This is a genomic window from Ligilactobacillus pabuli (assembly GCF_022836475.1).
Lineage (GTDB): Bacteria > Bacillota > Bacilli > Lactobacillales > Lactobacillaceae > Ligilactobacillus > Ligilactobacillus pabuli.
In genome coordinates this window covers 59,360-117,030 of the sequence record NZ_BQXH01000006.1, presented here as the reverse complement: position 1 = coordinate 117,030, position 57,671 = coordinate 59,360, and the positions used below count along the sequence as shown (strand labels likewise).

Annotated in this window: 50 protein-coding genes and 1 pseudogene (2 of these 51 running past the window's edge); 35 read left to right on the top strand and 16 right to left on the bottom strand. The window is 41.2% G+C overall.

The genetic code is table 11. The features are described from left to right. On the bottom strand, positions 1–309 hold the 5' portion of the coding sequence (locus tag LPAF129_RS04575) for an AraC family ligand binding domain-containing protein (protein ID WP_244054978.1). 345 nt of this gene lie to the left of the window's left edge; only the first 309 of its 654 coding nucleotides appear in the window; its start codon is at positions 307–309; the stop codon falls past the left edge of the window. A gap of 131 nt (positions 310–440) precedes the next feature. Between LPAF129_RS04575 and LPAF129_RS04570 the strand changes: the two genes are divergently transcribed. The 3 genes from LPAF129_RS04570 (at position 441) to LPAF129_RS11200 (ending at position 1,744) form a co-directional block, all read left to right on the top strand. Next, positions 441–1,055: an HAD family hydrolase gene (locus LPAF129_RS04570; protein ID WP_244054977.1), complete on the top strand. Its 615-nt coding sequence runs from the start codon at positions 441–443 to the stop codon at positions 1,053–1,055. A gap of 132 nt (positions 1,056–1,187) precedes the next feature. Beyond that, a complete protein-coding gene (locus LPAF129_RS04565; protein WP_244054976.1) occupies positions 1,188–1,388 on the top strand; it encodes a hypothetical protein in 201 nt (66 codons plus the stop codon). A 224-nt stretch (positions 1,389–1,612) separates the two neighbouring features. After that, entirely contained in the window at positions 1,613–1,744 is a 132-nt protein-coding gene (locus LPAF129_RS11200) for a hypothetical protein (RefSeq protein WP_265747192.1), read from the top strand. Positions 1,745–1,833: 89 nt separating this feature from the next. Here the strand turns inward: LPAF129_RS11200 and LPAF129_RS04560 are convergent, their stop codons facing one another. Together LPAF129_RS04560 and LPAF129_RS04555 are read right to left on the bottom strand one after the other, a co-directional pair. Beyond that, complete coding sequence (locus LPAF129_RS04560; protein WP_244054975.1) at positions 1,834–3,066, bottom strand: ABC transporter permease; 1,233 nt, start codon at positions 3,064–3,066, stop codon at positions 1,834–1,836. Beyond that, a complete protein-coding gene (locus LPAF129_RS04555; RefSeq protein WP_244054974.1) occupies positions 3,059–3,958 on the bottom strand; it encodes an ABC transporter ATP-binding protein in 900 nt (299 codons plus the stop codon). Before LPAF129_RS04555 ends, LPAF129_RS04560 begins: the two co-directional genes overlap by 8 nt. A gap of 380 nt (positions 3,959–4,338) precedes the next feature. On the opposite strand from LPAF129_RS04555, the gene LPAF129_RS04550 reads away from it, so the two are divergent. The 13 genes from LPAF129_RS04550 (at position 4,339) to LPAF129_RS04495 (ending at position 19,760) form a co-directional block, all read left to right on the top strand. Then, a complete protein-coding gene (locus LPAF129_RS04550) occupies positions 4,339–5,631 on the top strand; it encodes an adenylosuccinate synthase (protein WP_244054973.1) in 1,293 nt (430 codons plus the stop codon). 475 nt (positions 5,632–6,106) lie between these two features. Then, the gene (locus tag LPAF129_RS11195; protein WP_265747191.1) at positions 6,107–6,229 is read left to right on the top strand and encodes a hypothetical protein; all 123 of its coding nucleotides are present in this window, start codon (positions 6,107–6,109) and stop codon (positions 6,227–6,229) included. A 444-nt stretch (positions 6,230–6,673) separates the two neighbouring features. Further along, a complete protein-coding gene (gene pflB, locus LPAF129_RS04545; protein ID WP_244054972.1) occupies positions 6,674–8,929 on the top strand; it encodes a formate C-acetyltransferase in 2,256 nt (751 codons plus the stop codon). Between the two features lie 45 nt (positions 8,930–8,974). Next, on the top strand, positions 8,975–9,844 hold the full coding sequence (pflA, locus tag LPAF129_RS04540; RefSeq protein ID WP_244054971.1) for a pyruvate formate-lyase-activating protein: 870 nt from the start codon (positions 8,975–8,977) through the stop codon (positions 9,842–9,844). Between the two features lie 388 nt (positions 9,845–10,232). Next, complete coding sequence (locus tag LPAF129_RS04535) at positions 10,233–11,531, top strand: nucleobase:cation symporter-2 family protein (protein ID WP_265747190.1); 1,299 nt, start codon at positions 10,233–10,235, stop codon at positions 11,529–11,531. Positions 11,532–12,070: 539 nt separating this feature from the next. Continuing rightward, a complete protein-coding gene (locus LPAF129_RS04530) occupies positions 12,071–13,813 on the top strand; it encodes a LytS/YhcK type 5TM receptor domain-containing protein (protein ID WP_244054970.1) in 1,743 nt (580 codons plus the stop codon). After that, on the top strand, positions 13,813–14,547 hold the full coding sequence (locus LPAF129_RS04525; protein WP_244054969.1) for a LytTR family transcriptional regulator DNA-binding domain-containing protein: 735 nt from the start codon (positions 13,813–13,815) through the stop codon (positions 14,545–14,547). The genes LPAF129_RS04530 and LPAF129_RS04525 overlap by 1 nt, the downstream gene beginning before the upstream one ends. A gap of 181 nt (positions 14,548–14,728) precedes the next feature. Further along, positions 14,729–15,172 carry a CidA/LrgA family protein gene (locus LPAF129_RS04520; RefSeq protein ID WP_244054968.1) on the top strand — a complete coding sequence of 148 codons (444 nt, stop codon included), beginning with the start codon at positions 14,729–14,731 and terminating at the stop codon, positions 15,170–15,172. Then, positions 15,169–15,894 (top strand): antiholin-like protein LrgB, encoded by a 726-nt coding sequence (gene lrgB / locus LPAF129_RS04515; RefSeq protein ID WP_244054967.1) that lies wholly within the window; start codon positions 15,169–15,171, stop codon positions 15,892–15,894. Before LPAF129_RS04520 ends, lrgB begins: the two co-directional genes overlap by 4 nt. A 192-nt stretch (positions 15,895–16,086) precedes the next feature. Beyond that, the gene (locus tag LPAF129_RS04510; RefSeq protein ID WP_244054984.1) at positions 16,087–17,055 is read left to right on the top strand and encodes a 2-hydroxyacid dehydrogenase family protein; all 969 of its coding nucleotides are present in this window, start codon (positions 16,087–16,089) and stop codon (positions 17,053–17,055) included. Between the two features lie 95 nt (positions 17,056–17,150). After that, positions 17,151–17,435: a hypothetical protein gene (locus LPAF129_RS04505; protein ID WP_244054966.1), complete on the top strand. Its 285-nt coding sequence runs from the start codon at positions 17,151–17,153 to the stop codon at positions 17,433–17,435. A gap of 192 nt (positions 17,436–17,627) precedes the next feature. Beyond that, positions 17,628–18,674 carry an aggregation-promoting factor gene (gene apf / locus LPAF129_RS04500; protein WP_244054965.1) on the top strand — a complete coding sequence of 349 codons (1,047 nt, stop codon included), beginning with the start codon at positions 17,628–17,630 and terminating at the stop codon, positions 18,672–18,674. Positions 18,675–18,839: 165 nt separating this feature from the next. Then, on the top strand, positions 18,840–19,760 hold the full coding sequence (locus LPAF129_RS04495) for a metal ABC transporter solute-binding protein, Zn/Mn family (protein WP_244054964.1): 921 nt from the start codon (positions 18,840–18,842) through the stop codon (positions 19,758–19,760). 109 nt (positions 19,761–19,869) lie between these two features. On the opposite strand, the gene LPAF129_RS04490 is transcribed toward LPAF129_RS04495, so the two are convergent. From LPAF129_RS04490 to LPAF129_RS04480, 3 genes are all read right to left on the bottom strand, one after another. Then, complete coding sequence (locus LPAF129_RS04490) at positions 19,870–20,382, bottom strand: acyl-CoA thioesterase (protein WP_244054963.1); 513 nt, start codon at positions 20,380–20,382, stop codon at positions 19,870–19,872. 280 nt (positions 20,383–20,662) lie between these two features. Further along, entirely contained in the window at positions 20,663–21,106 is a 444-nt protein-coding gene (locus LPAF129_RS04485; protein ID WP_244054962.1) for a threonine/serine exporter family protein, read from the bottom strand. 15 nt (positions 21,107–21,121) lie between these two features. Beyond that, complete coding sequence (locus tag LPAF129_RS04480; protein WP_244054961.1) at positions 21,122–21,868, bottom strand: threonine/serine exporter family protein; 747 nt, start codon at positions 21,866–21,868, stop codon at positions 21,122–21,124. Positions 21,869–22,317: 449 nt separating this feature from the next. On the opposite strand from LPAF129_RS04480, the gene LPAF129_RS04475 reads away from it, so the two are divergent. Beyond that, positions 22,318–23,556, top strand: a complete 1,239-nt coding sequence (locus tag LPAF129_RS04475) for a NupC/NupG family nucleoside CNT transporter (RefSeq protein WP_244054960.1) — start codon at positions 22,318–22,320, stop codon at positions 23,554–23,556. Between the two features lie 226 nt (positions 23,557–23,782). Here LPAF129_RS04475 and LPAF129_RS04470 read toward each other — a convergent pair whose 3' ends face one another. The 7 genes from LPAF129_RS04470 to LPAF129_RS04440 all read right to left on the bottom strand — a co-directional run bounded on the left by LPAF129_RS04470 (position 23,783) and on the right by LPAF129_RS04440 (position 33,214). Continuing rightward, positions 23,783–24,640: a diguanylate cyclase domain-containing protein gene (locus LPAF129_RS04470; protein WP_244054959.1), complete on the bottom strand. Its 858-nt coding sequence runs from the start codon at positions 24,638–24,640 to the stop codon at positions 23,783–23,785. A gap of 4 nt (positions 24,641–24,644) precedes the next feature. Then, complete coding sequence (locus tag LPAF129_RS04465) at positions 24,645–26,813, bottom strand: cellulose biosynthesis cyclic di-GMP-binding regulatory protein BcsB (protein ID WP_244054958.1); 2,169 nt, start codon at positions 26,811–26,813, stop codon at positions 24,645–24,647. After that, positions 26,740–27,990, bottom strand: coding sequence for a glycosyltransferase family 2 protein (locus LPAF129_RS04460; RefSeq protein WP_244054983.1), 1,251 nt, complete (start codon positions 27,988–27,990; stop codon positions 26,740–26,742). Before LPAF129_RS04460 ends, LPAF129_RS04465 begins: the two co-directional genes overlap by 74 nt. A 13-nt stretch (positions 27,991–28,003) precedes the next feature. After that, positions 28,004–29,593 carry a hypothetical protein gene (locus tag LPAF129_RS04455; protein WP_244054957.1) on the bottom strand — a complete coding sequence of 530 codons (1,590 nt, stop codon included), beginning with the start codon at positions 29,591–29,593 and terminating at the stop codon, positions 28,004–28,006. Between the two features lie 5 nt (positions 29,594–29,598). After that, positions 29,599–31,089, bottom strand: coding sequence for a glycan biosynthesis hexose transferase WsfD (wsfD, locus tag LPAF129_RS04450; protein ID WP_244054956.1), 1,491 nt, complete (start codon positions 31,087–31,089; stop codon positions 29,599–29,601). A gap of 18 nt (positions 31,090–31,107) precedes the next feature. Further along, the gene (locus LPAF129_RS04445; RefSeq protein WP_244054955.1) at positions 31,108–32,247 is read right to left on the bottom strand and encodes a glycosyl hydrolase family 8; all 1,140 of its coding nucleotides are present in this window, start codon (positions 32,245–32,247) and stop codon (positions 31,108–31,110) included. A gap of 307 nt (positions 32,248–32,554) precedes the next feature. Then, a complete protein-coding gene (locus tag LPAF129_RS04440; protein WP_244054954.1) occupies positions 32,555–33,214 on the bottom strand; it encodes an EAL domain-containing protein in 660 nt (219 codons plus the stop codon). A gap of 190 nt (positions 33,215–33,404) precedes the next feature. On the opposite strand from LPAF129_RS04440, the gene LPAF129_RS04435 reads away from it, so the two are divergent. The 9 genes from LPAF129_RS04435 (at position 33,405) to mgtA (ending at position 45,121) form a co-directional block, all read left to right on the top strand. After that, entirely contained in the window at positions 33,405–34,784 is a 1,380-nt protein-coding gene (locus LPAF129_RS04435) for an FAD-dependent oxidoreductase (protein WP_244054953.1), read from the top strand. A gap of 33 nt (positions 34,785–34,817) precedes the next feature. Next, complete coding sequence (locus LPAF129_RS04430; RefSeq protein ID WP_244054952.1) at positions 34,818–35,009, top strand: hypothetical protein; 192 nt, start codon at positions 34,818–34,820, stop codon at positions 35,007–35,009. Further along, a complete protein-coding gene (locus LPAF129_RS04425; RefSeq protein WP_244054951.1) occupies positions 34,951–35,946 on the top strand; it encodes a GGDEF domain-containing protein in 996 nt (331 codons plus the stop codon). The genes LPAF129_RS04430 and LPAF129_RS04425 overlap by 59 nt, the downstream gene beginning before the upstream one ends. A 36-nt stretch (positions 35,947–35,982) precedes the next feature. Continuing rightward, a complete protein-coding gene (locus tag LPAF129_RS04420; RefSeq protein ID WP_244054950.1) occupies positions 35,983–37,119 on the top strand; it encodes a GGDEF domain-containing protein in 1,137 nt (378 codons plus the stop codon). A 419-nt stretch (positions 37,120–37,538) separates the two neighbouring features. Next, positions 37,539–39,182, top strand: coding sequence for a peptide ABC transporter substrate-binding protein (locus LPAF129_RS04415; RefSeq protein ID WP_244054949.1), 1,644 nt, complete (start codon positions 37,539–37,541; stop codon positions 39,180–39,182). 515 nt (positions 39,183–39,697) lie between these two features. Next, positions 39,698–41,341 carry a peptide ABC transporter substrate-binding protein gene (locus LPAF129_RS04410; protein WP_244054948.1) on the top strand — a complete coding sequence of 548 codons (1,644 nt, stop codon included), beginning with the start codon at positions 39,698–39,700 and terminating at the stop codon, positions 41,339–41,341. Positions 41,342–41,558: 217 nt separating this feature from the next. Continuing rightward, the gene (gene relB / locus LPAF129_RS04405) at positions 41,559–41,810 is read left to right on the top strand and encodes a type II toxin-antitoxin system RelB family antitoxin (RefSeq protein ID WP_244054947.1); all 252 of its coding nucleotides are present in this window, start codon (positions 41,559–41,561) and stop codon (positions 41,808–41,810) included. Continuing rightward, complete coding sequence (locus LPAF129_RS04400; RefSeq protein ID WP_244054946.1) at positions 41,810–42,079, top strand: type II toxin-antitoxin system RelE family toxin; 270 nt, start codon at positions 41,810–41,812, stop codon at positions 42,077–42,079. The genes relB and LPAF129_RS04400 overlap by 1 nt, the downstream gene beginning before the upstream one ends. A 396-nt stretch (positions 42,080–42,475) precedes the next feature. Beyond that, positions 42,476–45,121: a magnesium-translocating P-type ATPase gene (gene mgtA, locus LPAF129_RS04395; RefSeq protein WP_244054945.1), complete on the top strand. Its 2,646-nt coding sequence runs from the start codon at positions 42,476–42,478 to the stop codon at positions 45,119–45,121. A gap of 70 nt (positions 45,122–45,191) precedes the next feature. On the opposite strand, the gene yaaA is transcribed toward mgtA, so the two are convergent. Further along, the gene (gene yaaA, locus LPAF129_RS04390; RefSeq protein ID WP_244054944.1) at positions 45,192–45,935 is read right to left on the bottom strand and encodes a peroxide stress protein YaaA; all 744 of its coding nucleotides are present in this window, start codon (positions 45,933–45,935) and stop codon (positions 45,192–45,194) included. 201 nt (positions 45,936–46,136) lie between these two features. On the opposite strand from yaaA, the gene LPAF129_RS04385 reads away from it, so the two are divergent. Continuing rightward, entirely contained in the window at positions 46,137–47,117 is a 981-nt protein-coding gene (locus tag LPAF129_RS04385) for a YhdH/YhfP family quinone oxidoreductase (protein ID WP_244054943.1), read from the top strand. Positions 47,118–47,286: 169 nt separating this feature from the next. Here LPAF129_RS04385 and LPAF129_RS04380 read toward each other — a convergent pair whose 3' ends face one another. Next, the gene (locus LPAF129_RS04380; protein WP_244054942.1) at positions 47,287–48,207 is read right to left on the bottom strand and encodes a YitT family protein; all 921 of its coding nucleotides are present in this window, start codon (positions 48,205–48,207) and stop codon (positions 47,287–47,289) included. A 98-nt stretch (positions 48,208–48,305) separates the two neighbouring features. After that, positions 48,306–48,767, bottom strand: a complete 462-nt coding sequence (locus LPAF129_RS04375; protein WP_244054941.1) for a GNAT family N-acetyltransferase — start codon at positions 48,765–48,767, stop codon at positions 48,306–48,308. 188 nt (positions 48,768–48,955) lie between these two features. Here LPAF129_RS04375 and dhaK point away from each other — a divergent pair, with 188 nt between their 5' ends. The 8 genes and pseudogenes from dhaK to LPAF129_RS04335 form a co-directional block, all read left to right on the top strand. Further along, on the top strand, positions 48,956–49,951 hold the full coding sequence (gene dhaK / locus LPAF129_RS04370) for a dihydroxyacetone kinase subunit DhaK (RefSeq protein ID WP_244054940.1): 996 nt from the start codon (positions 48,956–48,958) through the stop codon (positions 49,949–49,951). Positions 49,952–50,102: 151 nt separating this feature from the next. Continuing rightward, positions 50,103–50,690: a dihydroxyacetone kinase subunit DhaL gene (gene dhaL, locus LPAF129_RS04365; protein WP_244054939.1), complete on the top strand. Its 588-nt coding sequence runs from the start codon at positions 50,103–50,105 to the stop codon at positions 50,688–50,690. Then, a complete protein-coding gene (gene dhaM / locus LPAF129_RS04360) occupies positions 50,687–51,055 on the top strand; it encodes a dihydroxyacetone kinase phosphoryl donor subunit DhaM (RefSeq protein ID WP_244054938.1) in 369 nt (122 codons plus the stop codon). Before dhaL ends, dhaM begins: the two co-directional genes overlap by 4 nt. An 836-nt stretch (positions 51,056–51,891) precedes the next feature. Next, positions 51,892–53,394: a glycerol kinase GlpK gene (gene glpK / locus LPAF129_RS04355; protein WP_244054937.1), complete on the top strand. Its 1,503-nt coding sequence runs from the start codon at positions 51,892–51,894 to the stop codon at positions 53,392–53,394. Between the two features lie 150 nt (positions 53,395–53,544). After that, a complete protein-coding gene (gene glpO / locus LPAF129_RS04350; protein ID WP_244054936.1) occupies positions 53,545–55,380 on the top strand; it encodes a type 1 glycerol-3-phosphate oxidase in 1,836 nt (611 codons plus the stop codon). Between the two features lie 166 nt (positions 55,381–55,546). Continuing rightward, a complete protein-coding gene (locus LPAF129_RS04345) occupies positions 55,547–56,257 on the top strand; it encodes an MIP/aquaporin family protein (protein ID WP_244054982.1) in 711 nt (236 codons plus the stop codon). Between the two features lie 228 nt (positions 56,258–56,485). After that, the gene (locus tag LPAF129_RS04340; protein ID WP_244054935.1) at positions 56,486–57,190 is read left to right on the top strand and encodes a GntR family transcriptional regulator; all 705 of its coding nucleotides are present in this window, start codon (positions 56,486–56,488) and stop codon (positions 57,188–57,190) included. Positions 57,191–57,255: 65 nt separating this feature from the next. Further along, a pseudogene (locus tag LPAF129_RS04335) lies at positions 57,256–57,671 on the top strand (PTS sugar transporter subunit IIC); it runs 941 nt beyond the window's last position.

The window sequence follows — 57,671 nt, the reverse complement described above, 5'->3', positions numbered from 1 at the left end:
GTCAAAGACGAGTGAACGGTAACGACACGGTGCGGCACTCAGACACTTCAGGCCATGCAGGGTATTAGAATTAAGTAAAAAGCCCTCACCTGGTTTGATTTTGTAGCTGTGAGCGGCTAAGGAAAGCTGAATGATTCCTTCATCCAGAAAGAAAAGTTCTAATTCTGGGTGCCAATGCGGGATGATTTCTTGACCGACATAGGCATGAAGATCTCGGCGGTAACTGGTTAGTGGGAATAAAAGATCTCCTCTTGTCAGCTGCTCTTGTTGATACTGGTTGACTGGTACAAAATATTGTTGTTTAGTCATGAAAGAAACCCTCCGTTCACTAAATGATTGTCGTAATTATTATATTATATGGCACAAATATTAAAGGAACAACATTAGCTGTTCGCTATAATGATAGTTAAGAATAGAAACTCAAATTGTGGAGGGAAAACATGACCTATAAAAATCTGATTTTTGATATTGATGGAACATTGATCGATACCCAAGAAGCCGTTTTACAAACTTGGCAAACAACATTGAGAGAATATGGTTACGATTTTTCTTTGGATCAGCTGCAAGCTATTTTAGGCATCCCGTTACCGCAAGGGCTTGAGCAGCTGGCCGTGAATGTTGACCAGGACTACCAACAACGATGGAATGATAACTACGCTAAAGAAGCCGACAAGATGTTTTTCTTTGCAGGGATCGAAGATGTTTTACAGCAACTGCAACAAACGGGTGTAAATATTGGCGTTGTAACTTCACGTTCTCAAGATGAGTTAGACCAGTTTTTCAAGGACTTTGAATTAGAAAAAATCTTTCCGGTAATTATCACTGCGGATGATACAAAACTACATAAGCCTGAACCAGAACCGCTTGAAAAATATCTCAAGCAGGTAGGGGCAGCAAAGGAAGATTGTATTTATATTGGTGATATGCCGACTGATATTTTGTGTGCCCAGCGAGCAGGAATGACAGCTGGCCTGGTTAATTGGTCGCAAAAGGAACTGTCAGAGACACGGGCAGAATTTGTGTTCCTTAGTCCGCAAGAAATGTTAGCAATCTGAGCCAAGCTGACTTGAGCCTTGAAGAACTGAATCAACTCCTAGTGAAGTTGATTTAATTGACAAACAAGAGTCAATCTTTTAGGGTAGCCCTAAGAGGGTCGATCGTTTGTCAACTTGATAGGAGATGATTGAATGAGCTTCTTGAAGAATCACTTTGGCTTTTTGGTCCAATGTCTGGCCTTGTTTATCATTGGAAATCTGTTATTTGCATTGAAGACTAAACAGGAAATTTCCTGGCAAGGAACATTATGTGCGCTGGTTTTGATACTGGTAGCTGTTCCAATCAATTGGGCATTCGACAAGTTCTGGAACAGGAATGAAAAAGGAAGTTAATAATCAGCTTAAATCAATACCACTAGTCATGACTTGGAGCGAATGTCATGGTTAGTGGTATTTTAATCGGTATTTGTATTGTTAGAAACAAGGACGATTTTTTGTTACCATCGTGGTATAGGGAAGGTGCTTGTCAATAATTTCGTGAGAATAGAGGTGTAGCAATGAGGAAAAAGATTATTTGGTGGATTCAGCTAGTGATAAATTGCTTATTCTTTTTGTATTTGGCTCAAAAGATTGATACCATGTATCATTCTGGACCAGGATTGTCTTTTGTCATTAGTATCTTTTTAATAATAATTGCAATCGTTCTTGGCTATGCCTTAACGGTGGGCTTTGAAAATGATGAACATTAGAAAAAATAAGTTTAAACCAGCTACAAATAAACACCAGCGCTCACGACTAGTACTTAGTCGCGTAAACGCTGGTGTTTTTAATTGTGATCTTATTTGGAATATGCTAAACCACGCTTGAAGCGTCGCCAAAAGCTGGTATCGTCCGTTTGTAACATCAGTCCACCATAAATATGGCCAATGTAGACGGCTAATAAGATGATCGTTCCGACCAGTAAGAAAAGCGAGAGGCTAACTTCGAGCCAGGAAGCAGACTGGTCAATAATGCGCATTGGCATAAAGAAACTCGAGAAGAATGGAACATATGACATAATCTTAACGAGTAGGGCAGTCGCATTATCTTGAAAAGGAATCGACAAGAAGAAGGCGAACATACTCAAATAAACGGTAGGCTGTGCGGCTTTTGAAGCGTCATCGGCCTTGGAGACTAGTGCCCCGCTAAAGGCGGCTAAGATCGTGTAAATAATGACTCCTAGTAATAAGAAGACCAAGTTCACATTCACCAGGTTGCCGATGACTTGTTTGACGATCGAGCCGCCGGAAGTCAGGATATCGTGAACTGGTTTGAGATTCTTAATTGCACCAAACGCTGCCCAGCCACCGACTAGGTATAGAGCGATTTGAGTAATGATCACTCCGACCACGCCAAGGATCTTACCGTAGAAATAAGTCGTTGGTGAGGTGCTAGAAAAGATGATTTCCATGATTTTCGTACCTTTTTCAGCCGCAATTTCGTTGGCTGTGACTGAAGCGTAGTTGATCAAGATCATGTACATCATAAAGACGACGATCCAAAATGAAATCAAGTTGGCGACCTTTTTCAGGGAATTTGAATTATCATGAACATCCTGCTTAAACTCTGGTTGGGTCAACAGTGCTTTCGACTGAGTCTCCGTTAGCTGTGCCCGTGAATAATTGAGTTGTTGCTGAGCTGCATTTAAGAAACCAACAGTTTTAGCTTGGAGCGACTTATCTAGCTCCTGCGTTCCAGAATAGTGCGCAGAAACTTGTTTGTCAGTCGTGGTGATTTCCAAATAACCTGCAATTTTGCTGGCGGTTAGTGCACGTTGGGCCGCTTTTTTAGTCGTGATTTTGGGATTCACGTCCTTCTTATTTTGTTGCAGATAAGAGCGACGGATATTGTCATTAGAAGAAACAATTGCGATCCGGTCTTCATCGGCTGAATCAGTGGCCATTCCCGTGAAGTAACCGACCGCACCTGAAATCCCAATCAAAATAAACGGTGAGAGTACAAATAGTAGAAAACTCCAGGTCTTGACTTGATTGGAGTAAGTTTGACTGATAACAGTCCATAATTTACGCATGCGTTTCACCCACTTTCATCCGGAAAATTTGGTCGAGGGTTGGCGGTTGCTGACTAAATTCGGTAATATATTGTCCATTTGTCAACTGAGCAAAGATTGCTGGACCAGCCTGTTCGTTTGCTAAGTGGAGCAAGTAACGGTTAGTTTGGTGCAAAGTTTGGACGCGGCCGACCCCAGGTAATTGTTGCAACTGTGCAACAGACCAGGGAGTGGTAACGTACAGTTCTGTTCTGCCAAATTGCTCTCGGACCTCATTAAGAGTACCGTTAAGGACCATTTTGCCTGCCCGTAACATTACGAGACGGTCACAGACGGATTCAATGTTAGACATGTCATGACTGGAAAAAATAATGGCAGCTCCTTGGTCACGCATCATTAGGATCGCATCTTTTAATAGGTCAGAATTCACGGGGTCTAAACCGCTAAAAGGCTCGTCTAAGATAATTAATTTTGGTTGGTGGATCAAAGTACAGATCAGTTGAACTTTTTGCTGGTTACCTTTAGATAGGCTTTTAATTTTGTCAGTGCGCTTACCCTTAACTTGAAAGCGTTCGAGCCAGCCGTTGATCAACGGTTTGATATCCTGGGCTCGTTTCCCCTTGAGTTTAGCCAGGTACAAGATATGTTGTTCGATGGTCATTTTGGGAAGCAGCGATCGTTCTTCCGGCAAATAACCGATTTCGTTGAGGTTCTTTTCTGACAGAGGGTGATCGAGCCAGGTGATTTCACCGTCATATTTCAAGAAGTTCAAGATGCTGTGAAAAGTCGTAGTTTTACCGGCGCCGTTTTGTCCAATGAGACCGGTGATCTGGCCAGGTAAAACGTCAAAAGTGATGTCGTCTATTGCTTGTAAGGAACCAAAACTTTTTGAGAGATGCTTGATTGAGAGCATGTTACAGCTCCTTTCTATTGATTGATGTTTTTAGTTAGCACAAGCGGATCGGTTTTTAAAAACTAAGATAAAATTAATTCTATTTTAATGATAGCAGAAAACAGTGGAACTGCAAGAAGTTCACCCAAAGAGGATAGTACTGGTGCTGGAAATAGAGACTCAGCAATAACTTTGATAACGTTTTCTTAAATTATATTGACAGTAAAGTTCGTTAATTTATCATCAATTCACACCTTAAAAAAATAATATTCGGTTTTAGCTTGATAACCACTGGCGGTTTTGTTACAATAGTGAAGGTTTGTGTGAGGACACAAAATGAAGAGTTTATTCATAAACAAGCGGGCACAGCTCGACTAATTATATTCAATGAGGTGAATGCAATGTCATCAGTAGTAGTAGTTGGCAGTCAATGGGGAGACGAAGGAAAGGGTAAAATTACCGACTTTCTAAGTCATGATGCAGAAGTTATCGCACGTTATCAAGGCGGCGACAACGCTGGTCATACGATCGTATTTGGTGGAGACACTTACAAGTTGCGTTTGATCCCTTCAGGTATTTTTTACAGCGATAAAACTAGTGTGATCGGTAATGGGGTCGTAGTTAACCCGAAGTCTTTGACCGAAGAAATTGATTATTTGGAAGAAAACGGGGTTTCAACAGCTAACCTCCGCGTTTCAGACCGAGCACACGTGATCTTGCCATACCATATTGTCTTAGATAAGCTGCAAGAACAAGCTAAAAAAGACAACAAAATTGGGACTACTGCTCATGGAATTGGACCTGCATACATGGATAAAGCAGCTCGAGTTGGGATCCGGATCGCTGATTTGATGGACAAAGATATTTTTGCCGCTCAACTTAAAATTAACTTAGAAGAAAAGAATCGCTTGTTCAAGAATATGTACGACTACGATCAAGAACTTGATTTTGATGAAATTTTCAACGAATACTACGCTTATGGTCAACGCTTGAAGAAGTATGTCACTGATACTTCTGTTGTCTTAAATGACGCTTTAGACGCTGGCAAGCGGGTCTTGTTTGAAGGTGCCCAGGGTGTCATGTTGGATATTGACCAAGGAACTTACCCATTTGTTACTTCATCTAACCCAGTTGCTGGAGGAGTTACAATTGGTAGTGGAGTTGGTCCTGCAAAGATCAACAAAGTTGTTGGGGTCTGCAAGGCTTATACTTCACGGGTCGGCGATGGTCCATTCCCAACAGAACTATTTGATGAAATTGGCAGCCACATTCGCGAAGTTGGTCATGAATACGGCACGGTTACTAAGCGCCCACGTCGGATCGGCTGGTTCGATAGTGTCGTAATGCGTCATGCCAAACGTGTTTCTGGTTTGACTAACCTTTCATTAAACTGCTTGGACATTTTAACTGGGATCGAAGAATTGAAGATCTGTACATCATATGATTTAAATGGCGAAAAGATTTATCATTACCCAGCTAACTTGCAAGAATTAAAAGCTTGCAAGCCAGTTTATGAAACACTGCCAGGCTGGACTGAAGATATCACCGGCTGCAAGACTTTAGCAGACTTGCCAGAAAACGCCCGCGCATATCTCCACCGGATCGAAGACTTGGTTGGTATCAAGATCTCAACCTTCTCAGTTGGCCCAGACCGTGACCAGACTAATGTTTTAGACAGTATCTGGGGTCTCTAAAAAATAAAATAATCTGTGAAATTCACCTCAGCGGACAGTTGCTGGGGTGAATTTTTTATAATAAAAAAGCTATTAAATAGATAAGTTTAAAGTTAACGTTGTGCCGGATGTCAAATTGTTGGCAAAAATCATGCCAGCTTTTTTGGTTGATAAACTGGGATAGTCTTCAGAGAAAAATATTTTTTATGGGTGTATGCAGTTTGCTTTAGCCCGTAAAGACTCATGTTCTCAAGGAAGTTGAGCTAAAGCAACCAGATTTTAGACATAATATGCAGAACTTTTTTTTAAAAATTTGGGCTTAAAAATTTTTTCTCTGGGGCTAAATCATGGTGGGTCTAGCTCAAAGGTGTCAAGTCAAATTTTTGAACAATATTCAGGCTTTTATTTGGAAGAAAGTGGCGGTAAAATAGAGAAGTGTTAAGGATTAGAACAGACGTTTGAACGTCAGAAAAATTCGGTATCGGAGGAATGTTGCATGTCGTTAACAGCTAAGACCTCAACTGAAGAGTTGGTAAAAACAGTTATGAATCAGCGTTCTTGTAGTTATCAAGAGGCGATTTTGTTCCTGTTGCATTACGCACAGCGGGCAACTGATTAAGCTAAGCAAGACTGGTTTCAAGCCGTGGTTGCTTAGTTCCATTTAAAAGATAAAAGCTTAATTGCAATCAAAGCCGTGGTCAAATTGATCACGGCTTTTAGTTTGCCAAAAACCAGGCTGGAGCTGACTAAAATTAGCGGTAATTAAAGTTAGATTTATTTATGTGAAAATAATGCAAATAGTAGTTATTTTTTTATATTTTGTAAAATGTTGTGAACAATTAAACAAAATACTTAAAATAATTATGTGAATTAAAATGTACACAATCATTGATTTAAAGGCAATGTAAGGTGGATAAAATCCTAGCCCTTATTATGTTTCACTTGTGAAATGTGATAAAAAAGATATCTATAATTGTTATTGAAATAAATCACAAAGTAGTGTATTATGATGGGGTAGAAAGCGTTTAACAGAACGCTTTCAAAATTGGGGAGGTTATTGATTATGATGAACACAGTTGATGAAACACAGACTTCTGCTTGGAGCGGCTTTAAGAAAGGCCAATGGCAAACAGAAATTGACATTCGCGACTTTATTGAGAAAAACTTTGTGCCTTACGACGGCGATGAATCCTTCTTGGAAGGACCAACCGACGCAACAACGACATTAAATGACAAGTTAACTGACTTAAAGATGAAACAACGGAAGGTTGGCGTCTTAGATGCTGATACTAAAGTTGTTTCGACGATCACTTCGCATGGCCCTGGCTATTTGGACAAAGATTTGGAAAAAATTGTTGGTTTGCAAACTGACAAGCCATTGAAACGTTCATTGATGCCACAAGGTGGGATCCGGATGGCCGTTGACGCTTTGGAAACAAACGGCTACAAGATCGACCCAGAAGTTGAATATTTCTATTCTAAAGTTCAAAAGACTCATAACGAAGGGGTCTTCGATGCTTACGATGCTGACATTCGTCACGCTCGTCACAACAAGATCTTAACTGGTCTGCCTGATGCTTATGGTCGTGGCCGGATCGTGGCTGATTTCCCACGGATCGCTTTATATGGGATCGACCGCTTGATTGCTGGCAAACAAGAAGACCTGGACTTGACCGGTGACGGTGAAATGACAAGTGATGTGATCGAACAACGTGAACACATCTCAGATCAGATCAAAGCTTTAAAAGATATGAAAGAAATGGCCAAATCATACGGCTGTGATATTTCTAAACCTGCTACTAATGCCCAAGAAGCTATTCAATGGTTATACTTTGGTTATTTAGCAGCTATCAAGACTCAAAACGGTGCTGCAATGTCAATCGGCCGGATCGATACCTTTGTTGATATCTTTATCGCTCGTGACTTGGAACGCGGCGTCTTAAACGAAAAAGAAGCCCAAGAATTGGTTGATCAATTCACGATGAAACTACGGATGGTCTTCTTCATGCGGACACCAGAATATAATTCACTCTTTACTGGTGATCCAATTTGGGCCACACTTTCATTGGCCGGAACTGGTTTGGATGGCCGTCATCATGTTACGAAGACAGCTTACCGTTTCTTGAATACTTTGCATAACATGGGTGCTGCACCAGAACCAAACATTACTTTGCTCTGGTCAGACAATTTACCAACACCATTTAAACGCTATGCATCAAGTGTTTCAATTGAAAGCTCAACTATTCAGTATGAAAATGACGACTTGATGAAACGTCAATGGGGAACTGACTACTACGGCATCGCCTGCTGTGTTTCAGCACAACCAGTTGACTCCGGGGTACAATTCTTCGGTGCCCGGGCTAACTTAGCTAAGACCGTTCTTTACGCCTTGAACGAAGGCCGTGACGAACTGACTGGCCAACAAGTTGGACCTGAATTAAAGAAGATGAGCTCAGAATATATCGACTACGATGAATTCATGGGTAAATTAGACAAGATGATGGATTGGTTAGCTGATGTTTACGTTAACGCTTTGAACATCATTCATTACATGCACGACAAGTATTACTATGAATCAGCTCAGTTAGCTTTGAAGAACACGAAGTTGGACTACACCTTCGCTACTGGTCTTTCAGGCTTGTCAGTTGCTGCCGATTCTATTTCAGCTATCAAGTATGGTCATGTTAAAGCAATCCGGAACGAAGACGGTTTGACAGTTGGCTTTAAGGCTGACAAAGATTACCCTCGTTACGGGAACAATGATGACCGTGCTGACGAGATCGTGGTTTGGTTAGTTAAACAAATGTATCAAAAGATGAATACTCATCATTTGTACAAAGATGCTCAACTATCAACTTCAGCTTTGACGATCACATCAAACGTTGTTTATGGTAAGAATACAGGTGCTACACCAAATGGCCGTGAATTAGGCGAACCATTTGCACCAGGTGCTAACCCAGCTTACGGCGCAGATATTTCTGGGGCATTGGCTTCATTGTTATCAGTCGCTAAGATCCCTTACAAGTATGCAACAGACGGGATTTCTAACACATTTGCTGTTACACCAACAACATTGGGTAAAGTTGAAGATGAACAAGAAGACACATTGGTAAACATGATCGATGGTTACATGAAGAACAGCGGTCATCATATTAACGTTAACGTCTTCAAACGTGAGACTTTGATCGATGCACAGAAGCATCCAGAACAATATCCAACATTAACAATTCGTGTTTCTGGTTACTGTGTCTACTTTGCTGATTTGACTAAGGAACAACAAGATGACGTTATTTCCAGAACATTCCATACTTCAATGTAATTGTTAGTGACAGTTATTTAGAAGCAGGGGGTTAAGAGAGAGATTATGAGTACAGAAACTAAAACTAGAATTAGAAAAACCAGAAAAAGGAATCCACGCTTACGCCCCTTACCGATGCGTGATGGACAAGTTGAAGGCTACGTGCATTCGATTGAAACTTTTGGTGCAGTCGATGGACCTGGGATTCGCTTTGTGGCCTTTATGCAGGGGTGTAACATGCGGTGCAAGTTCTGCCACAACCCAGACACTTGGAAGAAGAACGTTGGGGATAAAATGACTTCAGATGAAGTTTTGAACCAGGCTTTATCTTACAAGGATTTCTGGGGTGACAAAGGCGGCATTACCTTATCTGGCGGGGAAATTTTGTTACAGATCGAATTTGCGACAGAACTCTTTACCAAGTGTCATAAACTAGGTATTAGTACCTGTTTGGATACGTGTGGTCAACCGTTTACTAGACGTGAGCCCTGGTTTAGTCAGTTCAACAAACTACTGGATGTAACAGATATTGTTTTGTTGGATATTAAGCACATTAACTCTGCGGAACATCGCAAGTTAACGGGTTATCCCAATGAAAATATTCTAGATCTGGCTCGTTATCTTTCTGACATTGGTAAGCCGATGTGGGTCAGACAAGTCCTGATCCCAACCATTACTGATAACCCTAAATTTTTGACGGAAACCAGTGATTTTGTCAAAACCTTGCATAATGTGGAGAAATTTGAAGTTTTGCCATATCATACAATGGGTGTGCACAAGTATGCTGAAATGGGTGTTAAGTACCGTTTAGACGGGATCGAACCACCATCTGATGAGCACGTTGCTCGTGCGCAACGACTACTACACTGTGCCGATTATCAAGGTTATCGTGATTGGCAACCAGGTGATTCTACGCTGGAAAAACCGGTTAGTTAAACGGTTAAATTACGAAGCTCAGTTATTAAGACTGGTGCAACTGTGAACGAAGCAGTTGCACCAGTTTTTTTTAGTCTGATTCGTGCAAAGATTTGTAATAGTAGGTGTAACAGTGGCATAGATCGAGCACTGCTCAGTTGAAACGATGTAAGCAAAGGCCAGACAACAGCCCGAAATTTAGCGTCCAAGCAGTGAAATTCTATGACTAAAATTGTAGTGAATGTTCCGTAATTGATAGAAATGATGACGACATCCAGACTGTCATTCATTTAAAAGCGTACGAAAAACGATTTCATGGTTTTAAAATTAAGATTTACATTGTTAAAGAACGGGACTAGTGGTAAAATTTAAACATCAATTAGTAAATATCGAACAAGGGGACAGAATATTGGAAAACACGGATAAATCGATCACCAAAAATTTAATTTTGGGCTTGCAGCATTTGCTGGCAATGTACTCAGGGGATATTTTAGTTCCTTTGCTGATCGGTGGGGCACTAAACTTTAGCGCCAAACAGATGACTTACTTAGTATCAATGGATATCTTTATGTGTGGGATCGCCACACTCCTGCAGTTAAAACGGACGCGCTGGACCGGAATTGCAATGCCAGTCGTTTTGGGCTGCGCGGTGGAATACGTGGCACCATTACAAAATATTGGGAATAACTTCGGTTGGGGTTACATGTATGGGGGGATTATCGCAGCCGGGATCTTTATCATGCTGATTGCGGGACCATTCGCCAACTTGCGGCGCTTTTTCCCACCAGTCGTAACTGGTTCTTTGATTACATTGATCGGTTTTACCTTAATTCCAGTAGCTTTCCAAAATTTGGGCGGCGGTGACGCTAGTGCCAAAAGTTTTGGGACACCCGTGAACTTACTATTGGGCTTTGTTACAGCGTTGATCATTATTGTGATCAATATTTGGGGTCGTGGTTTCTTCAAACAGGTTTCCATTTTAGTGGGGATCTTATTGGGAACTTTGCTGGCAATCGTGCTGGGTAAAGTTGGTTTTGCTTCAGTTAGTGAGGCTAACTGGTTCCAAGTGCCAGTTCCGTTTTACTTTGGTGTTCCTAAGTTTGAATGGTCCTCAATTGCTACGATGCTACTGGCAGCTCTAACATGTATGATCGAATCGACTGGGGTTTACTATGCCTTAGCTGATGTTACTGGTCAAAAATTAAGTACAGAAGATATGAAACGCGGTTATCGTTCTGAAGGTTTGGCTGCAATTTTGGGCGGGATCTTTAATACCTTCCCATACTCAACTTTCTCACAAAACGTGGGGATCGTGCAGTTATCTGGAATCAAGAAATTACGTCCAGTTTACTATTCAGCTGGATTACTGTTGTTCTTAGGTTTGATTCCTAAGTTCGGTGCGATTGCAACTTTGATCCCTAGTTCAGTTTTGGGCGGAGCGATGCTAGTCATGTTCGGGATGGTTGGTGCGCAAGGAATCAAGATGTTATCTGCAGTGGAAATGAATAATAAAAACTTATTAGTCATGGCCGTTTCAATTGGGTTAGGGTTAGGTGTGACAACACAACCGGCCTTATTCCAATTCTTACCGGCTCAAGTTCAAACAATTTTAGGAAACGGGATGGTTGTCGGTAGTTTCGTCGCTGTCATCTTAAACCTCTTATTAAACCATACAAGTTTGAAAGACCAAGTCGAAGAAGAAAACTAAATTATTACAGTTTTGTGAACAGCATTTTTCCCCAGTCGGGTGGAAGATGCTGTTTTTTTGGTTGGGTTACATAATGCTTGGGAGTTAACCGCTTTATTCCGCTCTGTTTTTCATAGTCGAGCTGCGTGAAACAGAAAGTTCCGCCTATCTAAACCTGAGGTCAATGCCAAAAGCGCATTAACTCTCAGGCTCCGATAGTGCTCGCTTTCTAACCGTTTCACTCCGCTCTGTTTTTCTAGTCGAGCTGCGTGAGGCAAGAGATTCCGTCCATTTAAACCTATGAACCAATGCCAAAAGCGCATTAGTCCCTAGGTTCTAATGATACTCGTCTCTTAACCGCCTCACTCCGCTCTGTTTTTCTTAGTCGAGCTACATAAAGCAACTCCTTCCGCTTATCCAAGCCCAACCTTCAATGCCGAAATCGCATTAAAGGCCAGGCTCCGATAATGCTCGGGAGTTAACCGCTTTATTCCGCTCTGTTTTTCTAGTTGATTTGTGAGATAATAAATTTGCAAAAGAATTGTTGTGGGGGGAAAGAGATGTTTACTTTACTGATATTACTAGCTGAAAGACTAGGAATCATTATGCTGCTGGCATTTTTGCTGGTAAATACGCGTTTTTTTAGAGGTTTGTTGGAAACAAGAACAGTGAAGACTCAAATCTGGTTAACTGTAATTTTCTCACTATTTGTAGTGATTGCTAACCTGACTGGGGTCGAGATCACTAATTCCAAGGAAGTCGTGACGCCGCTGATCATTACGGGACTGCCTCAGTCTGATTCGATCGCCAACACTAGGATCTTAGTGATCACTTCTGCTAGTTTGACCGGAGGACCCGTTGTGGGGATGCTGGTCGGCTTAGTTGGTGGTTTGCACCGGGTCGTCTTTGGCGGTTTTTCTGATTACTTTTATATTATTAGTTCAATTTTGATTGGTTTTGTGATCGGAGTCTGGGGCGACAAGGTTAAGGGTGCCAAACTTTACCCATCAACTCCTTGGGTCGCACTCTTATCTTTTTCGGCGGAGTTGATCCAGATGAGTTTCATCTTTGCCTTCCATGGAATTGGATTGATCAAACTGATTTTTGTACCGATGGTGTTGCTAAACACCATTGGAGCCTGTCTATTTATTGAAATTTTGAAGACGTACTTGTCAAATGAACGGCAACTACGAGCGGTACAAACCAAAGATGTTTTGGAACTGGCAAATAAAACCCTGCCGTATTTTCGCAAGGGATTAAACTTTGATTCTGCCCAACACGTGTGCCAAATTATCAAACAGTACACAAACTTTGATGCCGTCGGGTTGACCGATACTGACACTGTTCTAGCGCATATTGGTGCTGGCGCAGATCATCATATTGCTGGGGAGCCAGTCTTAACTGATTTGTCCAAAAGTGTCATTGCTAAGGGTGAAGAAAAATTAGCTTATAGTCGAACTGAAATTGGGTGTCCGGTCGCTGACTGCCCGTTAAATGCCGCCATCGTTTTACCTTTACGGGTCAACGATGAAACGGTGGGAGCCCTAAAGTTTTACTTTAAGGATCGCAGTAAGATGACTGTTGTGGAAGAAAACTTGGTGAATGGGCTCGCCTTAATTTTTTCAGGGCAATTAGCGATCGGGATTGCTGAAGAACAGACGAGTTTGTTAAATGAAGCTGAGATCAAGGCGTTACAGGTCCAAATTAACCCGCACTTTTTCTTTAACGCTATTAACACAATTGGGGCGTTGATGCGCGTCAATGTTGACCAAGCACACGAAGCATTAATGCAGCTAAGTGCCTTTTTCAGGTCGAGCTTGCAAAATGGTCAAGAAAAAGAAGTCACCTTAGAACAAGAAAAAAAGCACGTGGACGCTTATATGAGTATTGAAAAAATGCGTTTCCCTAACAAATTTAACCTGAGCTACGATGTCGCTGTTCCAGAAAATGTGTTATTACCGTCATTTTGTCTCCAAGTTTTTGTGGAAAATGCGGTGCGGCACGCATTTGGAAATAAGAAAAAAGATGATCGAATTGCGATCCAAATTCGACCGGTCGATGAAGACTCGTTTGAAATTGCGGTCAGTGATAACGGAAACGGAATCGACTCACAAGTCTTAGAGATGATCGGGCAAGAACCAATCGTTGAAACTAAGGGCAGCGGGACTGCTTTGTATAACTTAAACCAGCGCCTGCAAGGCTTGTATGGGGCAAAGAGTAAACTGCAGATCAGCACAAGTGAGAATGGGACGACTTTCAAAACGGTCATTCCACTGACATATCAGGAAGGGGACTGTAAATAATGCAAATTCTACTAGTTGATGACGAGCCTTTAGCCAGAGGAGAACTGGAGTACTTAATTGGCAAAAGTGCTAGCTTGAAGAATGTCGATTTCCAAACTTTTCAGGCTGAAGATATTAAAGAAGCGCAGGGGACGTTGTTAAAACACCGGATCGACTTGATTTTCTTAGACATCTCCTTGAACGAAGAAAATGGGTTTGAACTGGCAGAAGAGCTCAAGCAGCTATCATACTCACCGTTGATCATCTTTGCGACAGCTTATGATGATTACGCTGTCCGGGCGTTTAACGTTGATGCACTGGATTATGTTTTAAAGCCCTTTGAACAAGAGCGTATTGATCAGGCACTCGGCAAGGCTTTAAAGACCCTGCAAAGCGAGCCGACAAAGACTCAACCTGCTCAACCGGTCAATGATATGTTAAGCATTGAGTTAGCTGACCGGAATGTGGTGATCAAGAAAGATGATTTAGTGGCTGCAACTGTTAGCGAAGGCATGCTGACGATTTCGACGGCCAACAATGAATATGTAACTAAAAAGACTTTGGCTTGGTTGAAAGATAAGATGACTGCAGCGAAATTTATGCAGGTTCATCGTAATAGCCTGGTCAATGTTGAAGACATTAAAGAGGTTCAACCGTGGTTTAACCACACGTCGTTATTGATCATGAATAATGACGTTAAAGTGCAAGTGGGCCGTTCTTATCAAAAGGAACTGGGCCAACGTTTAGGCATGTAAAAGACAGAGCGAGCAAACAAGGCTTAGGATGTAGAAACGTTGAAGTAAACGTGGTTGCATTTTAAACCTTGTTTTTTGCATTTCAGCACAAAAAGGCCCAATAATTCTAGCCTTGGCTTAAGATATAACATGTAAGCAAGAGAGAGAATTAATCTAAGTTAAGGAAAGGGCTTGAGTGACTATGAAGAACAAGAAAGAAACAAAATCAGCACCAATTTTATTCCAGATGATGATCTATGCGGCAATCCTATTTATTTCGCAGATGATCTCATCAATGATGCCAGCGTCATTTCCTGTACCAACACCAGTGATCGGGCTGGTACTGTTATATGTTTTGTTGACAGCACACGTGATTAAAATTGAATGGGTCGATTCATTCGGCAGTGCGATGATCTCCATGATCGGTTTCTTGTTTGTTCCTTCTGGGATCTCATTGGCCGCTAACCTTGACATTATGAAGGCACAAGGAGTTCAGTTAGTACTAGTAATTTTGTTGGCAACCATTATCTTATTAGTAGTAACCGCATATACAGCACGGGCATTTGGCTGGATCAAACAAAAATTCGGCGAACGCCATGCAGAAAGTCAAGTTTCACAAAGTACAGTAGGAGGGGACAAACAATGAGTTATCTAACTAATCCGCTTTTTGGTGTTTTCTTATCACTAGCCGTTTTTATGATCGGACAATGGCTGTTCAAAAAATCAAAAGGGTTTTTCTTATTTCAACCACTGTTTGTTTCCATGGTACTAGGGATCGTCATTTTGGTAATTTTGGGTAAGACATTTGGCGTTGATACAGCGCAAGTTTACACGCAGGCTTACAAACCAGGTGGAGACATCATCTTCTGGTTTTTGACACCAGCAACGATTGCGTTCGCTGTTCCGTTGTACAAACGGAATGACGTCGTTAAGAAAAACTGGGGGATCATCTTATCCAGTTTGATTATCGGAACTGTCGTTTCACTCTTTGCCATTACGATCGTCGCTAAGGCATTTGGCTTGGATAAGGTTGGAGTTGCTTCAATGTTGAGTCAATCAGCTACAACAGCGATTGCTTTGCCGCTGACCACGGCAATCGGCGGTAATGCTTCAATTACTGCGATGGCATGTATTTTAAACGCTGTGATCATTTATGCATTAGGTAAGCAGTTAGTTAAGTGGTTCAAACTTAAAGATGATCCAGTCGGCGCTGGTCTTGGACTTGGGACAGCCGGCCATACGATCGGTTCAGCTTTCGCCTTGGAAATGGGTTCGGCAGAAGGCGCCATGGCAGCCGTTGCGGTAGTTGTGATCGGCTTAGTTGATAACATGTTGATCCCAGTTTTTGCCCACGTGATCGGTTTATAGAAACTTGAATAAAATCAAAAGGCTATCTCGCACTGATAGGAGAAAATATCAGGACGACCTAGCCTTTTTTTGATGGCCTTAGCTGATAAAGTCTGAAATTTTCCACTTAAAATAAGTTTGGCAAAACATTTTTTGAATTTTGATTGAACCGTTTTCAATTTTGGTTTAAATTATATAGGAGGGGGAATTTATATCATGGACGTATTTATTGCAGATCAAATACCAGAACAAGCTTTACAAATTTTACGGGAGAACAACTTGAGCTTTGAAATGTATCAGGGCGAAAAGCTGATCGACAAGGCAACTTTGTTAGCTAAGGTTGCTTCAGTCAAATACCTGATCACACCATTATCCACGCAGGTGGACCAAGATATTATCGACGCTGCACCAAACTTGCAGCTGATCGCTAATTTTGGGGCAGGAACTAACAACATTGACTTGGACTACGCCGCACAAAAGGGTATTCCAGTGACAAACACACCGTTTGTTTCCGCAGTTTCGACGGCGGAAGTAACGATTGGCTTGATGTTGGCTTTGTCACACCGGATGGTTGAAGGTGATTCCTTGATGCGGGGCGCCGGTTTTAACGGCTGGGCACCACTCTTCTTTTTAGGTCACCAGTTAGAAGGCAAGACCTTGGGAATTATCGGCTTGGGCCAAATTGGTCAGGAAGTCGCTAAACGGATGCATGCGTTTGACATGAAGATCGTGTATACGCAACGCACTCAAGCTCCAGCAGAATTGGAAGAAAAACTGGGTGCAACTTATGTCACCAAAGATGAATTGTTGAAACAAGCAGATATCGTCACCTTGCACATTCCTGCCACTCCAGCAACTAACCATTACTTAGGTGAACGTGAATTTAAGCTGATGAAGAATTCAGCAATTCTGATCAATGCAGCACGCGGACAAGTCATTGACGAAAAGCTGTTGCCTGAAATGCTGAACCAAAAAGAAATTGCCGGTGCAGCTTTGGATGTTTACGAAGCAGAACCAGCAGTTAGTGACGAACTAAAGGCCATGAAGAACGTGATCTTAACCCCACATGTTGGAAATGCAACAGTTGAGGCACGGGACGCCATGGCAGAAATCGTGGCTAAAAATGTTTGTGCAGTCTCCAAGCAAGAAACTGCCAAGTATATTGTTAACGACGTTAAATAACAACAGCGAAAAACGAGTGACAGAAAGTAGTTTTGCATAAAGCAGAACTGTTTTTGGCACCCGTTTTTTCTTAGCATTAACAAGGAGGCGACAGAATGGCACATTACGTGGAAGTGGCACAAATGGCGGGGTATCGTTTGTTGGCGGATGCTGAAACCTTACGAATCAAGCAAGCTTTTGTCAAAGGCGGGTCCGTTGAGGAATACCAACTGACGGCCACGCAATACATGCAGCTGTTAGACCAGGTAGAAGAATATATACAGCAAGCCAGGCATGTCGGCAACCAGGCGGAGGAATACCGCTTATTGGCCAAACAGCGTGGGATCGAGCATGAGTTGCGCCAGTGGGATACGCCGGTAAAAAATCACAGAGTGAAGTGAAACGGTTAGAAGGCGAGCATCAGCGGAATCAAGGGACAAATGCGTCTTTGGCATTGGTTCCTGGGTTTGGATAAGCGGAAACTTCTGTTTCAAGGAACTCGACTAAAATTAGTGTTAGTAATTGCTAAAAGTTGAGCAACATGGTTTAATAGAAATTAATACGATTTCATTTGAGCAGAGGAGGAACTAAATTTGGGTCAAATCGCAAAAAACGTGGTGTTAGGTTCCGTGGGTGCAGCAGGGGTATTTTTAGCTTCAGCTGCTGTGACAGAAGCTTCTAACATACATACAGTTGTTCAAAACGATACAGTTTGGGCTTTAGCACAAAAATATGGTGTTTCAGAGCAGCAAATTGAAAGTCAAAATCACATCGATCCACAAAGTCATGTGATCTATCAGGGTCAAAAATTAACGATCACTGGTGAAAAAACACCAACACAAACACCAGCAGCTAAGACCGGTAACTATACGGTCCAGGCCGGTGACAGTTTATGGACGATCGCCCAGAATGCTGGAATTTCAGTGGCACAATTACGGGCAGCTAATCAGCTGGGGCCGGATGCCGCCATTATTCAGCCTGGCCAAGTGTTGACAGTCGCTGGGCAGACTGCTGCTCCGGTAGTCAGTGTGCCAGCTGCGCAACCAGTGCAGGAAACTCCAGCACCGGCAGAGACCACAGCACAACCAACAGAGTCAGTTGCTAAAGAAACGCCAGCAACACCGGCACCGGCCGTCAAAGAGGCTGCTGCACCTGTTCAACACCAGGCACCAGTTCAACCTGCTGCGCCAGCAACGCCAGTAAAGGCCCAACCAGCAACACCAACGACTCCAGCAGCACTTGTGCAGCAGTCAGTTGCTAAGGCGGCACCAAGTCAACCAGCTGCTCAACCGAAAGCACCAGCAGCTCCGGTCAAATCAGCACCGGTGAGTCAACCCGTTGCTAAACCGGTCGCTCAGCCAGTTGCCAAACCACAGGCTAAGGCACCGGTCAGTCAGGCACAGCCAGCAGTACAAAATGATGAGGCAGCAGCCAAAGAATGGATCGCTCAAAAAGAATCAGGCGGTTCATACACTGCTCAAAATCATCAGTACTATGGTCGTTACCAGTTAACTGATACTTATTTACACGGTGATTACTCCGCAGCGAACCAGGAAAAAGTTGCTGATTCATATGTGAATAGTGTCTATGGTACATGGAGCAACGCCAAACAATTCTGGTTGGAAAACAACTGGTACTAAAAATGCATGATTTCAAATAAGTCGCCTTTTATAATAGAAAGGGCGGCTTTTTTTGACTGACTCCAAATTATAGTCAAAATATTTGAATTTAAGTTTGTTTTTCTAACAGCAGCATGTTAATATAATTTTAAAGAGTAATAATTACTATTTAAGGGAGAGAAATCAATGTTGTCAGCTAAGCATCACAAGTCCCTCGGAATTGCATTTTTGTTAGTAATCTTAACAGTTGTTGGAGTGGGGTGTTCGAAAGAACCCACTGCTAAGTCAGCTGATCAAGGGCTGAAGATCACGACCACAACTGATTTTTATGGTGAGGTTGCCCGGGCGGTAGTTGGTAAGAAGGGTACAGTTACGTCGATTATTAACCAACCGAACGTTGATCCGCACGATTATGATCCAACCCCAAAGACTGCGAAGACCGTAGCCGGTTCACAGTTAGTCATAGCGAACGGTTTGGGATATGACAGTTGGATGAATAATTTGGTGAAAACTAATGATAGTCAAGCCAAATACTTGAAGGTTGGCGAAAACGTAGCGGGTAAAAAAAGCGGGGATAATCCGCATGTGTGGTACGACCCGCAGACTATGCCGAAGTTAGCCCGGAAAATTGCTCAAGTACTTGGCAAAAAACAACCAAAAGATCGGGCTTATTTCGAAAAGAACGCGCAGAAATACATTGATTCACTGCAGCCAATGCAAGATAAAGTCGCAGCCTTAAAGAAAGTGGCTCAACAAACTAACAATAAGAATGTCTATGTTTCAGAACCAGTTTTTGATTATTCGATTAAATCGATGGGCTTTCGTGTTGGTGACCAAGAATTTGAAAATGCGGTCGAAAAAGGGACAGACCCGTCACCGCAAACCATTAGTGCAATGCAAAATAAAATTAAGCAGGGTAAAATCGCCTTCTTTGTTTATAATTCACAGGTCAGCGATAAAACTGTGAATAACTTTGTGACTTTGGCTAAGAAAAATCAGGTACCGGTCTTAAAAGTTACCGAAACTTTACCAGCTAAGAAAAATTACCAGGAATGGATGACTGGTCAATATGATCAACTCTTAAAGATCTTAGAACAAGGACATTAATTGCACTGAGCCGTACTGGCATTAATTTGCCTAGTACGGCTTATTTTTTAACCAGAAAAAAGCTGCCAGTCTTAATTTCAAGCTGGCAGCCAGTAAGTATTTTAATTGATTAATGAAGTTCCCAGGGATAGTCCACACTTAGTTGGTCATTGAATGCTTTTTGAGATTTCAAGCTGGCCATTCTTTCAGCCTGGCGGGCTTCATAACCGGCATTGATCATTTTTTCTTCCGCTGTTTCCGGAATAATTTTTTCGAGGGAAATACTTTTGTCGGTCACAACAAAAGTTAGGAAAGAAGTTAGGCCGATATAGCGTTCACCAGTCGTTAAGCGTTCACCAATAATTTTGGCAAAGACTTCGACTGAACGTTTGCCGCAGCCGCTGACATAAGTTTCGATACAAAATGAATCACCCAGGGCAAACGGGGCGATAAAGTTGGTTTGATCCATTGAAGCAGTCACGTTAATGCTTTGTGCCAAACGGGATGAGGAAATTGAAGCAGTTCCATCCAGCATTTCTAGTAAACGGCCGCCATAGACAGTTTCGTGTTCGTTTAAGTCCCCCGCCAGGACACGGTGATTAGTAATAGCCAAGGTGTCGCGGCATGTCATTGATTTCGACATAAAAATTCCTCCTAAAGTAGTGCAATTGCTAAAATTTAGTGGTGATCAGTAATGACTAAATTTTAGCTAACTTAAATGTTGGCTCAGTTTGCCGGATTAACTACTAGTTTTAGTGAGGACGTTTCAGGTCTAGAGGTTGGTTGGGCATTAGAAACTGTCGTAAAATTAGTGAATAAAGTTGACAAAAGAGTTTTTCAAAACATAAGTTTAGAATAATTATAACGAAAATCAACCGGTTAGTAAACGTTTACGCAAGGCAACTTGAAACTCCTCTATAAATTTAGCGTGGGCGGCTTTTACGGTAAAAAACGTCGGCAATTACCTGGGCGGTCACGTAGCCTAAAGCGATGGCCCCCGCGACCATCGCGACGTGAATTGTCTTGGAGACTGCCACTGTTGTTTGGGCATTGATGAAGGCGGCTAGGGCTTGATAACCGCTTGCTCCAGGAACTAGCGGAACCAAACCGGTACTAAACATAGTTGTCGGCATTTTCTTTTTGATCGAACAAAAAATTCCGAGTAATCCGACTAACAAGGCAGCCAAGAAGTTGGCTAAAATTGAACCTAACGCTAGTCGGTAAATTGTCCAGTATAATAACCAGCCTAACATTCCAATCAAGCTTGAGGTATGTAGGGCTTTTTTAGGCATGTTAATGAAGAGACCAAAGGTGAAAGTCCCAAGGTAACTAAAACTAAGTTGAATGAATAAATGATAAAAAAACATGACTGACTCCTTTACTTACATATAGCGTAGGATCAAACCAACACCAAATGCGATCGCACTTAGAATAATTAATGATTCCATGAGTCGCTCAATTCCAGACAATAAATTGCCTTCAAAAATATCGCGCATGGAGTTGATCATGGGAATCCCCGGCAATGGCGGCATGATGGCCCCAATAATGATGTTTTCAATATTAACACCAAGGTGTAAACGGACACCGATCACGGCACATAACCCAACAGTCAGTGCGCCAAGAAATTCGCTCATAAAGCGGATCCGAACCCGCGAACCGACATAGTAGGTCACTAAATAGCCGACGGCACCAGCGAAAAAGGCCAGCGGGAAATCAGCCCAGTTATAGGTCTGGGTAAAAATAAACATGAAGAAGGCTCCTTCAAAGCCAGCGCCAATCGTTTGCAGCCACAGTGGGTACTGTGGTCGTGCATTTTTTAAAGCCAATAGTTTTTCTTCTAATTCATCTAACGTCAACTGGTCTGCGGTGTATTGCCGCGATAAAGTGTTGACTGAGTTAATGTTATCCATGTTGATCCCGCGCTTTTCGACTTGCATAAAGCGGGTGTAGGGGGTGTCTTTTAAGTTAACTAGTAGGCCGGTCAAACTAGTGAAGGCTTCCGTTTTATTGTTAACTGAAGCATGGTCCACGATCCGTTTGGTAGTATCTTCTACCCGCCACATTTCTGACCCAGCCTCAACAAGGATCTTTCCGGCCAAAACGCCGACGTCAATTGCTTTATTTTCCACTGTGTCATTCCCCCAAGTCTGTTTTTTTAATGAGTTACGCAAAGCGGCTTCTTCCGCTGATAAGGTTCTGCCTTCAATGCCTAAAATGCATTAAAGGTCAGGCTCAGATAGTGCTCGAGTCCTCCCGACTGGCTCCGCTCTGTGATCTGCGAAATCGTTTTAGCAAAACAAGATAATTATACTCCTAGACTAGATATTCTCGAAGTCTTTTTGTGCTAATTTTTGATTAAAGTCCATGTTCAACCGGTTATTTTAAAACTAGCGCGGCTTTCACAAACTAATAGGTCACAATGACAAACGTTCGGCTTTTATTTACAAGTTTTCAGTAAAACGTTATACTGAAAGAAGTATTTTTTGATGAGAAGAAAGTCAGTAATTTAGAAGATGACTGGCCTGGAATTAATTTGTCAAAAGAACATGGGTTTACTAGAAGAGAAAGAGGGATTTATTTGTATTTAGCTGTAAATGTGGTGGGTTTAGTAATTTTTCTAGTACTTGGATGGCTTCTTTCTAAGGATCGGTCCAATATTAAGTGGAAAGCTGTCGGAGTGATGGTAGTAGTTAACCTAGTTTTGGCTTGGTTCTTAACGAGCTTTTCGATTGGGAGAACGATTGTCGACGTCGCAGCCAAAGGGTTTAATGAATTAGTGAGCGTGGCTTATACAGGAATTGCCTTTGCCTTGCCAAGCATGGTCAACGTCAAACAAATGGACTGGTTTGTTCAGGTCCTCTTGCCAATTCTGATGATCGTGCCGCTCTTTGATATTTTGACATACATTGGGGTGTTGCCATGGATCATTAAATGGCTTGGACGCGGCTTATCCAAACTAACAGGTCAACCACGCTTTGAATCTTTTTTTGCCGTTGAAATGATGTTTTTAGGCAATACTGAAGCACTTGCCGTTTCTTCACTGCAATTAAAGCAAATGAAGGCACAACGGAACCTAACGATCGCGATGATGTCGATGAGTTGTGTGACCGCTTCAATTGTTGGTTCATATACGCAAATGATGCCAGCTGCTTATATTTTAACTGCGATTCCGATCAACGTGATCAACGCTTTGATCGTAACTTCTATGTTAAATCCAGTCACAGTGACTGAAGAAGAGGATACGATCGCCACAATGAGTGGGTCCGCAACAGCGGCTGACGCTGAAGAAAATAAAGAAGCAGCTAAGAAAGAACCGTTCTTTTCATTCCTGGGTGATTCCATTTTAGGTGCTGGTCGTTTGATTTTGATCATCGCTGCTAACGTGATCGCCTTTGTAGCTTTAGCTGCTTTGATCGACAAGGTCTTAGGCTGGGTCACTCCATGGTTATCTTTGGAACATATTTTAGGGATCGTCATGTATCCATTCGCCTGGTTGATGGGCTTGCCAGTTAACGATGCCTTCCAGTTTGCGCAGTTCATGGGTGAAAAATTGGTCACCAATGAATTTGTCGTGATGGGTAAAGTAACTAAAACAATTGGTACAGCAGCCTTTTCACCACATTATCGGGCAGTCTTGACAGTCTTTGTCACGTCTTTTGCTAACTTCTCCACGGTCGGAATGATCATTGGGGCGTTCAAAGGCTTGGTTGACAAAGAAAAGAACGACGTCATTGCAGGTAATGTGTTGTACATGTTGTTATCAGGGATCTTGGTTTCATTGCTGTCAGCAGCGATGGTTGGGATGTTTGTGTGGTAAAACGTGCAATAAATCAAATATGAAAACTAGTCTAGTACGTTTAATTGAATAGACTAGTGTAGAGCTGCTCAAGAGTAAGATCTTGGGTAGCTTTTTTAATACAAATGATTACGGATGGCTGGGGGAAAAGGGTACAAAAAACTCTGACTTTTAACGAGCAAGCCAGAGTTGAAAAATTAAGCTGTGAAGTATAAAAGATACTTTCAAAGAATATTAGCTGGATATTTTATTGAGCAACATCGTATTCGATTTCCTTGATCCCGGTATTCATCAGGTCATAAGGACTGTGCATTTTTTCTGGGGTCCAACTAGCAATTCCTACTACTAGCAAGATTTCCAAATTCTTTAAATTAACAGCTTCCCGTAAATTTGCTTCAAAGTTGGCTTTAATTCTTTCTGCAGCCACTTTAGCACCATCTTGATTAGAAAATAGCAGGATCGCCCAGGTGGGGTCATTTTGTTCAAGCAGATAAACGACATCATTATTTCGCGTTGTAGTAGTGATCGTTTCAGAAACTAACTTTAACAATTCCAGGTATTGTTCGTTACTCATCATTTTACGAATTTCTTTGTAATAGCGGATACGAATAATTACCGTTGTCACTGGTAAATTAAAGCGACGGTTAGTTTCTAGAAAGACTTGAGCGTCTTGGATATAAGCAACCGTGGTCCGTAAGTTAGTTTCCTCATCAAAGGCTCCCCGTGCCATAATATCTGCCCGTAATTTAGCATTAGATTTTTGCAGTTTAATTTGGTTATGATTCATGCCATAAAAGGTGGCTGAAAGTAACAGCGGCATAATCAACCAGAAAATCATTAAGACTGGGATTTCTGAATGTTGAATCGTATTTAAAGCAATCATTACGAGGATCTGTCCAAAAATAAACAACAGATTAGCAGATAAGCCTACGATCAGACCAAAGAAATAGGTCAACAGAATTAAAATAACCGTTAAACCGAGATACAGGGTGTTTAGCCACACGTTTTGCGTTAAAGTCATTAAGACTGCCGTGATACTAAACAACGCTAAGAAGAGCAGAAGATAAAGATCTGCGCCTAAGGAAACTCGTTGATCATCTTTCATAACGTTATTTCTTCCTTTCCAGTAGTCCGTTTTTGCGTAAGGCTAGCAGTAGTGCACCCAGGATAATGATAATAGCCACTATTGCACTGCCTAAATAGAGTAGTAGTTTAGAATTCTTTTGAACAGTTGTTTTAAAAGCTGCTTTCTTATTTAGTGACTGATGTTTCTTAAAGCGGTAGCCATAGTGATTATTATCTTGGTCAACAACAATTGTATCGCCTTGATATTGAGAAATATTTTTCTGAGCATTGATCTGCGTGGATGCCAGGTAAACATCACGTGCTTTAGCAGCGGTGACGACCAATAATCCTGCTTGATTATTATAAGGAGAACGTAATAGTTGAACAGTTCCGATGTTTTGACCATACTGTTTCTCAATACTCATTTTTTCATTAGACAAAAAGCCGTGTTGTTGTTTATCAAATTGAAAATACAATTTTGAGTTTAGCTTTTTGATTAATTTATTTTGTTGAGGTGTTCCAAAGGCAATAACGTTACTATTTTTCAGAACTGATTGACTAGGCTGATGACTATAAAATTTAATTTGGCCACCATTGCTTTGTGCGTAATTCCCAATTAAGTTAAAGATGTTAGTCAAAGTTTGGTAATCGTAAGCAGTTAATTTTTCGGGACGAACGACGGCAATTTGATTAAAGGTCGAATCCTTTAAGAAGAGATAAGGGTAATTCGACAATAATAAGCTATCGACCGGCCTTGAATGAATTTCTGCCTGTGAATTAGCTAGGACAAGAGCCCAAGGAGTTTGAGCATTATCTGCACCATTTTGTTGACTAGTTTCTAAGTCAAAAGCAACTCGTACTGTAAAACTATGGCCCAAAGCCTGTCCTTTAGGTAACTTAACTGTTAGTTCATCATGATCAGCTTTTGCAGCTGACAAACGCTTGCTGCCCAAAGGAGTATCGTTGACATAGACTGTTGCTAGAGAACGTTTAAAATCGAGATTCTTAGCGTAACGAAAATGAACCCGGATCTCAGAGCCGTCAGCATTGGTTCGGTCAACTGGCAAACTAACAAAATAAGTCCGTGATTGATGTTTAGCACCCGTCAAATAATCATCCTGTGTAGTCAGTTGAGTACTGCTGCCAGTACTTAGCTCAGAGGTAAATGTTTGAGTATTTTCATTGATATATTTAGTGCTGGCACTAGTTTGTTGCATCAACTCTTGATTAGCGATGAAACGACTGGCTTTTTGCAATAACTTATTTTTTAAAGAACTGACAATTAAATAATGCTGATTGTCATGTGAATAGGTCTGAATAACTGCGTTTTTATTCAAACGAGTTTTGTTCAATTGTTTTTGGAACTCAGGCGCTAAGTGGGCATATGTTCCAATGACTAATTGATATTCTGCATTCTTTGCAGCTGCACTCTTAGGAGTTGTTAACGGCAGCAGACTGTCTCCGGCTGCAATTGTACGGGATTCTCCAGCCAAAGCGTACATTCCGGCTGTTAGCTCAGCGTTGGTTGCCTGCTTAGGCAAAACAATTGCCGAGTTTTCCGTGCTAATGGTATCTGTACCCGAGAAGTGAGCGTTAAAAGAGTTGATCGCATTGGTTGGTTCCTGTAATTGATATTCAAAATTAGCGTTCGCATCTTGGTAAATCGTTAACCAATTTGCTGGTGTTTGCTGAACTTGGTAATTTTGTTGGTCAGTTTTATTCAGGATCTGTCCGCTTATTTTTAACTGATTTTGACCTTGTAATAGTTTTAAAGGAACCTCAACTGTTTTAGTCTGGAGACCAGTTCTATTTTCTGGACGGAATGAATAGAACTTTGTTCCGTTTAAAGATAGAGTAATGTCTGAGGTTTCCGTATTTGCCAATTGAGAAATTTGAAAGTTAAAATTAATTGTTAACTTTTTGACATCCCAGTAACCCATTTTAATAAAATACATGTTGGCTTCAACTGAATCACCAGACAAAGTTGTTGTTGGATTTTGAAAGGGGACTGTATAAGTTTTTAACTCATTAGAATTAGCTGCTGGTGTCTCAGCCGCATGACTGACACTTGGGCGAAGACTTAAGCTGCTTAATATGCTGACTAATAATACTAGGGCTAATTTAACAAATAGTCCCTGATTAATACCGTTTTGTTTTGTACCATTTTGCTTGTTTATGAAAAATTTGTTCACGAACATATCCCACCATTCCATTTGTTGCCACTGCTAACCACATTTGACTATAAACAACATACATACAGATAATTAACATTAAATTTTTAAAATTCATTTCACCTTTTTCGGTTGTGATAGTTATAAAAGTACTAATGACGAAAGCTAGGATAGCTAAGACCCAGAGAGTATTGCTAAAGCCAACTAGGTCAGAATGAACATAGCCTGCTACTGATAGTACAAACATAACGTCTGATAAGATCAACGACGTCATCAACAGAAAATAAATTGATAAGAAATACAACAAATCAAACCGAATTTTACGGCCGGCTTTTGTAAATAATAGCCGAGCATTTTTTAAGATCACATAGATATTGCCTTTGACCCAGCGTGTTCGTTGGTGAAACCAAACGTCTAAAGTTTGCGGCTCTTGTTCCCAAGTGACCGCTAAGGGCTGAAAGGCGATACGATAGCCCATTTGGTAAACTCGAAAGCTAATTTCAGTATCTTCTGCTAAGGCTTTAACATCCCAACCGCCTAATTCTTCTAAAATATTTCGTCTGATGACATAATTTGTTCCCGGGATCGTGCATAATTTAAATAACTTTTCCCGCCCAGCTTGTGCCATCCATTGAAATGATAAAGTTTCAATGTTGATAAAGCGAGTTAGCAACGAGGCGTCTTTATTTCTAGTTCTAAATTTTCCAATCACTGCAGCTTTTTTGTCATCGTTCATTAATTCTGCGACTAAATAACGTAAAGCACTGCGCTGTGGCGTATTATCCGCATCGTAAATCGAAATTAAAGAACCACGGGCTTGTTTCAGACCAATATTAAGTGCGTTAGATTTACCTCGTCCACCATTAGTTTGGTCGGTATTGATCACGGTCAAATTCCGATGTGGGTATACTTTTTGCATTTCAGCCAATAATTCAGCTGAATTGTCATCGGAATTGTCGTTGATAATAATGATTTCATATCGTTCTTTGGGGTAATCAAAGTTCAAGAGCGATTGTAAAGTTTTAACGATCACAACACCTTCATTATGGGCAGGAACCATGATCGATACGAATGGAGGATCTGCTGGTAATTCTGGTGCAGGTTGTCGCGATTTTTGCAGATAATTAATGTAGCCAGCAACAGTCAAAATTAGGTTAACAATTAAAATTCCCCAGATAGAAAGTATAGCTGCAAAAAGAAAATAGTCTAAAACTGTAATATCGATCCCTCCTTTAACGTTTGAACATCTTGACGTAAATTCGTCGTCCAACAAAAATCAATAAACCAAAAATAATAAAAGCAATTACAAAAAAGAACATTAAAACGGTCCCCTGAGCCTTAAAAAAGCGGTTGACCCACAGTTCTCTTGGCTTGACAGCTTTTAAAGTTTGAGCTTGCTGGTGTTGTTCTTTAATTTCTTGCGCACGACCGTTTAAAAAGTAAGTGCCTGCTCGATAACTGATCGTGGCAGTCCCGCTGTTGATCATAGTCGGTGTCATTTGAGCCGCTGGATCAAGCCAGTGATAGTTCATTTGTTCAATGCGACGTTTTAAATCGGTTAAACTAGTTTGACTGTTAGGCATTGTAAAGGTTAAAGCTGTGGGAATTGCAAACGATGGAGCTGCTAAACTTAATGGTTGTCCACTATCGGATGTATTAAATGATGCTGCACTGACTCCGTAAAATGAATTTTTAAAGGTCATTGACTGGTTGTCTTGGTGCGCATATTTGACAGTAGTGGGGTTAGGCAACAACAATGATTGGTCAGCTTTTGTTAAAGCATTCTCACGGTAAACTTGGTCTTGATTCCAATAGGCTGGAGCGCTAATGCCAACTGGAAAAACCTGATTTTGCGCAGACTGAATAATATAACTATCCATCAGACTATTTAATTCGGGACCGCTGCTAGACATTACACCACCGACAACGGGGGTTTTTAAGAAAATAACTCCACCACGATTTTCCACGTGTCGTAACACTTTGGTGAAACGTTGAAAAGCATGGAAATTACTTTTACCCTCTACCGTGGTAGTACTGATAGCAAATGGAAGACCTTTGCTATACAACCATTGGCTTAACTGGTCTAATAATTCCATGTTTGAATAGGGAGTTACCTTGGTAATTGTTAATAAGGGCTGGTATGTTGAATTTCCTTTCTGGTTGGCAAATAATTTAGCAATTGTTCTAGTTGCGAGCATTAAACTATAACCGCCAGTATTAAAGTCAGGCAAATAGCCGTGATTACCTACAATTGTTCCATATGGATACTGTCGTAAAACACTCGACTGCGCCTTTAAATGGCCAATCACTTGCGCATTTGCGGGTAAATTAGTTAAAACTGTCAGTGATTGTTGAAAAGGTAGTAGTTGTTGTAATTTGTCATTTTCACCAGTGAGAAGCAGCTGTTGTTGATAGATCTTTTGCGGGGTTGCTTGCAATCCAGCTGTTTCCTCACTGGTTAAATTAGGTCCGACATGTAACTGAGGACCAGTAAAATTTTGCCGGTCACGTAAAAAGGACGTGTTAGTCAGTTTCATTTGCTGCCAGTTAATGAGAGTAATGACTCCCTGATAATGTGACAGTTGGCCCGCATGATACTCGACAGCAGTTTCTGTTTTAACGTTAATTTGGAGGCTAGTTAAAATTCTTTGAATAGCTGCAATTTTAGTTTCTTGCTGGTGGGCCTTATTTTGTGAATCGTATACCAGTAAGACACGATTACTGGTAGTTTGCTCGGCATGAGCAACTATTGGAAACAAAAACAGGCTGAGCATAGTGATGCTTAAAATCAGCAGCCGCCCAAGGTGCTTAGAGTTATGCATATCGATCAATCTCCTTCACGATCGCTATGCCATAAGCGATGGTTGAATATATCCGAAATAAACAATAAAAAAATCAAATCCAAACTTACTGGGACCATAAAAAGATGCTTGGCTAAATCAGCGTCTCCATCGCCAATGATTGAAATAATGGGAACGAAGATGAAAATCGTTAAAAATCCTGCCACTAAGAAAAACCGTAGTGCACCTTCAAATTGATTTTTTTGGAGATCATTTAAAAAGCCAATTAGATAGATGGTTAGAAATACCACTGCCAATAAACAGTTAAAAGCAAATTTTTGTGGGAAAAAAGCACCCATCAGCTGACTATAACCAGTAAAAAATTTAAGTTGCTTTTTCGGTCGTGCTCCTGAATCTTTAGTATAATCACCGACTGCTTTGACTTGCGTTAACATGGTATCTCCGGCGGCTACGTCCAATAATCTGCCAAATTGTTTTAAATGAGTTGCATAATATTTAATGACCCAGACAAAACCTAGTTTAGAAATCAGGTTCTTTTTTACATATTTGCCTGAAGCTTGAATGGTTGCAAATTGTTTGGGGTAATAATCTTGTTCCTGCATTAAAGCATATTGTTCGTCGATCCCATTTTTCGCAAGCTCTTTACTAGGATCTTCTGTTTGCAACAAGACTCCGTGTGAAAATGTTTGGTAGGAGTTAATGTCAACAAACTCCTTCCCAATTAGAGTATAAGTTAATCCGCCGGTTAGTAAGAGTAGTGCTAGCCCAGCAGAAAGATAGATTTTCTTCACTTTTTTTAACTGTGGTAAGAAAAATAATCCTGTTGCAACTACGATAAAGCTTAAAGCTAAGGGAGCATTCTGAGATTTATTCGCAATTAAAAGGACAGTACTTACAATAAATAGAAGGAAGAGTGGCCAATTATGGCGGTAGCGCTTTCTAGCAATCAGAAGGATCGACGAAAATGAGTAGAGAGTGAGGGCTAACATCTGCGGCTCTGCAAAGAATGAATTAAAGTACAGAGTAAATGAGGAATCTCCCATGATAAAGACGACTAATAATGCAATCAGGTAATTATGCCATTTTTTTGTGGGATAGGTTAAAGCGTCAGTTAAAAGATAAATCCCACCTAGGTATAATACGTAATTAACTAATCCCATAAAACGAATATCAAAAATAGTCTGACTGTAAAATAGTTTGTTCAATAAGACAGCCAGTTTAACAAAGAGCGGTTGAGAAGAAAAGTTCACTGAACTGTACTCGTTAAAGTATTTCATTAAACCAAATTTTTGCGTGACAAAATCTAAATAGCTGTAATTTGCTTCAGACAATTTATAGATACCGTTACTGTATAGAGCACGGTAAAAATCACCGTTGTCTGCTAGACCATTGATTGGTGATACAAAAAGGACAAAGGCCGCTAGAGCTGCGCAAATTAATGTTGCAAACAGTGGTGGCGGAACTATCCTTTGAAAGTAGCTAGCCGCACTACTTAATCGTTGTTTTACTTGTTTCACATTTTTACCTCATCATTACTAACGTTGACTAGCATTCAAAGCAGTCAAATTATTATACGAATAAATTTTTTGCGTTTTGTTATCACCAATACCACCGTTCAGAAGAGAATGCGGCTGATTGATTTGTAAACGCCAAACACTTTTCATAGCTAACGAATAATTTTCTTGATCATGAAGTTCTGCAAAAATCATTGCTGCTAAAGCATAATTAGCTGCAGATTCTCCATCAGAACTGACTCTTCCAATTACACTATAACCATTTGCTAAGTCTCTTTTTTGAATGCGTTGGACCAGCCAATCTCGACTGGTGGCCTTGAGTTGGCCAATTTCTGCTAAATGCAATAAAGTTTCCAAGGCTTCAGAAGTATTTAAATCGTCATCGCTATATTTACTACTAGACCACTGATAGCTGTTAGCATACAGTGGGAAAGCGTCGCCTAAATACCCGCCTTTTAGTACCGTCATTTGTCGTTGGTAATCGTGTTGGCTTTTTTTAGTTGTGTTTTCGAAATATTTCAGAGTCTGCATGTCAAAATATGCTAAACTCGCCGTATTGGCTCCTTGGTGAGAACCGACATCATAAAAATCGACTAATTGTCCATCTCGCAGAGCGGTATTGAGTAGTGCTTGGTACCGTTCGGTTGCTTCTTGACGATAATGATCAGTATGTTTAGCTTCGTCGTAAGTTAATAAGGCGCGGATGATCCGTAAATCATCTAGGGTTGCATTGACTTTAAAAAGCTTATTTTTCTGAGGATCATATCGATACATAAATAATCCTTTTTTTAAGAAAGTCTGCTTAGTTTGCTGATAAAATTGTCGAAACTGTCCCCATTGATGACTGCTTGCTAAGTATTGCAACCATAGACCAGAAGATTCACTTAACATTTCATGTCCTGTCGCTGCGTCGGGTTGACGTTTATTGGTATCTAAATAATTGGTATAGATTCCTTTTTTGGTTAATAAGTTATGACGTACAAAATTACTTAAACGTAGGCTATTTTGAGAGCTGTCTTTTGTTGCATAATTTGTTGTGCTAGTAAAGCCATGCGGTGCTGCAGCAGGTGTTTTAGCAACAGCTTTTTTTTGACACCCGCTCAATAATGTAACTAGCAGCAACAATAACAGCCACCAATTTTTTAATTTCACTTTAATCACCTATACGTTTCCTCTTGAAAGTTCGCTGAACCCCGTAACATAAGCTATATAATCGAAAAGTATTATACTAACAAAGGTGTTCAAATACAAGCAGAATAATAAAAAACTTGTTTTGGAAACTAGACCAATTTAAAAGACCTTATTAAGTTGAGGTAATAGTTATTGCGAATCATGCAATAACTTTAAAATAATGCTTGAGCTTTGAGAGTTTTTGGTCTAAACTAGTGAAAATCTTTTTCGAGCACCAAAGTAATTTGGCTAAGCATCAAAAAAGACCAGAAAATAATTCTGGTCATAATATAAACGATTATTGAAAGAGGCGCGGCTTACCATAATAGTAGCCTTGGCGGTAAGAAATTGCTAATTCGTCTAACAACTGATCGTCGGCAGAAGTTTCAACGCCTTCCACTATGAGATTTAAATTGTTGTTAGCAGCGATTTGCTGCCATTTTTGCAAGGCAGTTTTGATTTCTGTCTGACGACCTGCCTGGCGGAAATTTTGACAGGGAAACTTAATTTCAAAGACATAGGGTAAAAATGCCTGAACTTCTGGGTAGAGATTGCACCCCGTATCAACATCATCCAGTGCGATCAGGACGCCATGTTGGTTAAAGTAGTTCATCTGTTGGATGATTTCAGTCGTGGAAAAGTTAGTTTGAACAGGTTCTTTAATGATTTCTAAGACTAAAGTCACGGGTGAGATCTTTTGTTGGGTCTCGATTAAAAGTTGACTGAATTCAGGACTTAAAAATTGCGCCCAATTCACGTTGAAAGACACAAAACTGATTTTACGCGAGAGTTTTTGCGCAATGGTCACTAGCAAGTTAGTTTGCACTTCTTGCGGAATGGCAGAGAAACTTTGCGGCAATTGCCATTGCCCATCAATTAGTTTCCTAATCAAAAGTTCGTAGCCGAGTACGGAACCGGAAAATTTATTGATAATTGGTTGGATAAAGTAGCGATACATGGCGAGCCTCCGATTATTTAAAATTTGGCTATGCTGTTGTTGTAAGAGTATTATTATGTAATAGCAACTGAATCATACCAGAGACTATTATATAATTTTTGGTAGGTAAAGTACTACTAAAAACTATTAGAAAATCTAACTTGGAAGTAAATAATTAAACTTATCAATTAGAAGTTTAAGGGGAATGTCTATGAAAATTGTTATTATTGGTGGTTCACATGCGGGCATGATGGCAGCCGATGAACTGCTAAGGATCGCGCCAGAAAATGAAATCGAAATTTATGACCGAAATCTTGTTTCATCGTTTGCAGCTGAAGATATTTCGGCCTATGTCCGTGGGGATGTTGACCGTTTAACAGACCTGCATTTTGATGAAACAAGTATCAAAAATAGCAGAAAAGTTAAAATTTTTCAAGCACATAGTGTGATCGGTTTGAGTACCAAACTTCATCAAATCACGATTGTTGATAAAAATCGAAGCCACACTTTTACGACCAACTATGACAAATTGATCATTGCGAGTGGGGCAACGAATCGTTTGCCAATTATTCCTGGAGTTGAAAGTGAAAATGTCCTGGTAGCACGCAGTTTTCGGCAAGTTGAAGTGCTGCAGAAAAAGATTTTAGCTAGTCACAAAATTGCAATTATTGGTGCAGGACGTTCGGGCATCGAGTTTGCTTTAGCCGCTCATAAATTACAAAAAGATGTGCAAATTTTTGAGCACAATGACCAGTTCGCGACCCATTACGTGGGAAACAAACTCTCGCTGTGGTTACAAAAACAACTTAGTCAGAATGGAATTGGGGTCCATAACCGAACGGCGGTCGAAGAGTTTCAGCAGCAAGCTGACGGCTCATTAATTTTAAAAACTAATCAATGCGATTTTACCGCAGACTTGGTCTTGTTAGCGTTTGGCTTTGTTCCTAGCACAACTTTTGTGAAGAACGAGCTCAAAACTCAATTGGATGGCTCGATCACGGTCAATGAGTATTTAGAAACAACTGAGCCGGATGTCTATGCAATTGGGGATTGTGCAAGTGTGATCGATAAAAACAGTGCCAAAAAAACATTGGCGACCCGTTTAGCCACGCGCGCAATGCGCCAGGCTTTCGTAGCGGCACACAATGTTTTAGGGCAGCATTATCGCTTCGTTCCTTTGCAAAGTACGAGCGGGTTGCAGGTTTTTGATGAATGGTTTGCCCAAGCTGGGTTAACCTTGGAAAAGGCACGAGAATGGGATTATCAGGCCAATTTAGTTTCTTATGAGGGCCCTTGGATCCAAGAGTATGGAGAAATTAATTCACACGTGGTCGTGCACTTAACCTATGATATTTCAAGTCGGAAAATTTTAGGGGTTCAAATTACGTGTAACCAAAATGTGTCACAATTCGCTAGTATCGTGGCAGTGATGATGCAAAATGGAAATACGATCGATGATCTGGCCCAAGCAGATATTTTGTACGAACAAGGTAATGGGATGCCGCTAAACTTTCTGAACTTTGTGGCTCAAAGAGCAGTCACAGTTGAAAGAAGTTATGGCAGAGATCAGCCTCAAATTAATTTGAATTAAGGTTAGTAGTGATAGGAGAACGGAGGTGTCACAATGAGATTTGCAATTAGGCTAATTTTTGGTTTGATTTTTGAAACGGGCTTGGCAACGACTTACATGGTAATTGCAAGTCTGGTTAAAGAGTGGCTTAACCAAAAAAACAACACCAGTGAAAGCAGCACGGCTAATGCAGTATTTTGTGCTATTTTATTTTACGGTTGTCTATATTTTAATTTTAGCGATTAAAGTCACTGGTGTTGTCGAATTTAGTTTTGACAATACACTGTTGTTGTTGATTGTGATGTTTGCGATGATCTCTAGTGACCGCAAAATGAACTTTTTAGCGGCTTTGACCTCCGGTGTCATTACGATACTGACTTTTGGAGTAGTACCACGGGTAAATTTACGCTTGATCCCAATTTTTTATTTGAGTACTTTGTTACTGCTGTTATTAAGCTATTTGACCGAAAAACGTGGACCTTTACTACGCTGGTCAGCGTTCTTAGCGGGTGGGCTGATTTTTTGGGCGACCCGTTCAATGTTAGGACTAGTTGCCAGTCAAAGGCTGATTTTTGCGGCGAGTGGTTACGTGGTTTTAGCCTCGATTATTTTTTGGCTATTATATGCTAATGAAAAGCACCAGGAAATGACGGCGCGTAACAAACACGATGCTTTCTTTGATGAAATGACGGCAACTAAAAATTACCGGGCCTTTGTGAAGGAACTGGATCAAGGTGTCCAATCATATCATGCTCACGGGCAAACTTTGGGATTGATCATGGTTGATATTGACCATTTCAAAAACGTGAATGATACCTATGGCCATTTGATGGGTAATGAAATCTTGAAAGAAGTTACGGCAACTCTCAAAAAACAGGCACAAACGCTGACTCCAACAGAGAATGTTTATCGGCTGGGCGGCGAAGAATTTGCTTTGTTGGTCCGAGAACAAGACTGCCAAGAAGTTAGTCAATTCGCCGAACTTTGTCATGAAATGGTGGGCAACTTACATGCAAGCCAACCCAATCAAGTCCATGTCACGATTTCGCTTGGCTACTCGAAACTGCGGGAACAAGAAACGTCCATGCATTTTTTCCAACGGGTTGATAAATTGCTATATCAAGCCAAAAAACAGGGCCGGGATATAGCGGTTGGTTCCTGCGATGTTAGTGTCAAAAATTAAAGCAGTAATTGTTAGAGAAGAGGGAAGGCGAAGCAAATGGTAACTAACTTTTTAGTAGAATTTATCCTCGGGCTCTTTTTCGGGGTCGGCATTATGACAACTTATCGAGTCACCGAATATATTATTGCTGAAGTCTTTTTGCCGGCTAAATTTAAAGGGTTAAAAATTGACCTAGTTGAAGCGTATACGCTCGCCTATTTTTTCGTCGTCTTTACGGCGTTTCTCGTGATCAGGCTCAATATTCCCAAGTTGTTGACCTACGATAATTTACAATTACTGATCCTAGTTTTCTTTTTGTACTATTCTCATCATCGGGGAACTTACTGGTATGCCGCAGTGACTTTAGTCTTGGCATTGTTGGGAGAACTCTGGTTATTTGGTACGGAATACTGGTCGTGGGCGCTAGCATTTTACGGCAGTGCATTGTTCTTAACGGCAGGTTCCTACTTTAGTCGAAAAATGAGACCGTTTTTAAGACTGTTAGCAGCTTTAAGCGGCGGTGTGTGTTTGTGGTTCGTTAAATCTTGGTTGGGCTTGATTAATACTGATCAGCTAATTTATAGTCTAGGCTTATACTTATCATTAACTTTGATTTTATTTTGGGGGCTGGTTTTTGACGATAACTTTCGGAAAACAGCACTATCAAACGAGCATAATGCCCGCTTTGATGAAATGACGGCGACTAAAAATTACCGGTCGTTTGTTAATGAATTTGCGGTGGGACTCAAGCAGGCCCAGGAAAAGAAAGAGTCATTTGCTTTTATTATGCTAGATATTGACCACTTTAAATTGATCAATGATACTTACGGGCATTTGGCAGGAAATCAGGTCCTGAAATACGTTGCGGGAGACTTGATGCAGCATGTTTTTGTCTTTGATGAGCGGGCGATGGTTTATCGTTTGGGCGGTGAGGAATTCGGGATCTTTTTACGCAATGTCAGCCTAGAAGAAACACAGGATTTTGCGCAGATGTGTCACGATAGTTTGTGCAAACTAGTAGTTCCGACCGACCAAGGCAGCTTGCATTTAACTGCTTCATTTGGCTGTGATATTTTGCGGCCGGAGGATAATACCACGACTTTATATCGGCGAGTTGATAGTCTGTTATATCAGGCTAAAAATGGCGGTAGAAACCAAGTCATGGGGCCAGCAGGAGCGGTTGAAGCACAGTAGGTATTAGTGAAACTTACAAAATGAAAGTAGGTTTTGCTTGACTTAGTTTTCTTTTATGTTTATATTAGACCTAACAAATTACGGGAGGTTATCATTGTGAACATTCAAACTGTTAATGCTAAATTATGTTGTTGCTGTTCATCGCGTCTGAAGCGATGTTCGGCCTGTTAAGTGTTGACTTTTATGATTGTTGCAATGATAAAGTCCATCCTTAAACAGTAAGTCATGGACAAAGCTCAGACGCGTAGATTCTGCTAAAGAATTGCACGCGTCTTTTTTTGTACCCAGTTTGTAGACGCTTACTTGGGTCAATAATTGAATTTGCGGCTGAATTAGCAACAATGATAGGGGTCATTGTCAAAAAACAGAGCGAAGCAAACCGTTTAGCTTCCAACAAAAACCAAGGGGGAACTTTTAACATGAAAAAGAAACAAAAATACTTATTAACGATTTTTGCAGCGTTACTAATGGTCGTTTTAGCAGCTTGTGGTAAAAGTAGTGCTAAGGAAACTGGCGAAGATCAACAAACTTTAAATTTGAGTACAGAAGCACCAATGGATACGATCGATATTTCGAAGATGACAGGTTATGGTTCAACTGGGAATGCCTTTGAAAGTTTTTATCGCCTAGGTAAAAATGGTAAAGTCACTCCAGGATTAGCGAAAAGCGGCAAGGTTTCTGCTGATGGATTAACTTGGACCTTTAAGTTGCGTCCTGCCAAATGGAGTAACGGTGACCCGATCACCGCGCAAGATTTCGTGTATTCTTGGCGCCGGACACTTGATCCAGCAACCAAGGCCTCATATTCATACATGTTCAGCGGGGTAAAAAACGCTGATAAAATTGCGGCTAGTCAAGCAGATCCTAAGAGTGTCGGCATTTCAGCTCCTGACAAAGAAACGGTCGTTGTTCAATTAGAAAAACCAATTTCTTACTTTAAGAATTTGATGGCTTATCCATTGTTTGGGCCGCAAAACGAAAAAGTAGTTAAGAAGTATGGTAAGAAATACGCAACTAAGTCACAGTACATGGTTTATTCTGGCCCGTTCAAAATTACGAACTGGACAGGGACTGGCAACAAATGGCAGTATGTTAAAAATGATAACTACTGGGATAAAAAAGTAGTTAAGCTGCATAAAATTAACTACACTGTAGTAGCTAATCCAACAACTGGCCAAGAATTATATCAAGCTGGCAAATTGGATTTAACACCACTGACAAATCAACAGGTCAAGAACTTTAAGAACGATAAAGAATTTAAGCAGTATCCATACTCATATGTGACCTATATTAAGTATAATTTTGAAGCCAAGGATCCAGTGATCAATAAAGCAATGAACAACAAAAACATTCGGTTTGCGATGTCACTTGCAATTGACCGGGATGCTTTGACCAAGAAAATTTTGGGTGATGGTTCGCAAACACCAAAAGGCTTTGTTCCCGCCGATTTAGTCAATAATCCTAAAACGGGAGAAGATTTTGCGGACGAGCAGTATGTTGAAAATACAGTGGGTACTAACGTGAAATTGGCACAGAAGTACTGGAAACAAGGGTTAAAGGAAATTGGGCAAAAAGGGTTGAAGATGACCTTATTGTCAAATAATGATGCGGCTAACACGAAGATTATTTCTGAATACCTCCAGTCACGTTACCACAAGATTTTGCCAGGCTTGCAGCTAGAAATTACAGATATCCCTGGTCATAGTGCAGCGCAAAAGGCGGCCGATGGTGACTTTGACATGTATCTGTCAGGTTGGGGCGGCGATTTTAATGACCCGGTAACCTTCTTACAAATTATGTTGAGTGATACTTCGTATAACCGCGGTAAGTTTAACAATCAAGAATATGATAGTTTGGTAGCGCGTGCTCAGGATGAAGATGCTAATAATCCAGACAAACGTTGGGATGATATGGTTAAAGCAGCTAAGATCGTCAATGCTGAACAAGGCGTAACGCCAGTTTATCAACAGGTCACAGCATACCTGCAAAAGAGCAATATCAAAGGTATTATCCACAATACTGCCGGAACACAGTGGAACTATAAGTACGCATATAAAGACTAATACAGAGCGGAGTGAGGCGGTTAAGAGATAAGCAGAATCTCTTGCCTCAAGCAGCTCGACTAAGTAACAAATAATAAGAAGCGTTGGCCAATGGTTAAGGAACTGTTGACTGACGCTTTTTTCATGCTAAAAAAGTTAAAAGTGGAATTGGGCTAGAATTAATAGATTTTGCTTGACTTTATTACTGCGATTCCTTATATTGAAGTTAACTAACACACAGGAGGTTATCATTGTGACTAAACAAGTTATTAATGCAAAGTTATGCTGTTGCTGTCCGTCGCGTCTGAAGCGATGTTCGGCCTGTTAAGTGTAGACTTTTGCGATTGTTGCAATGATGAGTCTAGACTCAGCAAGTGAGTGATGGACAAAGCCCAGACGCGGAAATTCTGTAAAAGAATGCTCTGCGTCTTTTTTTGTGGTTGAGTGAAGGCGCTTTACGGAATGCAACTGGTTGTGCAGCAATGGTAGAGGATCGTTGTTAGAAATTTTGGTAAAAAGAAGTGGGGGAATTTACGATGAAAAAGATACATAAGTTACTGTTAACAGTTTTTGCGGCGTTGCTAGTGGTGGTGCTGGCAGCCTGTGGTAAAAATGATTCACAGAAACAAACAGATAATAAACAAGAACTGAATTTGAGTGCTGAGGCACCAATGGATGCAATCGACTTGTCAAAATTAACTGGTTATGGTTCAACGGGGAACGTCTTTGAAAGTTTTTATCGTTTAGGTAAAGACGGCAAAGTTACACCGGGATTAGCTAAGAGCAGTTCGACTTCTGCTGACGGCTTAACTTGGACTTTCAAGCTCCGTCCAGCTAAGTGGAGTAATGGTGATGAGATCACTGCTCAAGATTTTGTTTATTCTTGGCGCCGGACTTTAGATCCAGCTACTAAGTCACCATATTCATACTTGTTTAGTGGAGTAGAAAACGCCGATGATATCGTGGCTGGTAAGGCTAAACCTGATACAATCGGAATCTCAGCACCAGATAAGCAAACTATTGTGATCAAGTTAGATAAGCCAATCGCTTACTTTAAAGTCTTGTTATCTTACCCATTATTTGGACCGCAAAATGAAAAAGTCGTTAACAAATATGGTAAGAAGTACGCTACTAAGTCACAGTACATGGTTTACTCTGGTCCGTTCAAGTTAGCAAACTGGAGTGGGACTGGTAACAAGTGGCAGTATGTTAAAAACAACAACTATTGGGATAAAAAGGCAGTGAAGTTAGACAAAATCAACTACACCGTTGTTTCTAACCCAACGACTGGCCAAGAATTATATGAAAAAGGCAAGCTTGATTTGACTCCATTAACTAGTCAACAAGTTAAGAACTTCAAGAATAATAAAGAGTTCAAACAATATCCTTATTCTTTAGTGACCTATTTGAAGTATAACTTTGCTGATAAAAACGCTACGAATAAGAAAGCGATGAACAATCGTAATATCCGTTTGGCAATGTCACTTGCAATCGACCGCGATATTTTGACCAAGAAGATCTTGGGTGATGGCTCTGAAACTCCTAAAGGTTACGTGGCTTCTAACCTAGCAAAAGATCCAAAAACTGGCGAAGATTTTGCGGATCAGCAATACGTGAAGAATACCGTCGATAAGAATACTAAATTAGCACAGAAATACTGGAAACAAGGTTTGAAAGAAATCGATGAAAAGGGATTGAAGTTAACTCTGTTAGCCAGCAATGATAGTGCCAACAGTAAAGTAATCGCTGAATACATGCAATCACGGTTCCACAAGATCTTGCCTGGCTTACAAATTGACATCAACGATATCCCTGGCCACTCTGCAACACAACGGGCCGAAGATGGCGATTTTGATATCTATTTGTCAGGTTGGGGCGGCGACTTTAGTGACCCGATCACCTTCTTACAAACAGCGATGAGTAATACTTCATATAACCAAGGAAAATACGCAAATGAAGAATTTGATGCTTTAGTTAAACGGGCGCAAGATGAAGATGCCAATGATGTTAACAAACGTTGGGCAGATTTAGTCAAAGCAACCCGGATCTTGAACACTGACCAAGGTATGACACCTGTTTATCAACAAGTGACAGCTTACTTGCAAAAATCAAATGTGAAGGGCATTATTCACAATACTGCCGGAACACAGTGGAATTACAAGTACGCTTATAAAGATTAACACAGAGCGGAGTCACCTGGTTAGAAGATGAGCATTAACAGGCTTCCAGGCAGAATGCGTTTTTAGCATTGTGACTGAAAGCAGGTTAAGCACAGTCTTCTGGGTGAAGTAGCTCGACTAAAAACGACCATTCACAGACAGTTGGAATACTGCTGGTGAATGGTCGTTTTATTATCTTTTTATCAAATAGAATACATGTGTATTCGGATATGATATAATGAAGTTATTAGAAAAGAAAGAAGGGCGTTTAATTATGACTACAACAACAATTCGTATGCCAGAAGATCAATACAAAGAAGTGCAAAAATTGGCCGCTTTCGAAGGATTAAGTGTCTCTGCCTTTATGCGCAAAGCTGTTTTAGAACAAATTGAAGATATTCAAGATTATGAAGATGGAATGAAAATTCTGGAGGAAAATAACGAACGTGTCTCTCGCGAAGATGTTCTAAGAGAGGTTCTTTCTGCCTAATGTATACTTGGAAATTTGATAAAAAAGCTTTTAAAGAATTTAAAAAATTGGACCGCATTGTCCAAAAAAGAATAGTTAAATGGCTAGATGATCACATTGAAGGAACTGAAAATCCAAGACAGTGGGGTAAAGCGCTTGAAGGAGACAAGAAAACTTTATGGCGTTATCGAGTAGGTGCTTTTCGAATGATTGTTGATATTGTTGATAATGAGTTTGTTGTTTTAGTGCTGAAAACTGCTAAAAGAAATGATGTGTATAAAAATAAATAGAATCGAAGGCAGGTTGGAAGAGAAAGACAAGAACGATGAATCCACAAGCTATTCGTCATTATATCTAATTACACAAAGAACCTTACTAAATGAATAGGTAAGGTTTTTTGTGTAATAATGCTAGTCTAAATTTTTATTGCAAATACACTCTATCATGAGTTTGAAAAAACAAGTTTTGGGATTTTTTGATAAACCGGCTTTACTTATATCATGGTACTTTCAATCGACCATTCACAGACAGTTGAAATACTGTTAGTGAGTGGTCGTTTTTGTCTTTAAAGTATGCTAAAAGTCCCTTTCTTTTTAGACTAGTCGGAAGCATGATACAATTTGAATGAGAGCTGAAATTAAAGTAATGGAAACGATTGCCGAAATGAAAAATTGGAGGCGAGAGCGATGAAGTTAGTGAGCCAACTTAAAAAGCGGCAGCAGCAGGAACGCCAGCGCCATGACGCGGAGGTCCGCTTACGTCAGGCAGCTCTGTTACCAGAAGAAAAGTTGTTGGAAAAGTGGTCCACCCAAACAACTGGCTTAACAGCGACAGAAAGTCAGACTAGATTGGCAAAACAGGGCCCAAATGAAATTACGACGGCCGACCACGAAAGCAGCTGGCACCGGTTGTTAACAGCGGTTTTTGCGCCATTTAACAGTATTTTATTGGTGATTGCAGCGTTGACTTACTTCACTGATGTACTGGCAACTACTCAACCGGATTATGTGACGGTGATCATCATTTTGGTCTTGGTCGCTTTATCAAGTACCCTTTCTTTTGTGCAGCAACAAAAGGCGACCCAAGCTGTGGAACAACTGACACAAAAAATTTCGAACCAGGCGGATGTTTACCGTGATGGAAAAGTCGTGACCCTACCGACCGAACAACTCGTGGCGGGAGATGTCTTACGTTTGGCAGCGGGTGACTTAATTCCGGCAGACCTGCGCTTTTTAACGACTCAAGATACCTTTATTGCGCAGGCGGCTTTAACTGGTGAATCTGAACCAGTAGAAAAAATTGCGGGAAATGTCGACCAGACGGAGGATGTTTTACCAGATCTGCCTAATATTGGCTTGATGGGTGCGAATATGGTCAGCGGCAGCGCGACGGCGGTTGTCTTGCTGACGGGCAATGAAACTTATTTTGGCGCGATGGCTGAAAGTATGTCGGGAGATCGGTCGAAGACTAGTTTTGAAAATGGAGTGGAGTCTGTCAGTCGGTTACTGATCCGGCTAATGTTAGTGATGGTACCCGTGGTGTTTGTGATCAATGGAGTGACTAAGGGGGACTGGCTTAGTTCGTTACTGTTTGCGATCAGTGTTGCGGTGGGGTTAACTCCGGAAATGTTGCCGGTCATTATGACGTCGACCCTGGCAAAGGGGGCCCTTTCCTTGTCCAAACACCAAACTGTCGTCCGGACTTTAGGGGCGATCCAAACTTTTGGTGAAATGGACGTTTTATGTACGGATAAGACTGGGACTCTGACCGAAGATACAGTGGCTCTGGAAAAATATCTGGACATTCAGGGCAAGACAGACCAGCGCGTTTTACGTTATGCGTTCTTAAATAGTGCCTTTCAGACAGGCTTGAAGAATTTAATTGATCTTGCAATTATTAACCATGCCACGGAACTTGATGTGTCAGCTATTCAGGCAGAATATCAGCGCATTGATGAGATTCCTTTCGATTTTTCTCGCCGACGAATGAGTGTTGTCTTACAGGATAACAACGGTCGCCGGCAGTTAGTTACGAAGGGTGCCGTCGAAGAAATGCTAGAAATTTCGACTAAACTAGAAGTGGCAGGTAAAGTGGTACCATTGAACGCAGAAACTAAGCAAATTGCTTTGCAAACCTATGAGAAGTACAGTGCTCAAGGTTTGCGGATCCTGGGCGTTGCCAGAAAAAATGATGTGCCTGATATTCATCATTTTAGCGTGGCTGATGAACAAGATATGGTTTTGTTGGGATTTGTCGGCTTCTTAGATCCACCGAAGGATACGGCTCAAGCAGCCATTCAGGCCTTGAAAAAACACGGGGTACGCACAGTCGTTTTGACGGGTGACAGTGATGGCGTGGCCAGCACGGTTGGGGGAAAAGTTGGCCTAGCAAATGAACAAGTTTTGACTGGACCACAGTTGGATCAGATGGATGACCAGCAACTGACACAAGCAGTGACTGACTGTACGATCTTTGCCAAATTATCGCCAACACAAAAAGTGCGCGTGGTAGAAACTTTTCAAGCACAAGGTCACACGACCGGCTTTTTGGGTGACGGCATCAATGACGCACCGGCTTTACGGCAAGCTGACGTCGGGATCTCAGTGGATACGGCGGTCGATATTGCCAAAGAAACTGCCGATATCGTGTTACTGAAAAAAGACTTGCTGGTATTGGAAAAAGGGGTCGTTGAAGGGCGCAAAATTTTTGGTAATATTATCAAATACCTCAAAATGGCCACCAGTGGGAACTTTGGAAACGTGATCTCGGTGATCATTGCCAGCCTATGTTTACCGTTCATTCCCTTATTACCAGTCCAATTGTTGACCCAAAATTTACTGTGTGATTTTGCACAGTTGGGTCTGCCGTTTGATGATGTGGACGAAACTTACCTGCAACAGCCGCGTCGCTGGGAAACTCGCTCGATCAAAAGTTTTATGTGGTTTTTAGGACCAGTTAGTTCGATTTTTGACCTGCTGTGTTTTGCGGTGATGTGGTGGGTCATGGGTGCCAATTCGGTGGAAAAAGCAGCACTATTTCAGTGTGGCTGGTTCGTTTTTGGGACTGTTTCCCAGGTTTTGATCATCTATATGATCCGAACTTCTCAGGTCCCGTTTATTCAAAGCCGGCCAGCAGCACCGTTAATGGCCTCATCACTAGGAATTATGCTTTTAGCTGTAGTCGTGGGCTTTAGCGGGTTAGCACAAGGCATTGATATGCAAAAACTGCCGCTGAACTTTTGGCCGTGGCTAGCAGCGTTATTAGCGGGATATTGTCTCGCGGTCAGTTTTTGCAAACGAGTGTATATCAAACGTTACGGTGAATGGTTTTAAATAAAAAACTGTCTGCTCCAGCAATTTTTTTCGCATCCACTGCGAATTGAGTGCTGGGGTGACAGTTTTTTTAGGATTCATGGACGAAAACTAAACGATTATTAGTTGACCGTCGTGGGTCATAAGTATAAGTTGGCGACTGAAAATGAGTTAGCTCTTCAATAGTTGTGAGCTGATTTTCGGCGATGAAACGGACCATCTCCCCACGTGCTATTTTAGCGGGGGTGGCGCGAGTCTTGAGTTTGCCGTCTAAAACATGCGCAAAAACTACGTCGACCATTTGATCAGCAGGTTGTAGGTAGGGTGCGATGGTCTTAGAGTATTCATTTGACGCTAAGTTAACGATTGGTCCGTGGCCGCATAGGGCGCGATATAAACGGTCGCCCCAAAAAGCGTAAAGGTTTTTGGCGCCGTTTACTTGTAGACGGGCACCCATCTCCAAACGATAAGGTACGATGCCGTCAAATGGACGGACGATCCCATAAAGACCAGACAAGATCCGAACAGTTTCTTGGAGATGTTCCAGGGCAGCCTGACTTAAAACGTCGGGTGCCATGTACTGGTATTGGATCCCAGAATAGCTAAAGATTGCCGGTGACAGTGGGCGAGTCAAGTCCAGCAATTGTAATTGTTCGTAACTCGTTCGGGTCAATTTGTCGCTGGTTTTCCATAATTTTTGTGCCTGATCGTAAGACAGTTGTTTTAGGGTCTGCAAGATTTCTGCGGCTTGGTTGAGGTGGCATGGTTGACCGCTAGGTGAAAAACTATCTTGGTCCACGACCATTTTTTTAGCGGGTGAAATAATAATGCGCATCGATCATGTTCCTTTCTAATTTGATAATGATTTTTAAAGTTGGTCAGTTATTGCTCCTGTTTACTGTAACATTAATTTAGAGGACAAAATATGTGGTTTGAAAAAGTAATGAATAGTTGACTGTCAGCTAATGAGACCGTTTTCTATGCTATAATTAATCACTAGAGAGCACCAAAATATTTGAATAAAGGAGTCTGCTTGATGCAAAAATTTAGTGCGTATGTTGTGCGAAAAGAAGACGAAGAGGTCGTCGGAGAATTGACCGACTTGCAGCTAGAAGATTTAGGCGAGGGTGATGTCTTAATTCAAGTTGAATATTCATCGTTAAATTACAAGGATATGTTGGCTTTTCAACCGCACGGCGGCGTAATTCGCAATTATCCGCTGATCCCAGGAATTGATTTGGCCGGGACAGTTGTTTCTTCAACGGTTCCTGATTTTCAACCAGGCGACCAAGTTTTGAGTACCGGGTATGGTTTAGGTGTTAGACACGATGGCGGGCTGGCCCAATATGCTAAACTCCCAGCCGAGTGGGTTTTAAAACTGCCGGCTGGATTATCTACGAAAGATGCGATGATCTATGGTACAGCTGGTTTAACAGCTGGTTTGTCAGTGAATGCCTTATTGCAAGCGGGAATGCAGCCGACAGATCAAGTGTTAGTGACTGGCGCAACCGGGGGAGTTGGCAGTATTGCAACTAAGATCCTAGCAAATTTGGGTTATCAGAACTTAACGGCTTTGGTTCGAAAACCGCAACAGGTTCAAGTTGCACAGGGCCTGGGAGCAACAACGGTCTTAGATGCTGCGACATTAAAAGTTGGACGTCCGCTGAAACACCAGACCTTTGATTATGTTTTGGACACGGTGGGCGGCGATGTAACTGCTGCTTTATTAGCGATGTTAAAGAGCGATGGGGCAATGAGTGTCTGCGGTAATGTGGGCGGTAACGAGTTGCAAACTTCCGTACTGCCCTTTATTTTGCGGGGAGTTTCTCTGTTAGGGGTTGATTCTGTGGCCCAGCCTTTATCCCAAAAAGCTGCAATTTGGCAAAAATTAGCGACGCAGTGGCGGGTGGCAGATCAGCTTGTGGTTGATGAAGTCACTCTGACCGGGGTCAAGGACGTTTTACAAAAATTACAGGCGGGCCAGCATCTTGGCCGGACGATCGTCAAAATCAGCTAAAAATAAAAACTAGTTGCCAGGTTTGCTGAGTCAGCAGTAACCTAACAACTAGTTTTTATTTGGGATTTTTAATCGAGCACCGTTAAACAGAAAATTACGCTGATTCAAGTCTAGTCTTTAATGTACTTTTGGGATTGAAGACTAGACTCTAGTAATACTTTCTCTTGTTTCACTCTGCCTTATTTTTATTTTTTTTCCGTTCTTCGCGACTCTTTACAAAGTAGGATTTCGGTCGTCGGTAAGTGAAGCCCTCGCCGGCTGCTTCATTGACGCTAAAGGAGGTCATAAAGGCCTGTGGGTCAACAGAAGAAACAATTTCTTTCAGTTCATGGAGTTCACTTGGGGCTACCGCAACATAAAGAGTGGGACGAGGATCGTGAGAATAAGCACCTTCGCCGTTCAGGATAGTTACACCGCGGTCCATTTTAGCCATGATCATTTCGGAGATCTCATGGTATTTTGAACTAATGATCAAGTTACCGCGAGCTTCGTAGGCACCATCGATTGCAGAGTTGATCAAACGAGTTGCAATGTACGAGTACAGTAAGGTATATGCCATGTGGCGCAAATCAACGTAGACCAAGGAGATAGTTAAAATGACCACGTCGAGCCAGAGCAAAGTTTGCCCCATTGGTACGCCCTTGAAACGTTCAAACATTTTCGCAATAATATCGGTTCCGCCGGTCGTTCCACCAAAACGGTAGACGATCCCTTGGCCAATTCCACCGCAGATCCCAGCACCGACTGAGGCTAGGAATAAGTCATGGTCCAGGTTGATGGTGAGCGGTACACGTTGCCAGATCCAGAGGGTGATCGACAAGACGACTGTTCCGTAAATTGTGTAAATTAAGGCCTGCCTGCCTAGATAACGGTACCCCATCCAAATTAATGGAATGTTTAATAGTAAAGTTGTGTAGGCTGGGTCAATTTTAAAGACCGCTTTTAAAATCAAAGTTACCCCACTTAAACCTCCATCGGCCAAGTTGTTGGCGATGTTAAAGAATACTAATGAAAATGCGAAAACTGCACAGCCCACTGCAATCATGACTAAGTCAAGTACACGGACTGACTCTGGGTTTCTTTCTGCCACAAGCTCACGTCCCTTCTAAAAAGATGTCTAAGTTAATTTTAGCAGATTTCAGAAATGAAAGGGAAAGAATCGTCATTTTGGGGAGTGTTTCTCCCGTTTCACTCCGCTCTGTTTTTAATCAAAACCATATCAATGTGTGGGATGCCATCTTCTAAGTAAGGGTCCGAAACTGCTTGGAAGCCAAATGATCCATAGAATTTTTGGAGGTGAGCCTGGGCCTGGATTTTGACATCTGTTTGGGGGAAGCGGTCATCAATGGCTTGTAAAGCAGCAGTGACGATTTGCCGGCCTAGTTGTTTTCCCCGATATTTTTTCACGACTAAGACTCGCCCAAAACTAATATGAACTTGGTCATCATGCCAGATGATGCGAGAATAGGCGACTAGTTTGTCATGGTCCGTCAAATAAACGTGGAGCGCCGTTTGATCTTTTTGATCAACTTCTTGGTAAGGACAGTTTTGTTCCACTACAAAGACGCGGGTTCGTTCAGCCATAATTTCTAGGAGACGGTCAACGGATAACTCTGCAGTCGATTCAAGGTGAAGAGTGAAATTGTTCATGGACTTAAGCTCCTTTATTGAAGTAATTAATGTAGTTTAGCATAGTACAACACGGCTTTTGATTGCAAGCTAAACGTCACTGTCGATGCTTTAGAAAAATAAATTCAAATAAATAGTTGTAAATGATTGTAATCGCTTTATAAAATTTAGTATAGTACAGGTATAACGAGAAAGGTTGTGAGTGAATTATGAAAAAAATCATCAATGAACCAGGTAATGTTGTCCCCGAAATGGTTGATGGACTAGTTCGTGCTTACCCACAGTATTTACGCCAAATTCCTGAAACAATGGCTGTGATTCGGTCAAATGAAGATTCAATGGCTGGCAAAGTAGGTATCGTTTCTGGTGGGGGCTCTGGTCATGAGCCTTCCCATGCTGGTTTTGTTGGACCTGGGATGTTGTCTGGTGCGGTTTGTGGGCAAGTCTTTACGTCACCAACTCCTGATCAGATCTATGAAGCAATCAAGGCAGCAGATCATGGGAAAGGCGTCTTTTTAGTTTTTAAAAACTATTCTGGGGATGCTATGAACTTTGACATGGCCAAAGATTTAGCTGATGTGGATGACATTGAAGTTAAATCAATTGTCGTTGATGATGATATCGCAGTTGAAGATAGTTTGTATACTCAAGGCAAACGAGGCGTTGCTGGGACAGTCTTTATGCACAAAATTTTAGGTGCGGCAGCTGACCAAGGCGCAAGTTTGGATGAACTCGAAGAATTAGCACAGGCTGTGTTGCCAAATATTAAAACAATTGGAATTGCTTTACATGCAGCGACCGTGCCAGAAGTTGGTAAACCAGGGTTTGAACTAGCAGATGACGAAATCGAATATGGTGTTGGAATCCATAGTGAACCAGGGTATAAGCGTGAAAAAATTAAGGCTTCGAAGGATATGGCAGAGGAATTAGTTGGCCAGCTGGATAAGAGCTTAGGCTTAGACAGTTCTAAGAAGTATGCGGTCATGGTGAACGGAATGGGTGCAACGCCATTGATGGAACAGTATATTTTCTCACATGACTTATTGGATCTTTTAAACGCCAAAGAAATTTCACCAGCCTTCATGAAAGTCGGCAACTATATGACCTCGATTGATATGGCCGGATTATCATTAACAATTTTTGAATTAAAAGAAGATAAGTGGTTAGACTACTTGAACTACAAAGTAGATACAATTGGGTGGTAAAAAACACAGAGCGGAGCAAAGCGGTTAGCTTCCGAGCATATCGGAGCCTAACCTTTAATGCGGTCTAGGCATTGAAGGTTGGGCTTGGATAGGCGGAAGAAGCTGCTTTGAGCAGCTCACAATAAACCTTAGCAGAAAAGGATGGATGAGAATGGCTTTAACAGTTGATAATTTAACAGAATGGATCAATGCTTTTGCACAGAAAGTCACTGATAAAAAAGACTATTTAAGTGAATTAGACACGCCGATCGGTGATGGAGATCATGGTAATAACATGGCTCGTGGTGTTAAAGCAGTTCAAGAATCATTGGATGCGAAAGCACCAGCGGATTTGACCGCAGCTTTTAAACAGATCGCGATGGCTTTGATCAGTAAAGTTGGTGGAGCTTCTGGCCCACTTTATGGCACAGCCTTTTTGGAAATGGCTAAGAAAAGTAAGGACTCGACTGAAATTGCCGATTTATTTGCAGCAGCTGACGCAGGCATTAAAAAGCGTGGTGGCGCACAAGCCGGCGACAAGACGATGGTTGATGTTTGGGAGCCATTGGCAGCTAAATTAGCTTCTGGTTCATTAACCCAAGCTGAAATCGACGAGGCCGTTAATAGTACTGAAGAAATGATTGCGAAAAAAGGTCGTGCTTCATACTTGGGTGAACGTTCTAGTGGGCATTTGGATCCAGGTGCCATGTCTAGCGGTTATTTGTTTACAGCTTTAATTGAAACGGAGGGAATCTTATGACATTAGGAATCACAATAGTTTCACACGTTCCTGATATTGCAGCGGGGTTGCCAAAATTATTAACGCAAGTTGCGGCTGATGTACCGCTAACTTACGCTGGTGGGACCGATGATGGTGATATTGGAACAAGCATGGCTAAAATTAGTCAGGCTTTTGACGACAATGCAGCTGATGAAATTTTGGCCTTCTATGATCTGGGTAGCGCAAAGATGAACTTGGAAATGGCACAAGAAATGTCGGACAAGACGATTCACCTATATGATACTGCGTTGATCGAGGGGGCTTATACAGCAGCTTCATTATTAGAGGCTGGTGTTCCGTTAGCAGATGTGGAAGAACAGTTAAAACCGCTTAAAATTAAGTAATTAACTCTGTGCTAAATAATGCAATGTTATGGGGAACTCTATCGCAAAGGTAGGGTTCTTTTTATGTGATATGAGAGAGTTGAGCCTATTAATAAACAAGTTTTTGTTAGAGAAAATTGGCAAAAAATATTATCTCTGAGATAAAAAAATTGAATTTAAATGCGATGCCATAGACAGATATTAATGCAAACTCGTTGACAGGATGAAAGAGGCCTATCAAAAGAAGCCGAGTAAATCAATGAGCTGTAATTTTAAAATTTGAAAAAAATTTAGCTAAAGAAAAGCTGCCAAGTGGGATTTTTCACTAGAATTAATTTGATAGAAAAGTTGCAAGACCAAACAATAGGGATGACCGGTTGCTCTTACTAGACCAATTTGTGAATTTTACGCAAATTGAATAGAAAATTATCGATACTTTTTGGTTGCACTTGCAAGTAACTTTCGTTATAATCACCTTTGAAAGCGCTTGCTATAAAAATTAAAAAACGCTTTTTAAAATACATAAATTTTCCAATTTTTTCATTATGTAAAAGGAGTGAAATTGACTGTTTTATTCTAAAAAATTGACTTGACTTTTTAAACAACCTTTGACTGTTTACTTATTTTAGTTTAGGGAATTCACAAACTATCAAAAAATATAAATTTTTTTGAAGTAAGATAAAGCCCGTTATATCAACGCTATATCACATTATTTAGATTTACCTAAAGAAATATTGTAAGCAATAAGGTTGTCAAAGTTGAACGAGAGTTTTATAATAACGTAGTTGAATAAGTAAACGGTTTCTTATCTATACATAAAAAAGTATGGAATAGACCAAAATTTAGGAGGATATCAAATGGCAGAAAAGTATATCATGGCGATCGATGAAGGAACAACAAGTACTCGTGCAATCATTTTTGATCATAACGGTAAAGAGGTTGCTGATGGTCAACGTGAATTTACACAGTATTTCCCAAATTCTGGGTGGGTCGAACATGATGCCAATGAAATTTGGAATGCGGTTCAAGCTACAGTTGCTGATGCTTTCATCAATTCAGGCGTTCAACCTGATCAAATCCAAGGAATCGGGATCACTAACCAACGTGAAACAACCGTGATCTGGGATAAGAAGACAGGTTTACCAATTTACAATGCTATCGTTTGGCAATCACGTCAGACTGCTGACATTGCTAACAAGATCATTGACGATGGTCATTCAGACATGATTCACGAAAAGACAGGTTTGTTAGTTGACCCTTACTTCTCAGCTACAAAAATCCGTTGGATCTTAGACCATGTTGAAGGCGCACAAGAACGTGCTGAAAAAGGTGAATTGCTTTTCGGTACAATTGACACATGGTTAGTTTGGAAGTTAACTGGTGGCAAGTCACATGTGACTGACTACTCTAACGCTTCACGGACAATGTTATTTAACATCCATGACTTAGCTTGGGACAAAGATATCTTGAAGCTTTTGAATATTCCTGAAATTATGTTGCCAGAACCAAAAGGTAACTCAGAAGTTTATGGTTACACAATGGATTATCACTTCTACGGTAGCCGCGTGCCAGTTTCTGGTATGGCAGGAGACCAGCAGTCAGCTCTCTTCGGCCAATTGGCATTGAAGAAGGGTATGGTTAAGAACACGTACGGTACTGGTGCCTTCGTTTTGATGAACACTGGTGAAGAACCAATCATCTCAAAGAACAACTTGTTAACAACAATTGGTTACTCAATCAACGGTAAAGTTAACTACGTACTTGAAGGTTCTGTCTTCGTTGCTGGTTCTGCTTTGCAATGGTTACGTGACGGGATGAAGATGATCGAATCTGCTCCTGAATCAGAACAATTCGCTAACGAATCTGAAAATGATGATGAAGTATATGTAGTTCCTGCCTTTACTGGTTTGGGTGCCCCATACTGGGATTCTGCAGCTCGTGGTGCTGTCTTTGGTTTGACACGTGGTACATCTAACAAAGACTTCATCAAGGCTACATTACAATCATTGGCTTACCAATCACGTGACGTTATTGACACAATGTACAAAGATACTGGTATCGAAATTCCAGCATTGCGTGTTGATGGTGGTGCTGCTCGTAACGACTACTTGCTACAATTCCAAGCAGACTTGTTAGACACACCAGTTGAACGTGTTGCTAACTTGGAAACAACAGCGATGGGTGCTGCTTTCTTGGCTGGCCTTGGCTGTGGTTTCTGGAAAGACACAGACGAATTAACAGACATGTTTGAAATTGGCCAACGTTTCGAACCTAAAATGGATGCAGCTCGTCGTGACCACTTGTATGAAGGTTGGACACAAGCTGTTGCTGCAACAAGATCATTTAAACCAGCTAACTAAGAGTGACCAAGCTGTTAAAAAAGCTGACAGGCAAGAGAGAAAAATATGTAGTTGAATAGGGTAAATACCTTACGCAACTCGGTGTTAACAGTCTACGTGGGACAATTTATTGTTCCACGTAGCTTGATTTAAAACGAGGAGGATATTGAATTGAAATTTTCTTATAAATCCAGAAAAGAAACAATTGACGGCCTTAAGAATACCGATTTAGACCTACTAGTTATTGGTGGTGGGATCACAGGTGCCGGTGTAGCGATCCAAGCTGCCAAGGCTGGTGCAAAAGTTGGTTTGCTTGAAATGCAAGATTTTGCTGAAGGGACAAGTTCTCGTTCAACTAAATTAGTGCATGGTGGGATCCGTTATCTGAAGACTTTTGATGTTGGGGTTGTTTCTGACACAGTTAAGGAACGTGCTGTCGTTCAAGGAATTGCACCACATATTCCAAAGCCATTCCCAATGTTGCTGCCAATTTACGACACACCTGACCAAACATTTGACATGTTCAGTGTTAAAATCGCGATGGACTTGTATGACCGCTTAGCTGGGGTTGAAGCTAGCCAATACGCTAACTACACGATCGATCGTGACGAAGTTTTGCAACGTGAACCTGGTTTGAAGAGCGATAAGCTGCTCGGTGCCGGTGTTTACTTGGATTACGTTAACAATGATGCACGTTTGGTAATCGAAAACATCAAGGAAGCTGCAGAAATGGGCGGCTTAATGGCTAGCCGTGTTAAAGCTGTCAGCGTTTCTCATGATGAAGCTGGTAAGATCAACGGTGTTAAAGCCCAAGATGTTCTATCTGGTGAAGAATTTGATGTGAATGCTAAATTAGTGATCAACACGACTGGTCCATGGTCATCTAAGTTCCTCGGCTTAGACGACAAGAATGGGGATAATGGTCAAGTGATCCGTCCTACTAAAGGTGTTCACTTGGTAATTGATGAATCAAGATTAAGTGTTCCACAACCAACTTATTCTGATTCAGGTTTCAATGATGGCCGGATGATCTTCGTTGTTCCACGGGAAGGTAAAACTTACTTTGGTACAACTGATACAGATTACACTGGTGATTATACTCACCCAACAGTTGAACAAGCTGATGTCGACTACTTGTTAAGTGCAATTAACAACCGTTTCCCAGAAGCTAAGATCACAATTGATGATATTGAAGCTTCTTGGGCCGGAATTCGTCCATTGCTTGGTTCTAACGCTGGTTCTGACTACAATGGTGGCGGCGCCAATGTTGGTAAAGTTTCAGACGAAAGTTTTGCAAACTTGATCGACACAGTTGGTAAATTCAACCAGGGTGAAGTTGAACGTGCTGATGTTGAAAAAGCAATTAGTTCTTTGAAGACATCTAGCGGTGAAAAAGAAGTTTCTGCTTCTCAAGTTTCACGTGGTTCATCACTTGACGTTGGTGACGATGGTTTGATCACTCTTTCAGGTGGTAAGATCACTGACTACCGTAAGATGGCTGCAGGTGCAATGGAATTGATCACTAAGACATTGAAGGATGAATTCAACGTTGAAATTAAGACGATCGATTCTACTAAACTGCAAGTTTCTGGTGGTCACTTTGACCCAACTAACGTGGAAAAGACTTTGGACTTCTATACCAAACTTGCCGTTGGTAAGGGAATTCCTCAGGATGAAGCTGAAGATTTGGCTAACCGTTTTGGTTCAAACACAGGTCGCGTAGTTTCATATGCAGGGCATGTGGAAGTTGCTCCTGGTTTGACTTTAGCTGATACGATCAGTTTGCATTACTCGATCAATGAAGAAATGACATTGACTCCAGTTGATTACCTCTTACGTCGGACAAACTTTGTTTTGTTCCACGAAGACAAATTAGCTGAAAAGAAGGATGCCATCGTTGACGAAATGGCTCGTGTCTTGGACTGGTCAGCTGATGAAAAACAAAAACAGGCTGATGAATTGAATGCTTTGATTGCAGAAACACGTTTGGATGCATTAAAAAAATAAGTGAGTAAAGTCGCACTCAGTACTTCGAATGACTACTCATTTAACAATTTAGAATGGCTGTAACACTGACTTAATTGTCAGTGTTACATATTGATTATGAAGTTAATTTGAAATAAGCTAAAATTCCTTATTTCAAACACATATAGGAGGAAAAATTATGGGAACTATTGCCACACAAGCTATCGGTGAATTCATCGGTACTTTCGTGCTACTTGTATTAGGTAACGGTGTTTGTGCCGCTGTCAACTTGAACAAATCAAAGGCTCAGGGTGCTGACTGGATCGTTATCGCTCTTGGATGGGGCTTAGCCGTAACAATGGGTGCTTACGTTGGCGGAATGATGGGCCCTGCTCATCTTAACCCTGCTGTAACAATCGCTTTCGCAGTGATCGGCTTGACAAAATGGGCTGCTGTTGTACCATACATCATTGCTCAATTCTTAGGTGCTATCCTTGGTGCCGCAGTCGTTTGGTTAGCTTACCTTCCACATTGGAAAGAAACCAAAGATGCAGATACAATTTTGGGTGTTTTCGCTACAGAACCTGCTATCCGCAGCTTAGGCGCTAACTTCGTAACTGAAGCAGTTGGTACAGCTGTCTTGACACTTGGCTTGGCAACATTTGGTCATGGTTCAATGGCTGATGGCTTGAACCCAGTAGTTGCTGGTTTACTGATTGTTGCTATCGGTCTTTCACTTGGCGGCCCTACAGGTTACGCTATCAACCCTGCCCGTGATATGGGTCCTCGTATTGCTCATGCTATCTTGCCAATCGCCAACAAGGGCGGCAACGACTGGGCATACAGTGTTGTTCCATTCTTTGGACCAATCGTTGGTGGTATCGTCGGAGCATTGATCTTCGCCGTTTTGCCAATCTAAACTAAAAATATTTTTTAAAAGCTCTGAGACTAGTAAAGTCTCGGGGCTTTTTTTGGATCACAAAAATAATTTATATTTTTTGAAAACGTTTTATTGCTTTTAACTAGCTCTGCGTGTAATATAATTAGTGGGCACAAATAAAATAAGCGCCGATACATTTTTATTGAAATTGATGTAGTTTAGCGCTGACAGGTGCTGCTAAAAATTAGCGAGAAAGGAGGAAAAAGTATGTATCATGAAGTAGCTGAGGAACTCATTCAAGATATTTTGGCCAACAAATATACGGACAAATTACCAACGGAAAAAGAGTTAGTGGAACAATATCAAGTTAGTCGGAATACTATTCGTAAGGCGCTAGATGTAGTATTTGCCCATGGTATGTTACGGCGAGTCCGTGGCAGCGGGTATTACATTATCAAAAAACCGCTGCAGTCACAGACGGTCTTAAACCTTTCAATTGGGTTCGATAAAAATTCGATGGTTTCAGGTGGACCGTTGCGTTCTAAGGTAGTTTTGTTTGACGTGATCGAAGCAGATGATGAGTTAGCCCGACGCGGAAATGTGCATGTGGGTGAAAAAATGTATCAGGTAGTTCGGTTGCGTTATTTGAAAGACAAGTTGTATTCATTAGAAGAGTCATACTTTCCACGAGCGGTCGTTCCGTTTTTGTCACAGGAAAGTGTTGAACATTCAATTTTTAGTTTTTTGAAAGAAGCATATCAAATCACTGGGAATACGTCTGAAAACTATGTGCATATGCAAGCTCTAACTGCTAGGCAAGCTGAATTAATGGAACGTCGTAAAGACGAGCAGATCATGTGTTTAGATGGGATCAACTATCTGGCTAGTGGTAAAGTTTTTAACTTTTCACGGACTTATTTTGCTTATCCTGATTTAGCACTGTATTATCACACGCAAAGTCTCGATATTTAAAAAGAAATAGACAGTTAGATTTCAGTTTTGCAACAACTTATAATAAGATAGGAGTGTAATACAAAATGAACGCATTTATTAATTGGTTAGATAAACATATTGTTCCAATTGCAGCAAAAATTGGCTCCGTGCGGTGGCTGATCGCGTTACGTGATGCCTTTATTGCGATTATGCCAGCAATGATGGCTGGGGCGGTCGCTAATGTTTTGAACGCTTTGATCAGAGATATCCCTAATCAGATGGGGTGGACTGGAATTGTCACTTCGATGCAATGGCTGATCGATATTAATGCCATGGTTTGGACCGGAACTTTAGCTATTTTAGGTTTGATTTTTTCATTTACATTCGGTTACCAGTTGGCAGTACAATATAAAGTCGAACCGATCACTGGTGGGGTCGTTACTTTAGGCTCATTCATCATCAGTTTGCCGCAAGCTGCTTCCTTACATTTAGGAACAACTTTGGGCAAAGGGGCTGTGAA

Excerpts from the sequence above, each read along its gene's own strand:
- LPAF129_RS04570 (WP_244054977.1), top strand. The coding sequence starts at position 441 with ATGACCTATAAAAATCTGATTTTTGATATTGATGGAACATTGATCGAT.
- LPAF129_RS04565 (WP_244054976.1), top strand. The coding sequence starts at position 1,188 with ATGAGCTTCTTGAAGAATCACTTTGGCTTTTTGGTCCAATGTCTGGCC.
- LPAF129_RS04560 (WP_244054975.1), bottom strand. The coding sequence starts at position 3,066 with ATGCGTAAATTATGGACTGTTATCAGTCAAACTTACTCCAATCAAGTC.
- LPAF129_RS04555 (WP_244054974.1), bottom strand. The coding sequence starts at position 3,958 with ATGCTCTCAATCAAGCATCTCTCAAAAAGTTTTGGTTCCTTACAAGCA.
- LPAF129_RS04550 (WP_244054973.1), top strand. The coding sequence starts at position 4,339 with ATGTCATCAGTAGTAGTAGTTGGCAGTCAATGGGGAGACGAAGGAAAG.
- LPAF129_RS11195 (WP_265747191.1), top strand. The coding sequence starts at position 6,107 with ATGTCGTTAACAGCTAAGACCTCAACTGAAGAGTTGGTAAAAACAGTT.
- pflB (WP_244054972.1), top strand. The coding sequence starts at position 6,674 with ATGATGAACACAGTTGATGAAACACAGACTTCTGCTTGGAGCGGCTTT.
- pflA (WP_244054971.1), top strand. The coding sequence starts at position 8,975 with ATGAGTACAGAAACTAAAACTAGAATTAGAAAAACCAGAAAAAGGAAT.
- LPAF129_RS04530 (WP_244054970.1), top strand. The coding sequence starts at position 12,071 with ATGTTTACTTTACTGATATTACTAGCTGAAAGACTAGGAATCATTATG.
- LPAF129_RS04525 (WP_244054969.1), top strand. The coding sequence starts at position 13,813 with ATGCAAATTCTACTAGTTGATGACGAGCCTTTAGCCAGAGGAGAACTG.
- LPAF129_RS04520 (WP_244054968.1), top strand. The coding sequence starts at position 14,729 with ATGAAGAACAAGAAAGAAACAAAATCAGCACCAATTTTATTCCAGATG.
- lrgB (WP_244054967.1), top strand. The coding sequence starts at position 15,169 with ATGAGTTATCTAACTAATCCGCTTTTTGGTGTTTTCTTATCACTAGCC.
- LPAF129_RS04505 (WP_244054966.1), top strand. The coding sequence starts at position 17,151 with ATGGCACATTACGTGGAAGTGGCACAAATGGCGGGGTATCGTTTGTTG.
- LPAF129_RS04495 (WP_244054964.1), top strand. The coding sequence starts at position 18,840 with ATGTTGTCAGCTAAGCATCACAAGTCCCTCGGAATTGCATTTTTGTTA.
- LPAF129_RS04490 (WP_244054963.1), bottom strand. The coding sequence starts at position 20,382 with ATGTCGAAATCAATGACATGCCGCGACACCTTGGCTATTACTAATCAC.
- LPAF129_RS04485 (WP_244054962.1), bottom strand. The coding sequence starts at position 21,106 with ATGTTTTTTTATCATTTATTCATTCAACTTAGTTTTAGTTACCTTGGG.
- LPAF129_RS04470 (WP_244054959.1), bottom strand. The coding sequence starts at position 24,640 with ATGAAAGATGATCAACGAGTTTCCTTAGGCGCAGATCTTTATCTTCTG.
- LPAF129_RS04465 (WP_244054958.1), bottom strand. The coding sequence starts at position 26,813 with ATGGAATGGTGGGATATGTTCGTGAACAAATTTTTCATAAACAAGCAA.
- LPAF129_RS04455 (WP_244054957.1), bottom strand. The coding sequence starts at position 29,593 with ATGCATAACTCTAAGCACCTTGGGCGGCTGCTGATTTTAAGCATCACT.
- LPAF129_RS04440 (WP_244054954.1), bottom strand. The coding sequence starts at position 33,214 with ATGTATCGCTACTTTATCCAACCAATTATCAATAAATTTTCCGGTTCC.
- LPAF129_RS04435 (WP_244054953.1), top strand. The coding sequence starts at position 33,405 with ATGAAAATTGTTATTATTGGTGGTTCACATGCGGGCATGATGGCAGCC.
- LPAF129_RS04430 (WP_244054952.1), top strand. The coding sequence starts at position 34,818 with ATGAGATTTGCAATTAGGCTAATTTTTGGTTTGATTTTTGAAACGGGC.
- LPAF129_RS04425 (WP_244054951.1), top strand. The coding sequence starts at position 34,951 with ATGCAGTATTTTGTGCTATTTTATTTTACGGTTGTCTATATTTTAATT.
- LPAF129_RS04420 (WP_244054950.1), top strand. The coding sequence starts at position 35,983 with ATGGTAACTAACTTTTTAGTAGAATTTATCCTCGGGCTCTTTTTCGGG.
- LPAF129_RS04415 (WP_244054949.1), top strand. The coding sequence starts at position 37,539 with ATGAAAAAGAAACAAAAATACTTATTAACGATTTTTGCAGCGTTACTA.
- LPAF129_RS04410 (WP_244054948.1), top strand. The coding sequence starts at position 39,698 with ATGAAAAAGATACATAAGTTACTGTTAACAGTTTTTGCGGCGTTGCTA.
- relB (WP_244054947.1), top strand. The coding sequence starts at position 41,559 with ATGAAGTTATTAGAAAAGAAAGAAGGGCGTTTAATTATGACTACAACA.
- LPAF129_RS04400 (WP_244054946.1), top strand. The coding sequence starts at position 41,810 with ATGTATACTTGGAAATTTGATAAAAAAGCTTTTAAAGAATTTAAAAAA.
- mgtA (WP_244054945.1), top strand. The coding sequence starts at position 42,476 with ATGAAGTTAGTGAGCCAACTTAAAAAGCGGCAGCAGCAGGAACGCCAG.
- yaaA (WP_244054944.1), bottom strand. The coding sequence starts at position 45,935 with ATGCGCATTATTATTTCACCCGCTAAAAAAATGGTCGTGGACCAAGAT.
- LPAF129_RS04385 (WP_244054943.1), top strand. The coding sequence starts at position 46,137 with ATGCAAAAATTTAGTGCGTATGTTGTGCGAAAAGAAGACGAAGAGGTC.
- LPAF129_RS04375 (WP_244054941.1), bottom strand. The coding sequence starts at position 48,767 with ATGAACAATTTCACTCTTCACCTTGAATCGACTGCAGAGTTATCCGTT.
- dhaK (WP_244054940.1), top strand. The coding sequence starts at position 48,956 with ATGAAAAAAATCATCAATGAACCAGGTAATGTTGTCCCCGAAATGGTT.
- dhaL (WP_244054939.1), top strand. The coding sequence starts at position 50,103 with ATGGCTTTAACAGTTGATAATTTAACAGAATGGATCAATGCTTTTGCA.
- dhaM (WP_244054938.1), top strand. The coding sequence starts at position 50,687 with ATGACATTAGGAATCACAATAGTTTCACACGTTCCTGATATTGCAGCG.
- glpK (WP_244054937.1), top strand. The coding sequence starts at position 51,892 with ATGGCAGAAAAGTATATCATGGCGATCGATGAAGGAACAACAAGTACT.
- LPAF129_RS04340 (WP_244054935.1), top strand. The coding sequence starts at position 56,486 with ATGTATCATGAAGTAGCTGAGGAACTCATTCAAGATATTTTGGCCAAC.